The sequence below is a fragment of the Opitutaceae bacterium genome (genome assembly GCA_041395105.1).
In the GTDB taxonomy this organism is placed as follows: Bacteria; Verrucomicrobiota; Verrucomicrobiia; order Opitutales; family Opitutaceae; genus B12-G4.
The window spans coordinates 978749-1036419 of record JAWLBB010000002.1 but is presented as its reverse complement, the minus strand read 5'-3'; the positions used below and the strand labels follow the sequence as shown (position 1 = coordinate 1036419).

The window sequence follows — 57671 nt, the reverse complement described above, 5'->3', positions numbered from 1 at the left end:
TGGGCCATGGTGAACACCTTGCGATGCGTGCCGGGAATCAGCCGCAGGCAACCGTTGGCCTCCGTGGCGTCGTCGAGCGCGATCCAGGCGGAGATCTTGGCCGAACCCTTCCAGTAGAACCAATCCTGGTGCCAGGGAGAGGGGAAACGCTTGGTGCCGCTCTTGAAGACCGTCTTTGCGCTGAGAAACTCCGGACTGTCTCCGATCAGTTCGCGCAGGATCCCGACAAGCCGGGGGTTGATGACCGGCTGGAGCAGGGATGGATCGATCTGATCGAGCATCCAGACGTTGACGCCGGAGGGCGTTCCGAGCTTGCCATCCCGGGTCAGAATGCGGATCGCATCCGCCTTGATCGCCTGGGCTTCTTCACGGGTGAAGATACCCGGGACGGACACATATCCGTTGTTCTCGTATTCGGTGCGTAGGTTCATGATGAGGGATGGGTCAGGCCGCTTTTTGTATTTAAACCCGATTCATATACAAAAAGCGGCCTGACCCCTTATCGCGATGCCAGAGTCAGCAGCAGGAGGATATCGGCCTGGCCGTTGATGGTGGACTCCTGACACATGAAGTCCGTGGAGTTGTCGAAGAAAACGCCCTCCGCCGTGTTGAACCGATGAAACGGATCATTGTCGGCAATTTCAAAGTAACGCATGAATTCCCGATGACTTCGGGCGTTGCCCGGCCCCTCGGAGAGGGCCCCGGTCGGGAAAATGCCGAGGAAGCCGTAGGCGGGCGAATAGATGTTCCGGACCGTGTTGGGAAGGCGCTCGCTGAAGAGGAAGGAAACTCCCCAGTTGTTCCGCCCGAAAATGTAATCAAGCATCAACGGGGTCAGGCCGCTTTTTATATATGAATCCTCATTCATAGACAAAAAGCGGCCTGACCTCCTCGGTCTGACCTTTTCCGCCAGTTCGGTGGCAATTGTCATTTCGATCCAGCGGTGCAGGGCGCCCCAGACATAGCGGCCGGGGATGCCCCAGGGGCGACCGTGCTGCTCTGCGTTCTCGAGGTAGCGATCCGCCTCCTCCCGGAGTCGGGCTGCGGCGGACGGATCGAAGGCAGAGAGGGCGTAGTTGGCCGACCAATGCCATGATTTCCAGCTCGGTTCGGCTGAGGCCGGGGGGGCGGCGGCGATGGCAATCTCCAGGTAGGCGGGATCTCCGGTCCAACGGTGGAGCGTGACCCCGGCCAGGGCGAGTTGATCCTCGAGGGAATCGTCGTGATAGAAATCGTTGGTCTTGGCGCGTTCGAAGGCGGTCAGAACGGTATCTGATTGCTGCGCCCGCTGGAAGAGCCGGACGGCTTCGTCGCCGTAGACGCTTGCCTGGTCCGGCAATCCCAGTTTCTCCCAGGTGATGGCACCCATGGCCAGAGCCGCGGCCGCCGAGTTGAGGTGGACTCTGGAAAGGGCGCAGAGCGCTGGGCGCTTCCCGTCGAGCAGGTCGTCCTCGGGGAGGCGGAGTGGCTGGTTGTGGTCGTCTTCGTTGCCCACCTGAATGACGAAGAGGTCGTCGGCGGGATGGACCTTCATCAACCAGTCGAGCCCGTGTTTCGCCTCCTCAAGCAAAGGGGCCAGGCCGCTTTTTATGTATGATTCTAAATCGATAGAAGGGGTCAGGCCGCTTTTAATGTATGATCCAGAATCATACATTAAAAGCGGCCTGACCCCTTGAAGCTCATTGGCGAGCAGCAGATGGAAGACGGTATAGGAAATGTTGAGGGTGAATTTGAGCTGATCGCCGGCATCGTACCAACCCCCTTCGACATCCACGGTCCGACCGAGAGGATCGGGTTTCCAGCGACCTTTATCCGGGTCACCGTCGGGGATCCAGACGTGGGCACGGGCATCTCCGGGGTGGGAGGGCCGGCGAGGGGGGACCGTATTCGGACCCGAACGCATCATCCTGAGGTGGACGAGCGGTTCGGTCAGGAGTTCGCGATAGGGTTGATCGAGCACCTGAATGGCGGCCGATTCTCCGGCCACTGAAAACAGGTGCGAGCCTTTCTTGGAAAACCCGGAAAGGAAATCCACCTCGTGGTTGAAGGGCAGGGGCGTGTGCGGTCCCCGGCCGACGGTTGACGGGCCGATCCGACCTTCGGATTCGTCGCCGTCCTCCAGTTGGAGGGTCCAGATCTCTCCGCTCAGGTCGGCCTCGCTCATGATGACGAGGCGGACAGGATGCCCGGGTGCGTAGCCGGCCTGATTCCAGCGGATGAAGGTGTCGGCGGCGGCCGGTGTGGATAGGGATAGCATTGAGGCGGTCAATAACGGCCCGAATGAACGCATGGCCGGAAAGCGTGGCGCGGGAACAGGTTGGTGCCAAGGCAAACTGTTCGGCGATTGTCGAGAGCGTCGCCGGGCTGGTCGAACGGTCCAGGTATTGCCGGAACTATAAAAGAAGAAAACTTCTTTTATACTTGTAAGCAGGTGCCTGCGAGGCGATGGTCAGGCATCGCCGGTTCTCTTCTCATGGCTCCTCCTTCCGGCAGATGGATCCCGCGGCGAACGGCGGGTCTTGATCGAGTGGACGGAAACATAAAGACGAAGATCCGGAAAAAGCGAAATCATGTTTGGATACGGCAAAATGAGCGGTTGTGCAGTGGCGGCGATGAGCGCTCTGGCGGAGTGTTATCCAAGCGGCTGCCAGCTCAGCTCGAGTCAGGTTGCAGGGCTTAGGAATCTTTCCCAGCCCCTGGTGGCAAAGGTTCTGACGGTTTTGTCTCAGGCGGGATTCGTGCTGGGCACCCGGGGGCCGGGCGGCGGATACCGGCTGGCGTTGCCTCCAGGAAAGATCAGTCTCTTTGATGTGGTCAGTCTGTTCGAGAGCCATCGCGATCCGAGCCTCTGTCCTTTCGGACCGGGATGGTGCGGCAAGGGGGAGCCCTGTCCGGTTCATGACACCCTTGTGGGACTGAACGAGGCGGTCATCGACCAGCTCAAGAGTGTCAGCTTCTGGTCGTTTGTGGGCAAGGGAAGGGGCTGATCAAGCGGGGGTCGGCCGACTCTCAGAAATCCTTGCGGGCGAGCTTCTGACGGATGACCAGCATGGGAATCAGGCACCACGCAAAGAGGGCGCAGAGTGAAACGACCATGCCGGCGGGGGTGCCGAAAAAGCGTTCGAAGACAGCTCCGGTGTAGCCCATGAGGGCGGAGATATCGAGTTTGAGCAGGATGAGAATGCGGGAGAGGTCGATGGGATTGAAAAGCGTCGCAATGAGGGCGAAACGATCGATCGGGTAATCGTCGAAGACGACCAGGGAGATGAGAAAGAGCCCGTCGTAGATAACGGCGAAAAAGAGCCAGCTGAGGATGGCATAGCCGAATCCCTTGACCCGGTTCTCCTGGGTGATGGCGATGGCAAAGGCGAGGGCGACGAAGATGAAACTGAGCAGTGAACCGATGAGCAGGAGGAGCGCGAAATCGAAGATCGCGGCCGAACGCAGGAGACCGTAGGCGAGGAAAGGGATGCCCAGGCCGACGACCAGGCTCATGGAGAGTGAGAGTGAGATCCCGAGATACTGGCCGAGAATGATGGTCGTCCGTTTGATGGGTTGGGCCAGCAGTAGTTCGGTGAACTCGGCGGCGTTGTAGAAGGTGGTGATACCGAGCACCGTCCCGATCAACGGAGTGAGAACGATGATCACATTGAGCAGGGTGACGATTGCCTTCGAAAGGTCGTTGTTGAGAAAGAGCAGAACAAAGCCGAGGGAAAGGTAGAACAGAAGATAGACGTAGCTCCACCGGCTTCGATTGAGATCGGCGAAGCTGTATCTGAGTATTTTGAGAATCGTCATGACGGAATGGGGAAAGGGGTCAGGCTGGAATGGCGCTTGGTTAAGGGGTATTCAGGAGGGATCACGAGATGTAGCCGCGGCAGTCTCTTGCTGCGTATCCACGTTGACACGCCCCAAGAGACTGGGGCGACTACACCAGACAAATACACCAACAAGAAATGCCAGTTCTGAGCCAAAGAATCTGCTTATCTTAGTGCCATTCCAGCCTGCCCCCTCAGGATAGCGGCGATGGCGGTTTCCAGGGTGGGTTGTCCGGTTTCGTCCCTGATCTGGCTGACGCTCCCCTTGAAGTGGATCTGGCCGTCGAGCACGAAGATGATCTGATCCGAGATTTCCTCGGCAAAGCTCATGATATGGGTGGTCACGATGACGGTGCGGCCCTTTTCACGCTCGGTCCGGAGGAGTTCCCGCAGGTGGATCATCGAGATCGGGTCGAGGCCGGCCGTTGGTTCGTCCAGCAGGATAAGGTCCGATTCAAACATGAAGGTGAGGACGAGATTGACCTTCTGTTTGGTTCCGCCGGAGAGGTTGCCGAGCTTCTTGTTGAGGAAGGGTTCGAGTCCGAAGAGAGAGACGAGGTCCCGGTGCCGGTCGGGTCTGGACCGCAGGTCCCGGATCATCCTGAGCAGTTCGACCACGGTCAGGTTACCCGGGAAATGGGCGATTTGCGGGAGGTAGCTGATATTGTTCCGGTACCTCCACTGGCCGAGGACCGGCTGCCCGGCGAATGTGATGGTCCCACTGTCCGGTACGACCATGCCGAGGATTGATTTGATCAGGGTTGTCTTGCCGGAACCATTGGGCCCGAGCACGGAATAGACGCCACCTCCTTCAATCTCCAGACAGAGTGATTTGAGGACCTCGAGTCGACCAAAGCACTTCTTCAGGTTATCGATCCGAATCATGGAATCTCTTCATCTGTGGACGATCGTCCAGGAGGTTGTCGGGCGTGAAGGCGGGAGAGACCTTTTCAGAGAAGTTGATGATATCAACAAAAAGGCTTCGTAACAGGACAAGGGTTTCCGGGGTGTTGTTGACGATATAGGAGAACAGTTTCACCGGCCGGTAGGGCACATCGCCGATTCCGTCCCGGTCCAGGTCGTAGCCGGTGTAGTCGCTCCAGTGGTTCCCGTTGAAGCGGTTGTCGTTCAGCTTGCCATGGTAGGCGACATCGAAGGCGTTCTGCAGGAAATCGTTCTTCTCGAAGTTGTTTTCGTAGCAGGCGCCGATCACCTTGACCGCCCAACCGTTGCGGGAAAAGGTATTGTCCCGGTAGGTGATCCGGGTGGAGCCGTCGATGTTCACCGCGATGGTGTTCTGATGGAAGGTATTGTGGCCGACCTCGGCGTCGTAGATTTCCTTGAGCAACAGTCCGTAGGAGGCGCTGCCCCAGTTCTTCTCGAAGACGTTGTGTTCCATGGTGACGAACTTCGAGAACATGACCGCGACGCCCGCGCCGTTGCTTCGGAATACGTTGTCATGATAGGCGTTGTGATTCGAGAACATGAAGTGAAGACCGTAGCGGATATTGTCGAAGCTGGTGTTTCCGGCGATTTCGCTTTGGTCGACGAACTCGAGGTAAATGCCGTCGCGCAACCGGCTGACGGAATTGTCCAGGACCTGAAGGTCGGTAGAATGCCAGATGTGGATACCGTTTCCCGAGCCGGCTTCATTGACTGCGAGACTGGATACGGTGTTGTCGCGGACAATGCCGTCGTGGGATTTCTCGATGAGGATGCCGAAGAAAACCTTCCTCAAGTTGTTTCCCTCGAGAAGGAAATTGCGGCAACGATCGACCCGGATGGCGGCATACTCTTTGGTATAGCTATGTCCTACGTTTTCGAGAGTCAGGCCACGAATGACGACGTCATCGCTTCGGATGGTCAGGATGGTTCCGGCCTCTTCTCCGTCGATGATCGGATCGCCTGCGCCGGTCAGGGTGAGGGGCTTGTCAATGACCAGGTCGTGCTCGCGCCAGATGCCGCCCCGGATGATGATCTCGTCGCCGGCGTTCGCCTCCTCGATGGCCGCACGGATCGAAATCGGGGTGCCGCCGGGGGAAACCACGAACTGCCGCGCAAGAACGCTCGAAGGCGAAGCGAACAGAAAGGCAGCGAGTAGCGCTCGAAGGGCGATGGACAACGGGGGGGGCACGGCTGGCGGCGAGTTGACCAGGGGGAGGCGATCAATCGGTGCCTTGGAATACGGATTCCAGCGCGTTGGCCAGCTCATTCCACTTGAGAATCCGGCCGGTGTGTTCGGTCCGGGCGTTCGCAGCGGATTCGGGTTCGGCAAATGCCGACAGATTGGCGCCCATCGGGCTGCGGATTCCTTTGCTGATGAGGTAGGTGGCACTTTCGGCGTCGGTCATCTGACCGGGGTTGGCATAGTCGGCGACCCTGAGGAGCCCGATCTCATCAGGTGACCATTCGGGCAGTTTCTGGACCAGGCATTCGATGGCATCGAATTTGAACTGCTTGCCTTTCTTCGTGACCAGCTGGGCGGCGTGGGTCGAGTCGACGATGGTCATCCGGCAATGGGCGCAGGCATCGGAGCCGTAGGCGATCGGCTCTGGTTCAATGCGGCAGGCGCCGAGCAGGATGACCCAGGCGAGAACGAAGAGCCGGTGAGCGTTGTTGGATTTCATGTCGGGAGGAAACAGCGCACAAGGTCGCGGTACGGGATGTCAGCTTGACGCCTTGATCGCCCTGGACTCCTTCCATCCGAGATAACTGGCTGCGAGGGTCATCAGCATACCGGCAAACATGAGGTAGGCGGCGATCTTCGGGTAGGAATGCGCGGTGAAGTTGAGGATCTTCTTTGTCCCGATCAGCGGCGGTTGGTAGGCGAGGGGCGAACCATCGGGATTGCTGAAACTCATGATCGCTTTGGCATCGAGGGAATGGCCGTAGTTGTACTCCCAGATATAGAAGTCGACCATGCCGGCGCATCCGAGCAGGGACATCAGGATGAACCACCCGAGAAACCATTTGTAGTTCCCCTTGACTCCGATCCCGATTCCCAGCGCAACCATGAAGAGGATCACTGCGGGGAAGATGGAGAACTCGGGAATCTTCTCCGGGATCGGGTGCATCCCGATATAGTGATTCATGATATTGATGTTCTTCAGATCGTTCGGGTTCTCCCCGGTGATCTTCGTGATGGAGATATCCATGCCCAGGGGAATCGGGTATTGCGGTGCTTCGAGACGTATGACCCACATGGGGAATACGAAGAGGAAGAGCAGCATCAGTGATCCCGCGATCATGAGGATTTGTGGTTTTTTCATCTGGGTGGATACTTCGGGAACAACGGGGATCCGGCTTCGGGAGTCACGGCGCGGAACCGGGCGTCCCGGTGGCCGGAGACGGCCGCGTCGCGGCGTGATGGGATTTTCTCGGCAAGCCCGGCCCCCCCGCCGGCCGAATCCGCCGGTCGAAGGGGCGGGGGTGGTGATGGCCTACCAGACCAAAGGCGGTTGGCGGCTCAGAGGGGATCGCCGTCGAGAGTGAAGGAGATCGGCACGTTGGAATCCGTGGGGGAAACCCGGACGTATCCCTGCATCTCCTGATGGAGGGCCGAGCAGAAATCGGTGCAGTAGAAGGGCCAGACTCCGGGGCGTTCCGGTTTCCAGACAAACGTCTCGGTCTGACCCGGCATGATGAGGAGCTCGCTCGTGCGGGCCCCGATCATGGAGATGCCGTGCGGCACGTCGTAGTCCTGCTCCAAGTTCGTCACGTGGAAGTAGACGGTATCGCCGACCTTGACCCCCTCGATATTGTCGGGGGTGAAGTGACTGCGGATCATGGTCAGGTAGATGCGGACCACATTCGGGCTCTCGCGGACCACCCTGGCCTCGGAACCGTTTTTGACGGCATGGGGGTGGTTGTTTTCCTCGAGGGCGTAGAACTTCTTCGAGTTGGCGGCGATGAGGTCCGCCGGGCATCCGGCGGCGTAGTGCGGCTCGCCCACGGTCGGGAAGTCGAGCAACAGCTCCATCTTGTCGCCGGAGATATCATAAAGCTGGGCCGACTGGGTCACTTCAGGGCCGGTCGGAAGATAACGGTCCTTGGTGATCTTGTTCATGGCGACCAGGTATTTGCCCCACGGCTTGCGGGAGTTGCCGCCGGGAATCATGAGATGCCCGACCGAATAATAGCAGGGCTTGCGGTCGACGATTTCCCAAGTGCCAAGTTTCCACTTCACCACCTCGGATGAGATGAAGAACGTGGTGTAGGCATTGCCCTTGCCGTCAAACTCGGTGTGGAGGGGGCCGAGGCCGGGCTGCTGGACGGTGCCGGCGAGGGTGCCTTCGTAGCTGAGGATGGGGATGCCGTAGGCTTCGCCATCGAAGTTCTTCGCTTCGATCGCCTCCTTCATCTTGGTGAAGGAATGCGCGGTGATGGAGGCGGCCAGCTTGCCGCTGCCGATGATGTATTCGCCATCGGGAGAAACATCGCAACCATGGGGTGATTTCGGGGTGGGCAGGAAGAAGACCAGTCCGGGGTGATCCGCCGGGTCGATCACCATGACTTCGTCGATCATCTCGGTCGAAGCCGACTGGGTGCTCTCGTCATAGAGGTTGTGGGCGTAGTTGGCGGCCATTTTGCGCCCCTTGCCTTCGGCGATGAGCTTTTCCGCCATCTGCCAGTTGACTGCGGCGATGAAGTCCTTGTCGTTCTGGGACGCGTTGACCTCGAGCAGGGAGTTGGCCTCTTCGGTATTGTAGGTGGTGAAGAAGAACCAGCCATGGGATTTGCCCCGGCCGGGATGGGAGAGGTCGTAATTGAAACCCGGCATCAGGATCTGAAAGGAGAGATTCATCTCACCGCTCTTGGGATCGACCTTGATAAACGAAAGCGCACCCTTGAAGTTGCCCTTGTATTCGTTGATCGGCATGTCGCGCTGGGGAATCGGCACGCTGAAACGGGTGCCCGCCACCACGTATTCCGTATTCTCGGTCACGAAAGAGGAGCTGTGGTTGCCGGCGGAATTGGGAATCTCGATCGTCTCAACCGTCTCAAAGGTGGTCAGGTCGATGCGGCCGATGCGGGGCGTGTTGTTCTCGTTGATGAATACCCAGCGACCATCGACCTCGCCATTGGTCTGGGAGATGTCCGGATGGTGGGAGTCGCCCCAGGGGATGAAACCGTAGGAGGTGTTGAGGAGGGGCTTGGTCTCCTCATTGTACCCGTACGCTTTCTCGGCGTCCTGCGAGAACACCGGAATCACCTTGAAGAGTCGGCCCGAGGGCAGTCCGTAGACCGCCAACTGACCGCTGAATCCGCCTGAAATGAAGGCGTAATGCTCGTCGTGCTCTCCGGGGGGGACGTAGACTCTCTCGGCTGCGTTGCCGCTGAGGGCTCCGTGTCCGGCGCCCTGATTGGAACCCTGCTTGCCACATGCGCTCAGAATGGCGAGAGCGGTGACGGCGATGATCGATTGGACGAATGTTTTCATGCTGACTGGGGTCTGGAGGTTGCGTGGAGTTATTTGAGAGTTCGGAAGTATTCGAGGACGGCCCGGGCCTCGTCCTGAGTGAGGTTCTGGTTGGCCATCGGGGCGGTGTATTCCATCAGCAGCTGGCGCGCTTGGGCGTTTTTCTGGATCATGACCTCCGGGTTGAGGATCATGTTCATGACCCATTCCGGGGTGCGCCGTTCGAGAATGCCGATGGGGGCGGGGCCGATGAAGCGCTTGTCCGCTTTGTGGCAGGCGGTGCACTTGGCCTGGTAGATCTCGCTGCCTTTGGCGGCCAAAGCGTCGTCGATCGGGCCGAGGGTCACGCTCTTGATCGGGCCGACGCCCTTGTCTTTCATGGGGTCGATGGGTCCGTCCCGGGCGGTCTTTTCGCCGCCGCATCCGGGCAGAAAGAGAAGGGGGAGGAGCAGCAGGAGGAGGGTGGTCGGGTATTTCATGGGACTATTCGGCGGGAAGGAGAACGGTGTCGATGACGTGGATCCATCCATTGCTCACTTTGACGGATTGAAGAATGCGGGTGCCGCCGACGTAGATGCCGTCGGCCTTCTCTTCGACCTTCAGGTATTCACCGGAGGCCATATAGAGGTCTCGGCCCTTGGTGGCGTTCTTCTCGAGGGTCTCGATCGGGTAGTTCGAGGGGGCCACGTGGTTGATCAGGATCATGGTCAGGGTTCCCTTGTTCTCCGGCTTGAGCAGGGTCTCGACCGTCCCCTCGGGCAGCTTTGTGAAGGCGGCATTGACCGGGGCGAAGACGGTGAGGGGGCCGACGTTGACCAGGGCATCCTCGACCCCGGCGGCCTGGACGGCCACGACGAGAGTGGAAAAGTCATCGAGGGACATGGCGACCTGAAGTGCGTTGGCGGCGGACTCTCCGTCGACAACGGCCGACTGGCCCTTGGCCGGAGCCGCGGTGGCCGTGGATTCCGGGGCTGAATCCACGGGTGTCGGTTTGGCGCACGCGCCGAAAAGCAATGCGGCGGGCACGAGAATCAGGCCCAGGCTCAAGGCGGGATTTGTCATGATGGAATCAGGGGGATGAGGGTTGGGGGATTGCGTTGTGATTCGGGATCTCGAAGGGGAATCTAGACTCATAAGACGATTAAACGATCTTTAATTCTGGATTTCAAGAAAATAAGAACCGAGCTAATAGGGTTCAGAAGCTGAAGCGGAGGGTGTCCGGGATCGGGATGCACCCCTTCAGCCGCGGCGACTCGGTTCGGTTCCACTCCGGGACCGATGCGGAACCGTCTTCCTCAGATGAAGACGTAGAGGCCCACCACGATTGCCAGGTAAAGGATCCACCAGAAATTGAAGGACCGAAGCAGGGGTCTTCTGGGGCCGGTCTCGATCTCCTGTACCATTGGTCGGATGACTTCAAGCTTCTCCGGGGCGGGTGGAGGGGTCAGGTAGCTGACTCCAAAGAAAACGGCGGTCAGAAGAAGGAAGACGAGGGGGAAGACATGGTAAAAGTGCATCGACCTCACGGCATCCGGGATGGGGACTCCGGCGGCGGGGAAATTCTTGGCCAGGACGTAGTAGAGTCCGATCAGGAGACCGAGGATCAGGGTGGTGACGGCTCCGTAGGAGTTGGCCCGGTTGCTGAATCGACCGAACAGAAAACAGACCCCGGAGGGGATGACCATGAACCCGGCCACGGTCATGCCGAGGTCGAAGAGGGCGTTGTTCATGGTAAGGAACAGCGGAGCGGCCGCGATTCCCCAGATGATGTTCAGGGCGGCGAAGCCCTTGCCGACCCAGATGGCCTCGGCATTGGATGCGTTTTTGCGGAAGAGCGGGTAGATGTCCATTGCGACGACGGCGGACATCGCATTGATGCCGGAGTCCTGGCTCGACATCATGGCGGCGATCATCCCGGCGAGGACGAGGCCGGACAGACCCGCCGGCAGAAAGTCGCGGACCATCGTGGTGTAGAGCATGTCCTGATTGGGAATATCCTTGTAGAGGATGACTCCGACCAGACCCGGAATGACGAAAAGGACGATGCCGAAGAGTTTGAGATAGGCGCCGAAGAGCATGCCGCATTTCGCGTTGTAGGCATCCTTCGCGCCGAGGGCTCTCTGCAGAACGGCGATGGAGCAGAAGGCGAAGAAGGCGGAGTGGAGCATCTGTCCGGTCATGACCGCACTCCAGGGGAATTCGGCGTCGCTGTGAGGTCGGAGCAGTTCGAAGTGGTCGGGCAACTGAGTGTAGAGCTCGCCGATGCCTCCGACTTTCCAGAGACCGACCCCGGCCACGAGAATGCCCCCGGCCAGCATGATGAAGACCTGGACCATGTCGGTCACCACGACGGAGGTGAGTCCGCCGAAGATGGCGTAGAGGCCCACGGTGCAGGCGATGATGATGCCGCAGAGAACGACATTGGTCGGGCTGAGATCCCATCCGAAAAGACCGAGGACACCGAGGGCGGCGGTGTACATGCCGATCGGACTGCCGAGGATGGACTGGCAGACGAAGATGCCGCCGAAGAGGGTCTTGGCTGTCCGATTGAAGCGCAGCTCAAGGAATTGGGGGATGGTGAAGAGCCGGCTGCGCAGGTAGAGCGGGATGAAGACAATGGCGGAAATGGTCAGCATGACGCCGCCGAGCAGTTCCGGGTTGAGGGTGGCGAATCCCGAGCGGGCCGCCTTGCCGGTCCAGGCGACGAAAAAGCCCATCCCGATATTGGTGGCGAATATGGAAAACCCGACTAGCATCCAGCCAAAGGACCGGCCACCGAGGAAATACGACTCCGGGTTCTTCGACTTCCTCAGTCCCACCCAGATGCCGAGGATGGTGATACCGATGATGTAGACGATGACGACGGAGATATCGAGGATCTGTTCGTTGCTCATGGGGGCGGCGGGGTGGGGCGGGACGGAGGGCGAAGACGAGTGGCACAGGTCTATCCGGCTCCCGAAACGAGTCAGGAACGATTTTGTGTTACCGTCCATCAGGAGAAGGGGTCAGGCCGCTTTTTGTATATGGATTCGAATCCATATACAAAAAGCGGCCTGACCCCGTTCGCGTCATCTTTTGTTTAAGATATCAATTCATATACAAAAAGCGGCCTGACCCCGTTCGCGTCATCTAGAGCCAGCCGGACATCCGGGCGATCAGCCGGGTATGCTCGAGGAAATTGGGCCAGGACACATCCGAAGGTACGCCGTGGTCGCATCCGGGAATGTAGCCGCCGCTTCGGACCACCGGTTCGATCCGCTTCAACTCGTCCCGAAGAACGGCGCCGCCCTTGGCCATGGCCCGCTTGTCCACACCGCCAAGAAAAGCCTGGTCCCGCCCGAACGTGGTGCGGAAGGCGTTGATGTCATTGCCGGCCGCCACTTCAACCGGGCTGCTCAGGAGGACGCCGGATTCGATCCAGATCGGGATCAGACCGCCGACGTATCCGTCGCTGTCGATCTCAACCAGGGGAACACCGGCCGTCTTCAGTTGGGCAGTCCATGAATTCCAGCACGGCTGGCAGAACTCCCGGGTCATGGCCGGGGATATCATGGCCTTTTCCTTGTAGGCCATGTCTTCCGAGAACTGGACGTGGTCCGGGACCACATGCTCGAGCATACGGGCAAACATTCCGGTGATGTATTGCCGGTAAAAATCCGCCATCTCGGCCACCAGGTCGGGCTGGTCGATCATCATCATGCACAGCCCCTCGAACCCGCACCATTCGCGCATGATCCAGAAAGGTCCTGAGACAATGACCTTGATCACCTGGTCGCGATCCGCCAGGGAGGCCCCGAGCCGGGCGAAATCCGCGGGAAACCGATCCGGGTCGGCCGCATCGTATCGTTCCCTCATCCGAAGCCAGTCCTCGCGGTTTTCCACCGGGCAACGTATCCAGCTTCGGGTGACGAAGTCGCGGGCCGTGCGCAGGTAGGTCACATCGAACTGATCGGAGATCTCGCAGATGTTCCCTTTCCAGTCCTGGACCACGATCGACCGCTCACGGCGTTCGATCGTTTTCTCCTCGAATCGGGGGCGCAGGTTGAAATCGATCTTCAGGGTGTCGCCGGGCCTGACCAATTGGTCGCAATCGAGACCCAGGGCGTCGGCGACCTGGGTGGACCAGCTCGCGCCCGCCTTCATCCCCTGCTGAAGCCAATTGGCCAAGGTTGATTCGCGGGGGTTCCCGGGAATCAACGGGATTCGGTCCGGTGAGCCGAACGTCAGGGTTTCAACGTATCGCTCACGAGGAGTCATATGGCGGATCGGTCAGAAATCAGTCGTAGAACAGGGTCGACCAGCGGCCGGCGGCGATGAGTTCCTTCTTTTTGGCCGCCCATTTTTCCGGGGAACCGGCGAGGTCGGCGAGGACCTTGTCGAGTTTCTCCTCCAGCTTGGTCAGACCCGAAACATAGGTGTAGGTCTTGGGATCCTCGATCAGTTCCCAGACCTCCTTGGCGTTCGCCTTGATCGTGCTCTCCACTTCTTCGGGCGCGTTGGCGTGGGGGCGCGGGCTGAGGGCCTCAAAAGCCTTGAAGGTTGCCTGATCGTAGTAATTGCTCAGGTCGCCGTTGCTGTCGTTCATGTAGAGCAGATCCATGCCGGTGCGCGCGCCGTAGAAAAGGCGGACCTTGCCCTTCCACTCCTTGCGCTCGTCGTAGATGTGCTTGATGAAGGCGCGGAAGGGGGCGATCCCGGTGCCGACTCCGATCATGAGCATATTGCAGGTATTGTCGCGGGGCGGAAGGAAATGGCGTCCGTAGGGACCGGTCAACTCGACCGGCTCGCCGGCCCGGCGGTCGCAGAGGAAATTGGAGGCGACTCCCGGGTAGCGTTCACCGCTGACCTCATCGATGTAGAAGCAACGGCGGACGCAGAGGGAGATCTCCGACATATTGCTGTTCTCGCCCTGACGGGTGCTGGCGATGGAGTAGAGCCGCAGATGGTACTCGTTGCCGAAGGCATGCGGCCCGGGAACGAGGACCCCGATGCTTTGTCCTTCCAGATGGTGGAAGGTGGCATCCGGGATGCTCAGGACGATGTGGCGGACCTCGTCGGTCGACTCGGGCGTAATCCGTTCCGATCGCACCACGGTTGCCTTGTAGGGATGGCTGATATCGTACTCGGTAAGCTTCATGACTTCTATTCCTGTCTAATCGGATTGGTGTTTTTCGAAAGGTGGGAAGGGGTCAGGCCGCTTTTCATTGACGATCCGAATCGTCATTGAAAAGCGGCCTGACCCCTTCGGTTGGTGCTTCGATTCGTGATTTTCTCGGGCAGGTGTCGGACCCCTTGCAGCGGCAGAGGAAACCGCAACCGCCGCCTTCCTCGCGGGCTGGGCCGAATTCGGGATGACGCCGGGCGAAGACCCGGCTGAGGTGTTGGACTCCGATCCAGCCGGCGAGCAGGCCGAAGATGACCAGCATCGCGATGAGGAAGTGGGTGATCATCGGGTTCATCCTCCGAGTCCGGCGAAGCCCATGAAGGCGAGCGAGAGGAGCCCGGCCAGGATGAGGCTGAGGGCGGCGCCCATGCTCACGTCGGGCACATCGGCCAGTTCAAGTTTTTCCCGCAATCCGGCCATCAGCATGAGAGCGAGGGTGAAGCCGGCCCCGGCCCCGAGGGCGAAGGCGAGGCATTGGGGGAAGTTGTAGTTGCGGTTGGTCTGAAAGAGGGCGAGGGCGAGGATGGCGCAATTGGTGGTGATGAGCGGGAGGAAGATGCCCATCATCCGGAACATGGCCGGGCTGAATTTCTTCATGGCCATCTCGACCAGCTGGACCGCCGAGGCGATGACCGTGATATAGGAGATGAGCCGGAGAAACTCGAGGTCGTAGCGGACCAGGATCAGGTTGATCAGGTAGGAACACGACGAGCTGACCAGCATGACGAAGGTCACGGCCAGTCCCATATTCCAGGCGGATTTGAGCTTGCCCGAGACCCCGAGGAAGGGGCAGATCCCGAGGAACATCGCCAGAACGAAATTATTGATGATAAAAGCGTTCAGGAAAATAAAGGTGAGTGAATCAGGCCGCATCGCGCACCTCCTCTTTCATCAGTCGGGTTCGTTGCTGCCGCTTGCGAAAGACGGCGAAGAGAAAAAGCCAGAAGGCCAGGACGAAGAAGCCGCCGGGGGGCAGGACGAAGACGGCCCAGGGCTGGAAACTTGGACCGAAAAGGTCGACACCGAAGATGCTGCCGCTCCCGAGAATCTCCCGGACCACGCCGAGACAGAGGAGGGCAAAGGTGAAACCGGCGCCCATGCCCATCGCGTTGACAAAGGCATTGCTGACCGGGTTTTTCGAGGCATAGGCCTCGGCCCGGCCGAGGATGATGCAGTTGACCACGATGAGCTGAATGAAAGCGCCGAGGGCCTTGTAGAGATCGAGACTGATCGCCTGGATGGCGTAGTCCGCCATGGTGACGAAAGTGGCGATGATGATGATGAAGGAAGCGATCCGGACCTGCTTGGGGATGACTTTTCGCAGGAGCGAGATGAGCACGCCCGAGCAGACGAGCACGAAGCTGGTGGCCAGGCCCATCGCGAGGGCGTTCATCGCGGTGTTGGTGACGGCGAGGGTCGGGCAGAGACCCAGCAGCATGACGAAAACCGGATTCTCCTTCCAGAGACCCTGCATGAGGGTGCCCCATCCGAGTGGTTCCGGGGCCCTGGGATCCTTGATCATGGGTTGCCTCCTTCCGTGTTCGCCGGGAGATCGGTTCGTACCCGATCGATGGATGCCTGAAACTTCACCACAAGGGGCAGGAGGCGACCGGTGCTTTCGCGGAGACCGTTGCCGATCGCGGTGGACGTGACGGTCGCGCCGGAGATGCCATCGATCTGCCAGGCCTGCGTCTTCTTGCCGTTCTTGACCGTGACGATGGGGTTGGCGATGGCCGAACCGTCATCGGTCAAACGGGCGTCGAGGTTCTCGAAATTGGCGATAAATCCGGGATCGGATTCGACCCGGTCACCGAGCCCGGGGGTTTCCCGGCTGTCCAGGACGGTCATCCCGATAATGGACTGGCTGTCGAGTGAGTAGCCGTAGAGGACGGTGACGACGTCCTGGTATCCGCGGGCGGAGGCTTCCATGGCGAGTCCGGCCAGTTCGCCCTTCGCATTGTAGGCGGCGAAGACATTGGCTTCCGCGAAAGCGTCGTCGGGCAGGACCTTCAGTCCGCTGGCGTCGACTTTGAGGTTGGTTCGGGAGGTGGCCTCCGGAATGACGGCGAAGATGGCTTTCTCCATCGCCCGTTGCCGGTTGAGGGCGATCTGGGGCTTGGTCAGCTGGTAAGCCAGCACGATGAAGAGCCCGGAAAGCATGGCGATCACCCCCAGCGTGACGATGAGGGACCGGCTGCTCGGCAGTTCGGGGGCCGATATGGGTTCGGAAGTGGATTCGGTCATGCCGCGGCCTTCGGTTTGCGGGCTCCGTAGATGCGGGGCTGGGTGACGGCGCTGATCAGGGGCGAGCAGGCGTTGGCCAGCAGAATGGCGTACATGACACCTTCGGTCAGTCCACCGAAGAGTCGGATGATGACGGTGACGAGCCCGATCATCCCCCCGTAAATCCAGACGCCCAATGGAGTGACCGGCGAGGCCACCATGTCGGTCGCCATGAAGACGGCTCCGATCATGAGCCCGCCGGTGCAAAGGGTGAAGAGGGGGCCTGGGTAGATTTCCGGATTGATGGCGTGGAAGATCCCCGAAGTGATGGCGGCCACCAGCAGGGTGCCGGCGGTGATGCGCCAGTTCATCATTCGCCGGAACACGAGGTAGAAGCCGCAAAGCAGGATGAGCAGGGCTGACGTCTCGCCGGCCGATCCTGCGGTCGTGCCTAGGAGCAGCTGGACGGAATCCGTTGGCACGTGCTCGAACTTCATCAGGGCGAGCGGGGTTGCGCCGGAGAAGCCGTCCGGGGCGACCGACGCGAGCCAGTCGGTCAGCGAGTCCGGCTTGAGGAAGGGCAGGGTCAGGGTGGAGGGGATGAACTGGGTGAAGCGACCCTCGCTCATATAAGGCACCCAGGTGGTGATCGGCACGGTGAAGGCGGCCTGGGCGAAGGCCCGGCCGACGAGGGCCGGGTTCATCACATTGAAGCCGAGTCCTCCGAAGAACATCTTGCCGACCCCCACGCCGACGATCCCGGCGACGGCCGCCATCCAGAGCGGAAATCCGGGTGGCAGGGTCAGGGCCAGGAGGATACCGGTGATGGTCACGCTCCAGTCGCGCGTGGTGGAGGGCTTGCCGGAGAGACGGCAGATGAGGTGTTCGGTGCCGATGCAGACGCCGGTCGTCACCACGATGAGGGCCAGGGCGCTGATCCCGAACTGGTAGACGGAAAACGCGCAAACCGGAAGCAGGGCGTAGACCACGTTGCGCATGATCACGTTGACCGGCGGGCTGACCCGCAGGTGAGGGGAGGTGCGCAGTTGGGGGTTGGGACTGCCGTGAGCCTGTTGGAGGGGTCCGGTCATGAGGCCTTTGGTTTCTCCCGGTTGCGGGCTTTGGAAATGCGGAAATACTGGACGAGGGGGATGCTGGCGGGGCAGACGAAGCTGCAGCAGCCGCATTCAAAGCAGTCGTTCAGATGGAAATCGGCGGCCATTTCCTCGTAGCGGCTCTTGTAGGCCAGTTTGCCCAACTGGCAGGGATTCAGATGCATGGGGCAGGCGTCGACGCATTGGCCGCAGCTGATGCATGGGTAGGCGCGGTCGGAGATCTGGCCATGGGTGTCTTTCTCGGTCAGGACGAGGACGCCGCCGGTGCCCTTGGTGATCGGTACATCGAGGGAGGCGACGGTGCTTCCCATCATGGGTCCGCCGAGGATGAGGTGCTGGGCATTTCCCCGGAAGCCGAGTCGCTCAAGGATGAAACGCAGGGGTGTGCCCAGGGGAACCAGGTAATTGCCGGGCCGGTCGATGCCGGGACCCGTGATGGTGACGACACGCTCGATCACGCCCTGGCTCTGGGGGAGCAGCATGCCGAGCTCGGCGGTCGAAGAGACATTGAAGACGGCCAGGCCGACCGCGGAGGGAAAGCCGCCCGAGGGGATCTCAAGATTCATGAGAGCCTTGGCCAGCATCTTCTCGGCGCCCTGGGGATACTTGGTTTTGACCACCTTGACGGTGATCGAGCCGTCGGCCGGAAGGTGGGGCCGGATGGCTTCGACGGCATCGAGCTTGTTCTCCTCGGTTCCGATGATGGCCTTCTGCGCCCCCAGCGCCTTCATGAAGATGCGGGTTCCGGCGATCAGGTATTCGGCCTGTTCGATCATGACCCGGTGATCGGTCGTCAGGAACGGCTCGCATTCACAGCCGTTGATCAGGACGGTATGGACCTTGTGTTCCTTTGGCGGGACCAGTTTGACGTGGGTGGGGAAGGCGGCGCCGCCCAGACCGACCAGACCGGAATCCTGGACCGCCTGGACGATCTCCTTGGGCGTCATCAGGTTGACGTCCCGGGGATTGTAGTAGCGCACCTCCTGGCTGTCGCCCGGATAGACTTCGAGGATGATCGATAGCGTCTTGGGCCCCTTCGAGGTCGGCATCAGCTCGATCCGCTTGATCACCCCGGTGGCCGGGGCGTGGAGGGGGACCGAGACGAAACCTCCCGCCTTGGCGATCGGCTCGCCCCGGACCACCTCCTGCCCGGGATGAACCAACGACACGGAGGGCGCCCCGGTATGCTGCGAGAGGGGCAGGATGAGTTGCGGAGGGAAGGGGAGCCGCTGGATCGGTTTGCCCGCGGTGAAGTGCTTGTTTTCCTCGGGGTGGATCCCGTGGGAAAACGTGCTTCGGAACCAGTGGGCCGGATCCAATAGACTGCGCAGTCCGCTCATGTCAGGGTTTGTGAATACCGGATGTCCCGTCTGGCGGCCCGGGAGGACCGCCCTCCAAATGGATTTCCATCCGAGGTGTGCACGAGTTCGCTCAGTTGTCCCTGAATCTGTCCGGTTTCGTCCATTCCGTTTATTGGAACTTCTCCGCCCGTTTGATCAGCTTATCCACGCCCTTTTCCGATGGATCGGCCGGCGTGCCCGGATGGATACAGCGCCCGGTGCACTTCTCGGCCGCCCGGACGATGTCCTTGTAGGGACCGCCCCGGGCATCCTTGACGAAGGCCTTCTTGTTCTCGTCGTAGGCGAAGATCTTGCCGTTGATGTTGATGCATTCGTCGCAGGAGGTGCACTCGGCCTGGTTGATCCAGGCGGCCTCGAAGCCGTCTGCGGATGGGGCGGGTGCGGGTGCGGGAGCGGCGCCGCCGTTGCCGCCGGCCGCCGGGGCCGGCTTCGGTGCGGGCAGGTCGAGCAGGCCGGGCAGCGCGGTGGCTCCGCCGGTCAGCATCGACATGAGACCGGAGGCGAGCTTCTGGGCAGTCTCGGCCCTGATCTGACGGGCGATCACTTCGGGATCGACCTTGTTGAGCATGCCGGCGAGGCCCTTGAGCGTCTTCCAGTAGCCGAGTCGTTCCTCGGTTGAGCGGACGATCTCCGCGGCGACGAGGACCCGCATCAGCTGGTTCTTCTTGTTCACCGTCCAGATATAGGGGAAGAGACCTTCGCGGTCGTCCTCGGCCATCTCGATGAACTCGGCCAGGGGAACCATGTTGTCGTTCCAGGTATCGGTGGGCGCGACCCGGAAGTGCTTGCGGAACCGGCCTTCCTGAACCGCGAAATCGGCGAAGGTCATCGGCAGCTCCATCTGCTGCGCTTTACCTTCATCGTCGACGTAGTCCAGCTTGTAGACCGGCCAGTCCTCGTCGACGGCCGGATTGCCGTCCAAGCTGATGCACTCTTCCCAGGATCCGCCCGCATCGGGGTCGAAGCGGATGAGCGGGTAAGCCCGTGATTCGAGGGCCATCTTGCTGCGTTGGGCGGTGCTGTTGTCGGGCACTCCGTGCTCCGGCTGGCAGACCGCGTAGATGCTGAAGAGGGCGGGACGGCGGGCGTTGAGACCGTCGATGAAGCCTTCGATCAGGTGCGTGGTGTTGGCGACATTGCCCTGGAGGATGAAGGAGGTCCGGTGAGCGGCCGCGATCAGCGCCATCTCCTTGCGGATCTCCGTCTTGCCCTTCCACGCCTTGCCGTAGGGGGCCATGTCGGAGACCTGGCCGATGAAGCCCGAGGTGCAGGCCTGACCTCCGGTGTTGGAGTAGACCTGGGTGTCCAGGACGAAGATCTTGATCGGACGGCCCGTCATGAGGGCCCGGGACACGTTCTGGAAGCCGATGTCGAACATGGCGCCGTCTCCGCCGACCGCCACAACCGGCGGCGAGAGGAGATATTCTTCGTCGGTGAAGCTCTTCCAGTCGAAGTATTCGAGATCCTTTTCGATCTTCTGGAAGCTCTCCTTGCCGGTCAGTTCAGCCTCGGCCATCCGGATCGCCTTGAAGCCGTCGCCCATCTGCCGCATGTGGCCTTCGAAGAGGCCGAGCGAGACGGAGGCGGCGTCCTGGAAGAGGTGATTCGACCAGGGGAAGGGATAGGGATTGTAGGGGAAGCTGCTGCCGTAGACCGAGGAGCACCCGGTCGCATTGATGAAGCCGAGGCTGGCCCGGCCGTTCAGGGTCGGTCCGGACTCATAGCGCCACTTCAGGTCCTTCAACTTGGAGAGGAGATTGCTCACCCAGCTCAGCCATTCCTGATCGAGCGGGGTGCCACCCTTGCCCTCGTCGAGCACCTCGGCCAGCTCGGAGAACTTCAGGTCGCGCTCGCGATGCGAGGAGACGGCCTTCTGGATGGCGGCGAGGTTGGAGATGTCGACGGTGTCGGCCAGCTTGCCCTTGATGTGCAGCTCGAGGCGGCGGATGAGGTCGTCGATCGTCGCGACATGTTTGCGGACGCGCCGCTGCATCAGCGCGGTAATCGTTCCGGTGAAAAGATGGAGGATCGATTTCTCGCCACAGCCGGTGCAGGCGCCGTCGCCGCAGGCCATCGACGAATAGACCGACTTGTCCATCAGCATGGTCTCGAGGGCGCCGATCTTTTCGTCGATGTCGTCGATCCGGATGAAGTCGGGTGAAGTGGTCGGGAGATCCATCCAGTAGTCCCACTCCGATCGCAGGTTCTTGACCGAGGCGGGGGTCTGGGTCTCGACGGTCAGCGCTCCGTCTTCGCAGACATCGATGCAGAGCATGCAGCCCTTGCAGGTGTACGGATTGATCGTGATGGCGTAGAGGCCGCCCGTTCCCTTCTGTTTCTTCTCCCGTTGGTCGTAGTAGGGCTTGGTCAGGGCGAACTTGAAGGCGCCCATGGACTCGCGGAACCAGCCGAACTCCTGTTTCAGGGCTTCGCCGTCGCCGTTGGCTTCGGAGATGGTCTCGTCGATGGCGAGATCGAGGATCGGGGTGACGTCGATGCTGGCATTGTCACCGGTCGCGCTGGCCGCGATGGCCCGCATCTTCTTCTCGACGGTGCGGACCGCGCCCGGGAGCAGCTTGGCCTCGTGGCCGCTTTTGCGCACCCGTTTGAGCGTGGTTTCGAAGGCGTCCGCGATGGTGCAGGCCAGGCCGGGAATGGCGCTGTCCGGGCAGATGGTGAAGCATTCGCTGCAGGCGGTGCACTTTTCCGGATGCCAGACCGGATGAGTGAAGCGGATCTGGGTCATGTCCCGGTAGACACCGGTATTGGCCGGCATCAGGCTGAGCGCCATGAAGGGATCGGCCAGTTGGTCGTTGGGCTGGCCGCCCTGGTAGAAGCTGCCGCTCTGCTCCCAGAACCGGTGGATGTCGGTCTTCGGGTCGGTGCTCGCGGGTATCCGCTTCAGCATGACGGGAAGATTGGTTTCCTTGCGCATGGCGACGGCCTCGGCCTCGGTGCCCAGGGTCATCTCGGTGATGGTCTTGAGCTCGTCAAATCCGCGGCGCACGACACGCATGTTGTCCTCGACCACCCGGGCGCCCTTGCTCCCGAACTTGTGGGTCACCTGGTCGCGGATCGCCTTGAAAAGGGATTCCTCGGTCAGGCCGGCGGATTGCATCAGGGTGGAACCGGCAAAGAAGGCGCCCTGGAAGGCGATACCCTGCATCCGGAACTGCAGTTCGGGGTCGGTCGCCTCGTCCCGGGCGATCTGGAAGGCGTCGAGGTAGCAGACCTTGATGCCCTGATCGATGATGTACTTGCGGGAGTGGACGGGAAAGGTCCGCCAGACCTCCTCGGGATTGGTGAGTTCGCTCTGGATGATGAAGGTGCCGCCTTTTTTCAGTCCGAAGAGCGGGTTCGAGTGACTGAAGACGTTGGGGTCGGGTGAAAGAACGGCGTCGACGAAGTTGTATTCGCAGTTGATCCGGATCTTTTCGGGAGCGGCCGAGAGGTAGTAAGTGGTGGGCTGCCCCTTCTTTTCGGAGCCGTACTTGGGATTGGCCTTGATGTCGTAACCGAGCAGTTCGTTCAGCGTGATCGCGAGGTTCTTGCCTGTGGTGATCGCACCCCAGCCACCGACCGAGTGCATCCGGACGGTGATGGCTCCCTTGGGCAGGAGATTCGGGTTCTCGCTCCCCTTGACCGCGAGATCCTTGATCGCGGGATAGCTCTCAAGGAGCGCCTGCTGGTGGATTTCATTCTTCGGGGAGGTCGGCTTCTTGCTGATGAAATCGACGGAAAGGTAGAAGAATTTCTTCCGCAGCCCGGTCGGCAGCATGTTCTCGATGGCGCCGACGATGCCTTCGGGCTGGAGGTCGCGACTTCCGAGGCCGAAGCATCCCGAGTAAAGCGGCGGAGCGTCGCCCGGATTCTTGTAGGAGGCGTATTTCGGATAGGGGAGGCTTTCACCCTTGGGGGTCATGCCGTTTTCGACGCACTTGCTGATGGTGGCGCGGACCTCACGGATGACCGGGAGGTCCTCGGCCAGGGGTTGGTCGGTGCGCTCGGGGACGACGACGCCCTTGCGGCCCTTGATGATGTGTCCGAGGAGATCGCCGGGGAAGGGACGATACATGGTCAGGTTGACCACGCCGATCTTCAGTTTGCGGGTTTCGCGGAGGTAGTCGGCGACGGCCTCAGCCGTCCCGATGATGCTGCCCTGGGCAATGACGAGGTAGTCGGCATCCTCGCACTTGAAGGTGGAGACGCGGGCATAGGGGCGGCCGGTCAGGTCGGTGAATTCGACCATGCACTGGTCGGCGATGGCCGCGATGTGTTCGAAGAAATAGGGGCGCTGGGCGGCGACCGACTGCATGTAGGATTCCTGGTTCTGCACCGGGCCGGAGATGGCCGGATTGTCCATGTCCCAGAGAATTGGAATGCGGCGGCGCTTTTCGCCGTAGAGCATCCGCTGGGCGGGCGTCGGCGAATCGATGATGTCGTCGGGACGGCCGAGGTATTCCGCGATCAGTTCGCGCTCGGGGAGCAGGAGGGTCTCGATCAGGTGGGTGGTCAGGAATCCATCCTGGCCCACGGCGCCGGGGGTCAGGGAGAGCTCGGCGATCTTTCGGGAGATGATGTTGAGGTCGGCCGCTTCCTGGGCGCTCTGGCCGAGCACCTGGAAGAATCCGGTATCGTCCATCAGGTGGTAGTCATCGTGCCCGGCGTGGACGTTCAGGCTGGTCTTGGTCAGGGCCCGGCAACCGATATTGAGGATATAGGGAAGCCGCTTGCCGACCGCGCCGTAGAGCGACTCGTGCATGTAGGCGATACCCTGGCCGGAAGAGAAGTTGGACGCGCGCAGGCCACTCATGGCCATGCCGGCGGTCACACCGGCGGCGGCGTGTTCTCCTTCGGGCTCGATGAAGATAAGCGGCCGGCCCGAAATATTGATATGACCCTTGGCGGTTTCCTCGGCCCAGTATTCACCCATCTGGGTGGAGGGCGTGATCGGATAGGCTCCCGCGGCGTCGGTCGATTCCCGCTCGCACATGATGACGGCGGTGTTGCCGTCCATGGCAACAGGGATCCCGGGATACTTCACTTTCTTGTTTTGAGAAACCATGACTTTGGTGGTTGAAACGTTTGCTCTTGTAAAAGGGGGAAGGGTGAAAGTCCCTCGAAGTCAGTGCTCAGTCGGGGGCATTTCCGGCTGCAGGTCCGCCGGCCAATGAAGATGTGGCAACGAGGCCTTGTCGGCGTTCCGGCCGGTCGTGAGGACACTTCGACGCAGCGAAGTGGCTACACCCGAAAGGAGAATGTCTGTCCGGTGGTTCATCAGCGGTCGGGTTTGATCGGGAGGGGCTCCTGGCGAATGATCCGCTTGGCGGCGGCTCCCTTGGTCACCGTGTTTTTCTCCAGCCAGACGATCGCGCCGGTGGGGCAGCGCTGGATGGGCAGGGGTGAGGCCAGGCGGTTCTTTGAGTAGTCGATGACTGCGAGGTTGTTCCTGATGGTGATGAGGCCGTCGGGGGCGTCGGCGGCGCAGCGGGCACAACCGGTGCAGGCCACTTCGCAATCGGCGAGGGCCTCGTCGCCTTCGGCCAGGCTTTTGCAGGCAACCCACAGCTTGTGGCTGATCGGCTGGAGGGAAAAAAGCCCGAGCGGACAGGCCACCACGCAGTCGTTGCAGGCCACGCACTTGTCCTCGTCGACGACCGGCAGTCCGTGACGGTCCATGGTGATGGCGTCGAAATCGCAGGAAACCTCGCAGTCGGCCAGCCCGAGGCAGCCCCAGACACAGGCCTTGCCGCCGCCGCCGGCGGCCACGGCCGCCCGGCAGGTCTTCATGCCGGCATATTCCGCCTTCATCCGGGCGACGTGATTGCCTCCGGCGCAGGCAAGGCGGGCGACCTTCTTTTCCTCATTGCCGACCTCGACTCCGAGGTAGTTGGCAATATAGGCCACCATGTCGCGGGAACTGACCGAGCATTGGGCGGGATTGGCTTTTCCGCTCACGCAGGCTTCGGCGAAGGCCCGGCAACCCGGGCTGCCGCAGGCGCCGCAATTGGTCGCCGGGAGCATCCCTTCGACCTCTTCGACCCGCGGATCTTCGGGCACGTAGAGCTTGCGGTTGGCAAAGGCGATGACCGCGGCCAGAACAAAGCCGAGGCCCCCCATGAAGATGAGGACGCCGGGAATGGACGATGTCAGGTTTTCGATCACGGTGACGCCTCTCTCAGCTCGAATCGATCGGGATCAGCCGACAATCGGGAATCCGGCGGTGCGTTCCACCTGGCCTAGTTTCGTGACGAAAAGCGCGTCGGTTCCTGGGGTCGATTCGACCAGTCGCCGTCCCTCGGCCATGCCGAGGATGAAGACAGCGGTGGAGAGGGCGTCCGCCTGCAGCGCGGTCGGCGCGGCGATCGAGACGCTCGAGAGTTCATCGGGAGAACGGCCGGTCTTCGGGTCGAGCAGGTGATTCAGGCGGTAGTCATCGCTGAATTTGGTCTCGTAGTCTCCTGAGGTGGCCAATGCCCGGTTCTGGAGGGCGGCCAGGCTGAGGAATTCACCCATCTTGCGGGGATGCTTGATCCCGATTGTCCAGTCCCGATCGCCCGATGTTTGTCCGATCGCGTCGATCTCTCCGGTGTCGATCAGGGCGCTGCGGATGCCGTGCTCGCCCAGGACGCGCTTAACCGTGTCGGCCGCATAGCCCTGGGCGATGCCGTTCAGGGTGATCCGGGTGCCGCTGCCGTTGATCCGCACCTGGTCCCGTCCGATCTCGACGCGGCGCCAATCCACCGTCGCGAGGGCATTGCGGATTGCCTCTTGAGTGGGCAGGGTGCCCGCCCTCGCGTTCTCGTCGTAGAGCTGCCAGAGGGGCTGAACCGTCACGTCGAAGGCACCATCGGTGACCTCGGAAAGATTGCGGGCCGATTGGAGGACTTCGATCAGGTAGGGATGGGGATGATCGAGCAGACCTTCCCGGTTGAGCTGACAAAGCTGACTTTCCGGGCGGTAGAGGCTCATGATGTCCTCCACCCGGCCGAGTTCACGGAAGGCGTCGGCGATCGCCTCTTCGGCGGCGGCGCGGTCGGAATGGAGGACCGTGAGGGAAACTCCGGTGCCGAGGGCGCGGGTCGTTCGGGTGATTTTGAACAGCTTGCGGGTTCCGGAGGTGCCCGGCAGGGCGCCTCCCGGGACGTGGGCCGACCGGGTGCCCTTCAGTTTGAGGACGGACCAGCCGATGGCGGCGGTCCCGACCAGACAAGTAATGAACATCCGGCGTTTCATCGGACCACGACGAAGGGAGTCGGCTCCGGGGGTGTTGGTGGAATTATCAGCCATGGGCGGACCTGGGTCGAAAACGGGGCAGTGGGGAGGAGGAATTCCCGGAAGCGGTCACAGGCTCCTGCCGATCCGTGCCGCGTCGGGCGTGGAGGGGGGTCGTCGAGCGTTGTGATGGTGGGAACACGGGACCTGCTAATCTCCTGATAAGCGAATCTGTTAGCAGGCGGCAGGGTCATGCTCAAGACGATGCCAAGTACTGCTGAATCATTAGCAAAGTATGCGCACCGGGTCGAAACGGAAGTGTCCGGCTGTTCAGGATTATGAGTTTCCTGTGTAGGAGAGGGTTTATCCCTCGATCTGGTGGTTGATCGAGGCATGAAGCCTCTCCTACAGGTTGCGAGTCGATCCGCGCATACCCTGATTTTCAGCTCCCCAGCTTCGCGTTCACCTGCTTCATGACCTCAAAGGCGTCGGCCACGTAGAGGACGTCGGCTTTGCCCTGGGCCCAGCCGCAATTGGCGTCGGTGTTGATGGCGCGGCGTTCGTTGATGAAGCGCCAGCCGACGGCATGGGGTTCCTCGCCGTGACAGCAGGTGGCGAGACCCTTGGTGTGTCTGGGGCTGGCTCCGGTCTGTCCGATCTGGTGGAGGTGAGTGAGAAAAGGCAGGACAGCCTGCCCTTCGGAGGCCAGGTCGACCATGGATTTCGAGCTTCCGAGGGATCCACGGGTCTTTTCAACGAAGTCGAGGATGAGCTGCGCAGCCACATCGGTGTGAACCGCTCCATCGGCCTGCTTCTTGGTCCATCCGGCGCCGGCAACGAGCAGCGTGTCGGCATCGGGCCGGATGGTCTGGGCCCCGGCGGTTCCGGCCTCGATCCCCAGCACCGTTGTGCGAGAGGACATCTTACCGGCTTCAAGCGGAGTCACGGTGGTCTCGCCCGGAGCGGCGGGAGCGAAGCTGCCGGGGGCGATGGAGAGGACCCAGGGGCGGGTCGTCCGCGAGAGGGTGCCGATCATCCTTTGGCGGTAGAACCAGCGCGAAACCGAGAGGTTACTCCCATCCGTGGTGATCTGGGTGACCTGGGTGTCGACGCGACCGCTGAGTCGCTGGGCCAGCCCGGCGCAGACCCGGCTGAAACGGGAATTGGCCGCGGCGACGACCACGCCGGCTTCGGTCTCGCGGGCCAGTCGTTCGCAGCCGGCCACGTCGGAGGCGTAGCGGGGAGCGGCCCAGGCTTCGCCGGTCAGGCCAAGGACGGAGACGGCTCCAGTCCCGCCGGCCTGGGTGGCCGCGTCGGCGATGGCGGGCCCGATCAGTCCGGCGAACAGTTCGCTCCCGAGTCCGTCGGCCATGGTGCGGGCCGCGGTCAGGGCTTCGAGCGCGGCCTTGTCGAGGGCGCCGTTTTCGTCGGTGAATCCGATCCAGAGTATCCTGTTATTCATGACAATGGGTTAAGCGGGTGTAGGCCCGGCAGTCTCCTGCCGGGATATCGTTTCGAGTCTTCCGCCCCAGGGGGCCGGGGCGGCTGCACCAAACGAAAGAGTGGGATTGGAGAGATTGATGGTTTTGGGATGGGGTTGCAGTTGGTGGGTTCAGCTCTTCAGCCAGGCGACGAGTTCGTCGGCGATGGCCTCGGGCGTCATGTCTTTCTCGATACGCGTTTCCCGGCGTTGCTTCGGTGACTCGACCGAGACATAGGCCAGTCCTTCGCCTTTCAGTCCGGCCGGGCGGGCCTTCTGCAGGGCCGGCATGATCAATCGCATGTTCTGCATGCCGATCTGCGGATTGTTCGGGGGTTCCGGCAGATTGCCGGTGGCCCAGCCGAGAACGGCGGGGGTTCCGGCGCATTGCGATTTCTGCCAGGCGCCGCCCTCGATCCGCTCGAGGATCTCGAGGGAGCCGTCATCGCCGACGGTCAGGTGATCGACTCCCTGGAACTGTTCATGGATTCCGAGCGTTTCGCCGATCATCTGGAGGACGGCTCCGGTGCCCCGGGAGGCGGATTGCCAGCCACCGAAAAGCAGGAGCCGGGAGAGGTCGAGTCCCGGGATGGCCTGGATCGCCTCAGCGAGGGCTTTCGCGGTCTCGGCGGCATCAACAAATCCGGTCGAGGGGCCGTCGACCACCACAAGCTCGAAGGCCGCTTTTTGGGCCACGCTCATCATGACCTGTTGGAGCTTGGCTTTTGGGCTCAGGCTGACCAGCCAGACCTTGCTGCCGGGGTGTCGTTTGGCGAGGTCGGCGGCTTCGAAGAGGGCGTGCCAGGACCAGGGGTCGAGCACGGCGGGAAGCATCATTTCATTCTTCAGGCCCGGACCGGTTGGTCCTGCGACTGGTTCGAGGGCCTGGAGCGGGTTGGGCACGATGCCCCCGCAGACGACGATTTGGAAGGTGTGTGGCATGTTTGGAGAAGGAGGAGGTTAATGGTCCACGAAGGACACGAAGTCGCACGAAGGGTCTCGTGTAGGAGAGGCTTTACGCCTCGATTGTCTCCTGTAGGAGAGGCTTTATGCCTCGATTGCAGTGGAAGGATGTTAGGGTCTCTGGACGAATTGTACCGAGCGAGCGACCAGTCCGGGCACGGAGTGAACCGGAACACTCGAAGGAACGAAAGAATCGAAGGGAGAAGGCAATATGATGATTGGGATGAAATCGAATCAGGTCAGTCCCGGAGAGAATCCAGATGAGGTCATTTCAGGGCTAGTCGCCCCAGTCTCTTGGGGCGCACCGACGCGGATTCGCGGCAAGAGACTGCCGCGGCTACAGCCTGCGATGCAGCCTGAAAAGCTCTCAAGATGGTTATTCAAGTCAGTCCTTTCATTCATTGATTCTTGGGCTCTTGCGGTCATGTCGCTTGTAGCTCGGTAGTAGTTTTCTTCCGCTGTTTGTCGGGCTTTGAGATCGAGGCGTAAAGCCTCTCCTACAGTCTGGTTGTTTGTATTTTTCGCGATCCTGAGAAAACATCCGGATCAGTTTTCGGCTGAATGGAATCCACCGGTGCTGGCCTGAAGGTTGACGTTGCCGCGTTCCGGGTCGGTGGGGTGGGAGTGGGAGCAGTTCCAGAGGCAGGCGCCGCAATGAACGCACTTTTCCCGATCGAAAAGCGGGATGCCCCCATCGGGGTTGGTCATGATGGCCTGGCCCGAGCAGGCCTCGACGCAGATGCGGACCGAGCAGGCCTCGCAGGTTGCCGTGTCGTAAAACGAAAGATGGTCGGCGTAGCCGCCGGGAGCCTGGACCTTGCCGCCCATGAGGAGGGCATCCTGCTGGGAGACGAGCAATTGGCCATCGAGGGGGATTTCCGGCCAGCCGACGCGGTTCATCAGGGCGTCGTGAAGGGCGACGCCTTTGGCTTCACATTCTGCGCGGATGCCGGCGATCTCGGCCGGGTCGATCCGACCCCGGCAATAGTCCTCAAAGGTCGGCACGTGATCCGCGGGTCGCCGGATCTCGCCACCCAGATGCAGATGTCCGCCGGAGAGTCCCGCCAGGGCGGTGCCGATCAGGCCCCGGACAAATCCCTTTTGAAAGCCGTTGCGGGCATGTTCGGCCTTGCGCAATTCGGTCTCCAGCCAGCTGGCGCGGCGCCTTGTCACGTAGGTGGCTTCCAGGTTTTCCCGGGTGAAGGGCTTCTTTGCCTTGAGCAACTCGAGGACGGCTTCACCGAGTTGGGTTCCGGTGGCCCAAGCCTCGTCGACTCCGGAGTTCTTCAGGACATTGGTGCTGCCGGAACCTTCACCGATCCGGGCATAGCCGTCGCCGACCAGGTGGGGTTCGCCCTTCCGGCCGGACTCGGCGATTGATTTGGCCCCCCAGCTGCGCAGGGTCCCACCCTGCAGGTGCTTCCAGAGCCAGGGGTGCAACATCCAGTGCTGGAGGTAGCGATAGGCGGTGCGGGCAGGGTTTTGGAACCAGGAGGGCACAAAGATGCCGCATCCGGCGACCCGGTTCGGGTGAACGTAGAGGAAGCCGAAGATTTCGGGCTCCGGAAATCCGAGGGTGTGGATGACGGTGCCGGGTTCGAGCGTGCAGGATTCGGGTAGATCAATTACGAATTTCATCCCGACCGCCCAGTCGCGACCGTGGTGTCCTTCCGGCATCCCGAAATGGGCATCGAGCTGGCGGCCGACCGGGCCGTAGGGGCCGTCGCCCACCACGGTGAGGGCGGCCTCGATGTCCATCCCGGGCATGAATCCAACGGTGGGATTGCCGGCGGCGTCGACACCCTGGTCAAGCAGACGCACACCCCGGACCCGGTGATCATCGATCAGTGCTTCGCCAACCGGAGTGCCCGGCCAGACCTGGATGGTGCCGTCGGCCGTGACCTGCTGGCCCACCCATTGGCAGAACTGGCCCATGGAGAAGATCATCCCCGGCTCCTTGCGGAGAAAGGGCGGAATCCAGGGGAGAACGACGCCGTGATTCCGGGCGAAGGGGCGGACAAGGGCGTCCACCGCCTTGAGAAAGGCCGACCGTCGCGAGGCGCCGATGGGATCAAGCAGGTAAACGATTTCTTCGTGCCGGACCTCCGTCGCCATCGGAATCTGGCTTAGATCGAGCTCCGGAAAACTCTCCCGGATGGACCGACCCTCCGTGACCACACCGGAGACCCCGAAGCCGAGGTCGTCGGCCCGCTCGTAACAGATGACCTGCGGGGGCATGCCCGGCATGACGGCGCTCTCAACAGTCGGCGTCCCATCCGGGTTGAGGAGTCCACGCTGCAGGGTGGTCAGGAACGCCCCGGTGGCGGGGCCGAAACCGACGCAGGCGATGTCCACCGGCATCGACTGCCGGTCAAAGGCCGGTGGGGTGTTCTCGGTTGCTTCCATTTTGATCAATCCCGCAGCTCGAAGGGAACAGGCGGGAATACCGCCAGGCCAGACCGGTTTCTCTGGTCGGAACTGACGCTTCCTGCTCGTCGTTCTGTTTGGTGTAGTCGCCCCAGTCTCTTGGGGCGTATCCACGTGGGTTCGCGGCAAGAGACTGCCGCGGCTACAACTTGTGATCTATGCTGCAACCTTCTCATCCGGGGAACATTCGATTCAGGCCGGGTAGTCGAGGGCCTCGGGGATCATGATGCTCGTCAGGGCCTGGGCGGCGCGGGCGCGGGCCAGTTCGGAGCCGGCGAAGGAACGGTCGACCGCATCGCGCATTGCGGTGAAGGCGGCGAGATCCCCATCATCGATCGATTCCTGGAAGCCAAAAACCAGGGTGGCGCAGATTCGGGAGGCTTCACCGGCCGCGCGGGTAGCCTGGACGTGGCAGAGGTCGGCATAAAAGGCGGCATACCCGTCGATGGATCCGGCCAGAACCGGATTCTCCGCGCCTTTGTTCTTGAGCTCGAGGACGTCTTCGAGGAAGTGCCGTGCCGAGAGGAGCCAACAGAGGGCATCTGCGACCGGGAAGGTCACCCCCTGGCGTTTTCCGTGGTAGAGCTTCTTGCCGGAGGGATCATTGTGGGTGTGGAGGAAATCAATCGTCCAGGCCCACATCCTCATGGCGGCGGCGAGTGTCCCGGGGCCGCAGGCGGCTTCGGATTCGGAGAGCTGATCCAGGCGTTGTATCCAAAGATTGAATTCGTGCCGGAAGATGGTGCTCGTCATGCCGAGGGTGAGGTGGCGGCGCTGGACCGCTTCGGGGCCCTCGTAGGTGGCCTCGAGCTGGGCGTCCATCCACTTCTGCGGGAGGAAGCCCGGGCAGTCCTCGGTCGTCCCGTAGCCACCCATGAGGGCGACGGCTTCCCGCATCATGGTGGCGCCGACTCCGGTGTTCCAGAGTTTGACCGCCGGGTTCATGATATTGGCCCGGGCGTCCATGAGGGCGAACTGGACAAGGATGTCGGAACCGAGTGCTTCGAAGCGGGCGGCATCACGGTCGGCTTCGTTGGCGTAGAGGAGGTCGAGGTATTCGATCACCTCCGCCTCCTTCTTGCGGAGCGCCATCAACTGGGCCCGTCCGGCCAGTCCCTGCTCCCGGCAGATCCGGTCTTTGGCGCGTTCGATCGGATCGAAGGTGTCGGCCTGGCGGGCGGCCTCGAAGCCGACCGAGGCGGCGGCTTCACCGGTGGCCCAGACGTCGATCAGGCGGTGGGTCACATCTTCGTTCATCTGGAGGCCGAGATCGAAGCGCGGGCTGCCTTCGCCGGATTCGCCACCATGGAAACGGGAGCGCTGGTAGCGGATGACCGGTTCCACTGCCGAGAGCAGCTTGGCAGCGGTCATCAGGCCGACCGGAATCCGGGTCCGGTGGAAGACCGACGCGATGACTTCGCTGTGGTTGTGCTTGGGGACGATGACGCCGTCGACGACCTCGTAGCCGCCGATGATCCGGCTGGCCGGAACTTTCAGGCTGAAAACGGGATCGCGGGTCGAGGATAGCTGGTGGACCAGTTTGAGGGTGGGGGCACCGCGATCGAAGGTTCCGGGGTCGGTTTCCTCGAGGATGACCATGAAGGTTCCCTTGATCCGCGGGTCGTCGGAATCGACGGCAGCCGTCACGAAATTCGCGAAATCCATGTTGGTGATGAAACGTCCCCGCTTGTCGATCTGGAGGATCGGCTCGCCGCCCTCCGGCCAGTCGGCGATCCGCGCCTTGCCGCTGAGGACCCCGGTATCGACTCCGACAAAGGGGAGGGGTTCGGTCAGGGCGAAGGCGCCCCTCCACGGGACCCGGTCCTCACCCGGTTGGGGTGGGAGGGATTTGCCCATGTAGAAATCGCGTTGGGCGTCGGTTCCTTTTTCGTGGATGGGGGCCAGGGCGAGGTTGCCGGCCAGCGAACTGGTGGCGGCGCCGGCATCGACCCAGGAGAGTTCGAAGGCGACGAGCGACATCGCCATGTTCTTCGGACCCTCAATGAAGCCGCCCTTGTCCACGTCCATATAGAGAGCGGTCAGCCCGGACTCGTCGAAGGCGGTCAACAACCGGGCTTTCTCGGGATTCCATTCATGGGTGTTGCGCAATCCGTCCGCGACGAGGCGGGCCGCCGTTCCCCGAGCGACGCCGCGGGCACTCTGGACGGCCATCTGAAGATCAAAGCGATCGGTGAACCGCCACATGATCTGCCGGATGTCATCTCCGGGAAGGGTGGGGAGCAGGGTTTCAGGCATTGGGAGGATCCTTGATTTTTGGGGAGGGCAAGTGGGTGGCCAACTGGAGAACTGAACCCCGTCCTGGCCGTCCGGAATCCAGATCCCTGAGTCAACCGTCTGTGGGCGTGAAGCATAGCGGATCGACCATCGCTGTCTTCGCGTGGATTGGCCTTTCCTCCCCGCTCATTGTCCGGTTGGAGGGTGGAGCGGTAGGTCGCAGCGGCCGCCGGGGGAGGGGATTTCACACCCGCTTCGCTCAAGGAACGGAGGTAACGAAGTGAAAGAGGACGGAGGACGGCCCGGCGGTCCGTCCCTACCATAGGATCTGGCATCTCAGGTAGGGCGCGACCGCCGGGCGCGCCATTTCTAGCGCGATCGATCGAACCCTCAATGCAGGGCTGGAAGTGTAGCCACGCCGCTGTGCCGGCGTGCCTGCCGTATGATACTGCCGCGGTGAGGCCCGCGAAGTAACCGGATCCGCATTGGCGGACTCGACCTGATGAGCGTCGACACAGCGACGCTGCTACACCAAACGCCAGAGGATCCAAGTGCATTCATGACAAGCTTCTCGGCTAATTCCTTGATCCGGGGAATCTTTCGGTTCAGATGATCTCTTCCCGTGTGGAAAACGGGCGATAATCCAGAGTGCACCTGATTTAATGACCGACGAGAGCGACAGATCCCCTCCAGAGCCGACCGAGATTGTTCCGGCCGAACCGGAGGAGGAGAGGAAGGACCCCAACTCCATGGGATTCCTCGATCATCTCGAGGAACTGCGGTGGACAATCGGCAAGTCGGTTCTGGTCTTTGCCATCATCTTCGTGGTGATGGCGGTTTTCCTCAAGGATGTGGCCCATGTCCTGAATTGGCCGCTGAACCGGGCTTTTGAGAACGCCGGCGAGCGCACGGGACTGGTCACTACCTCCCCGATGGCGGTTTTCTCGGTCTACCTGCAGGTCTGTTTCCTCGGGGGACTCTTCGGCGCCCTGCCGTTTGTCCTCTATTTCATCGGGAAATTCGTGGCCCCGGCCCTCAATCCCCGGGAGGCCCGGATTCTCCTGCCGGCGTGCATCGCGTCTTTCATCCTCTTTATCGCCGGGGGCTCATTCGCCTATTTCGTGCTGGTCCCCAGTGCGATCAAGATTTCGGTCTACTTTAACAAGCTGCTCGATTTTGAGCTGATCTGGTCGGCCGATCGCTACTACGGGCTGTTGAGCTGGATGGTGCTCGGCATGGGGGCCGCCTTCCAGTTCCCCATGGTCATCCAGATCCTGGTCTTCCTCGGCATCGTCGAGGTGGCCCAGTTGAAGAAGATCCGGCGGATCATGATCGTGGTCTTTTTCCTGATCGCCGCGATCATCACTCCGACTCCGGATCCTTTGACCCAGAGCATGGTGGCCCTGCCCATGATCGCGCTATACGAACTGTCCATCCAGGTGGCGGGACGGGTCGCCCGGGCCCGCGCGGACGGCCTGGAGGCCGATCGGGCCGAAGCTGAAGCGGAAGCGGATGAGGACAAGTAGCCCCGATGCGCCGCGCGATCGGGACGGAGAGGGGAGATGGAGGATCGCCCACGAATCTACACCAATTTACACGAATCGAGCACGAGATGAGTTCGATTCGAACCCCAAACTCGCCATTCCCCTACCCTCATTCGTGCAGATTCGTGTGGATTAGTGGGCCAAACCTCCCCACAGGACATCTCCCATCTGCTATCTTCGGGACTGCAGTCCCTTCCTTCTACTTGTCGCTCTTGTCCCGCTGATGAGCGAGGACGACCTTGAACATCTGCAGGGCCAGCCAGAAAACGGCGGTGAAGCAGGAGGCGGTGAACATCGCGACGACCAGGATGATGCCGGGGTTCTCGCTCGGGACATGGGACTTCATGACGAAGACCATGAAAACAAACACGGCCAGCGTGATCAGAAGGTCGAGAACGATAAAGCCATCTTTCGATCGCGAATGCATCTGTGGAGAAAATGGGAGATCCGGCAGGCTTGTCGATTGTTTTTTGGGGCACGGTAGGGGAATCAACTACCAAGGTGACGAAGGCGACAAAGGGAACGTGAAATCCTGGGAGGAAATCGATTCGGCTCCATGCACAATCTGAACGGAAGCCACTCACCCGAAAGACTACCAGCGGCCAAAGCCGTCATCCAGGTTCTTCCTTGGTCGCCGTGGTCACCTTGGTAGTTCAATCCTGACAACTCGAGAGAAAGATTTCTCGCACGTCGGGGTGGTTCTTGGTCAAATGGGGGTTTCCAACTTCATCCGATTGAATCATGAGCCAAATCGAACTCCGTCCCAAGGAATCCTGCCGTTATGACCAGATCTCGCTCGGTGAGGTCATGCTCCGTCTAGACCCCGGAGAGGGCCGGATCCGGACGGCCCGGTCCTTCCGCGCCTGGGAGGGCGGCGGCGAATACAATGTGGCCCGTGGCCTCCGGCGTTGTTTCGGGATGAAGACCGCGGTCGTGACGGCTTTTGCGGACAACGATGTGGGCCGCCTGATTGAGGACTTCATCCTTCAGGGTGGGGTCGACACGGACTTCATCAAGTGGGTGAAATACGACGGGATCGGGCGCAGTGTCCGCAACGGATTGAACTTTACCGAGCGGGGATTCGGCATCCGTGGCGCGGTCGGTGTATCCGATCGCGGACTGACCGCCGCCTCCCAGATGAAGCGGGGCGATGTGGATTGGGATAACATCTTCGGAAGGATTGGCGCCCGATGGCTGCACACCGGCGGCATTTTTGCGGCCCTTTCGGAAAGCTCGGCCGATCTTGTGCTTGAGGCCGTTCAGGCCGCCAAGAAATACGGAACGATCGTTTCCTATGACCTCAATTACCGACCGTCCCTCTGGAAGTCGATCGGCGGACAGAAGCGCGCCCAGGAGGTCAACCGCGAGATTGCCAAGTATGTCGACGTCATGATCGGCAATGAGGAGGACTTCACGGCCTGTCTCGGCTTTGAGGTCGAAGGGTTGGACCACAACATCTCCAATATCGAGATCGACAGCTTCAAGAAGATGATCGAGAAGGCGATCGCGGCCTTCCCGAACTTCAAGGCGACGGCGACGACGCTGCGCACGGTCAAGTCGGCCACCATCAATTCCTGGGGCGCCATCTGCTGGTATGACGGCCAGTTCCACGAGGCGACGTATCGGGAGGATCTCGAGATCCTCGACCGGGTGGGTGGGGGAGACAGCTTCGCCTCAGGCTTCATCTATGGAATGATGACGACGGGTGACGCCGCCCGGGCCGTCAACTACGGCGCCGCTCATGGCGCCCTTGCCATGACCACCCCCGGCGACACCACCATGGCGTCCCTGGCCGAGGTCGAAAAGCTGGTCGGCGGCGGCAGCGCCCGCGTGGATCGGTGAGGGAGTCGCTGCGCGACGGAGATGGCAGATGGAAGATCGGGATTGCGGCTTTTGGAAGGGAGAGACACTTAGAAAGGAAGAAGGCGCTACGCGCTGAAGGGCTGCAAAAGGCTTCCCAGTACTGCTGAATTCCGGTGGTTTGGTTTTTTGTTCAACCGTTCTTGGTGTCCTCCCGAACCATCTTGTTTGTTCCATTTCCGCCGGTAGACGGCTTTTCAATGACCCGATCTTCCATCTTCCATCTTCCATCTCCGCCGCAAAGCGGCTTCCCATGCCTCATCAGACTGACGACCTCCGTATCCGGCAGACCCGGCCTTTGATCGCGCCGGGCATCCTCATGGAGGAATTGCCGCTTTCCGCAAAGGCGGCGGCATTCGTGGCCAGGAGTCGGCGGGCGATTGAATCCATCCTGCAAGGAGAGGATCGGCGTCTGCTGGTTGTGGTGGGACCCTGCTCGATCCACGATCCGGAGGCGGCCGTCGAGTATGCCCGCAAGTTGGCCGAAGTGAACCGCGCCTTAAGCAAGCGGCTCCTCATCGTCATGCGGGTCTATTTTGAGAAGCCGCGGACGGTTGTCGGCTGGAAGGGTCTGATCAATGATCCCTTTCTGGACGGAAGCTTTCAGATCAACCCGGGCCTGCGGCTGGCCCGCAAACTCCTGCTGGATGTCGCGGCGATCGGCCTGCCGGCCGGGACGGAATTCCTCGATACCGTCCTGGGGCAGTTTTTTGCCGATCTGATCTCCTGGGGCGCGATCGGCGCCCGGACAACTGAGAGCCAGGTCCATCGGGAGCTGGCCTCGGGTCTTTCCATGCCGGTGGGCTTCAAGAACCGGACTGATGGGGACATTCAGACCGCGATCGACGCGATCCGCGCGGCAGCCCATCCCCATTGGTTCCCGTCCCTGACCAAAGAAGGCGCGCCGGCCGTGCTCGGGACCAGCGGCAACCCGTTCTGTCACCTTGTCCTGCGCGGCGGCAGCGAGAGCGGGCCGAACTTCGATGCACCCAGCGTGGAGGCGGCGGCCGGGCGGCTGCGGGAGGCCGGTCTTCCGGGACGGATCATGGTGGATTGCAGCCACGCCAATAGCGGAAAGGACCCCGCTCGGCAGGTTTTCGTGGCAGAGGCGGTTGCCCGGCAGATTGCAGATGGATCGCCATCTGTGGCCGGGGTGATGATCGAGAGCCACCTCAAGGGCGGTCGCCAGGACCTGAAACGGGGCCGCAAGGTCGTCTATGGTCAGAGCATTACCGACGGTTGCCTGGCCTTTGAAGACACGGTGCCGTTGCTTGAACGATTGGCTGAAGCGGTCGCCCAAGGGAGGTTCGGGAGGAATTCAAGAGCTAAGGTGTAGCAACGCCGCTGTGTCGGCGTTCCGTTGTCCAAGACCCAAACGAATCGATTTTTCTACGGAATGGCACCGCGACACAGCACGGTGGCTACACCGGGCGTAAAGGATTTGCTGTAGCAACGCCGCTGTGCCGGCGTTCCGTTGTCCAAGTCCAAAGCGAATTGACCGTTCTACGGAATGGCACCGCGACACAGCGCGGTGGCTACACCGGGCGTGCAGGATTTGCTGTAGCAACGCCGCTGTGTCGGCGTTCCGTTGTCCAAGACCCAAGCGAATTGACCGTTCTACGGAATGACACCGCGACACAGCGCGGTGGCTACACCGGGCGTAAAGGATTTGCTGTAGCAACGCCGCTGTGCCGGCGTTCCGTTGTCCAAGTCCAAACGAATCGGTCTTCCTACGGAATGGCACTGCGACACAGCGCAGTGGCTACACCGGGCATGTTGGAATTGTTGTAGCAACGCCGCTGTGCCGGCGTTCCGTTTGCTCAGAATCGCAGGACTTCGATCTGTCCTTGATAAGTCCAGTCTTCAGGTGCTGCGCACAAACCCTTACGAACGGGATTCATTCGGACATAGTCCCATTTCTCCGAATAGCTGTCTGCATTGCGAAGGAGTCGATCAAAAAAGCCCTCCTGCCAATGAGGCTTATCCTGTCCCAGATCTATCAGCGTTCGGCCGAGCGCCATTTTCAAGGCACCGACCCATTGTCCGAGATTCATCCCGTTTATTGGCAACGCAACGAAAAGGTGAACGTGGTCCGGCATGATGACATAGTCACCTACCGCGATTCCTTTTTGATGCCCGCGTTCGCAGAATGTCACAAAGGCTTCATGGACTGCAGAATGCACGAGAATAGACTGCCGTTGGCGAGTGTTGAAAGTGACAAAATACAATGACCGTGATTCTGAGAATATCCACTTGAGTCGCGGTGGCCTCTTCGGGAAATCGGGTTCTTTTTTCTCTCGCATGGCAGTATGTTCGGCTGTTCGGAATCCATCCATATCATTGCGAAAGTGTTCATTTGGAGCGAGTTGAAAGTGCCATTCCTTACTACCGGTCTACGCAAATGGCACCGCGACACAGCGCGGTGGCTACACCGGGCATGTAGGATTTGTTGTAGCAACGCCGCTGTGTCGGCGTTCCGAGAGGCAAATGGCACCGCGACACAGCGCGGTGGCTACATCGAAACTCGCGGGGAGGGCGCGCCTTTCTGGCCTCTGGTCAGGTCAGATGGCCAGTGCGCGAGCTTTTTACATTCGGCCTAAGTCAGCCGCTATCAGCGGCTTCGCGGTGGGCACGGAATTAATTGGGAACATGTGAGTAAGTTTCGCTTCCAAGTTGGGCAAAACCACCTATCCCGCATCAGGGTAAACCTGATATCTCTCCGTAATGGCTGCACACTTTCCGACTCAACTCACAGGCATGGATGCTTTCTCGAAATCCGACCCCTCCCATCGGGGTCGCTTTTCCCGAGGGCGTCCCTAGATGGCCCCGCTCTCTTTCGCACACCGGGCCGCATGCGCCCCGTTGATCCGTTGGGTTAAGGCTGCTCTCGGCCTTTTCCTGTTCTGTGCCGGCATCCTGGCGGTGTCCGGCGCGCAGCTGACCCTGTCGTGGAAGGACAATTCGAACAACGAAACCGGATTCAAGATCGAGCGGTCCCTCGATGGCACCGCGTTCAGCCAGATCGCCACTGTCGGCGCCAATACCGTATCCTATACGAATACGGGTCTGGCGGATGCCACCCGCTACTTCTACCGGGTACGGGCCTACAACGCTGCCGGCAACTCCGGCTACACCAACGTGAGCAATGCGGTTACGGCCGCGCCACCACCGCCCCCACCTCCGCCCGCCAATACCGCCCCCACCATCACTTCGATTGCGAACCAGACGATCAACGAGGACGGCACGACCGGTCCGATCGCCTTCAAGGTTACGGATCTGGAGACCGCCAACGGCAGTCTGGCACTTTCTGCGGCTTCATCCAACACCACCCTGGTCCCGTTGAGTCGGATCATCTTTGGCGGGGTCAGCACGGATCGCACTGTTCAGATCAACCCGGCGGGCAATAAATCGGGCACTGCGATCATCACCGTCACGGTCTCCGATGGTCAATTGACGGCCTCAAGGTCGTTCCAGGTCACCGTCAACCCGGTCAATGACAAACCGACCATCGGGACGATCGCCGACCAGACCATCAGTCAGGACGAAAGCACCGGTCCGATCTCATTTACCATCGGTGATTCCGACAACGCGACCAGCACCCTCTCACTCTCCGGCACTTCTTCGAACCTGACCCTGGTGCCGGTGAGCGGTATTGTCTTTGGCGGCAGTGGCGGGGGCAGGACAGTGACGGTCACTCCGGCGCCCGCCCAGAGTGGATTCGCCGACATCACGATCCAGGTCAGCGACGGCCTGTTGACGGCAACTCGGACTTTCCGGGTCACGGTGGAGGCCGTTGCCCCACCACCGCCTCCACCCCCCACCAATACGGCGCCGACGATCACCTCGATCGCGAATCAGACGATCAATGAAGACACGACGACCGGTCCGATTGCCTTCAAGGTCGCGGATGGCGAAACCGCAAATGGCAGCCTGACTCTTTCCGCGAGTTCTTCGAACACGACGCTGGTTCCCGTCAGCGGGATTGTCTTCGGCGGTTCGGACACCGATCGCACGGTTCTGGTCAACCCGGCAGGCAACCGTTCCGGCGCAGCCACGATCACGGTCGTTGTCTCTGATGGGTTGCTGACTGCCTCGCGGGCCTTCCAGGTCACGGTCAGCGCGGTCAACGACGCGCCGACGGTGAGCAATATCACCAACAAGACGATAATTCAGGACAGCAGCACCGGTCCGATCGCCTTCACGGTCGGCGACCCCGACACGGCATTGAGCAGTCTCGTCCTGACGGCTGATTCGACGAACCGAACCCTGGTGCCGCTCAGTGCCATTGTCTTTGCCGGAAGCGGACAAAGTCGGACGGTCAGCGTGACGCCTGCTTCGGGTCAAAGCGGTGATGCCACGATCACCGTGCGGGTCAGCGACGGTTCGCTGGAGGTTGTGGATACCTTTCGCCTTACGGTGACCCCTCTCGATGCCGTCACCGTCAGCCTGACGGCCCCGTCGAATGGTGCAGTCTTCGAGGTCGGATCTCCGGTCAACATGACGGCTCTGGTGAATGATCCGGCAAGGACGGCGCGAGTGGAGTTCCATGCCGGGGCAATCAAACTGGGTCAGGATACTTCTTCTCCCTACAGTTACTCCTGGTCGGGTGCCACTGCAGGATCCCACGCAATCACGGCATGGGCGGTGGAGACCTCCGGTGCCGTTCGGGAATCGGCGGCAGTCACAATCAGCGTGACCGAGGTCGTTCATTTGTCGGTATCGATGAGTTCTCCTTCGGACGATGAATCCATCGTTCTGGGCGAGTCGATGAATCTGGAAGCCGTTGTGACCGGTCCGACCGAAGCGATCAAGCGGGTCGATTTCTATGTCGGCTCGAACCGGATCAAGCAGGAATTGTATGCACCCTACACCGCGACATGGATGCCGGCGGATCCGGGGACCTATGCGTTGACCGCGCGGGTCATCAGCACCACCAATACGACGACGATCTCGGCAGTGAGGACCGTCACGGTGGCGCCGCCGCCGGTCACGGTCAATCTGGTCGTTCCAAAGGATCAGGCCTCCTATCCTTTTGGCGAGGCGATCGGGGTCGAGGCGCTGGTCAGCGATATCGCCGAAACGGTCCGGGTGGATTTCTTTGACGGAAGCTCGAAGATCAAATCGGAGTACTACAGCCCCTACGCGTTCAGCTGGACGCCGGCTGCGGCGGGGACTCATACGATATCAGCGAAAGTCTTCGATGCCGCGGGAAACACCCGGAATTCGGCACCGGTGGAGATAACCGTCGAAAGCCCTCCCGATGTCCGGGTGGTGCTGGAGTCGCCTTCGGCCGGTTTGTCGTTCCTGGTGGGTGAAACGGTGACGCTACGGGCTTCGGTCAGCGGCGGATCCGCCGTTCCGGCCCGGGTTGAGTTTTACCGGGGTTCGACCAGGTTGGGCGAAGATTCAAGTGCACCCTATGCATGGTCCTGGAAGGCCTCCGGAGTCGGCCCGGCCAGCCTCATGGCAAGAGCTGTTTCGCCTGCCGGCGAAGGCGTGGATTCACCGACCATAAGCGTATCAGTGGTCGAGCCGCCGGTGACCGTTTCCCTCACCTCGCCATCGGAAGGCCAGGTCTACCAATTTGGAGAAACCGTGCATCTGGCGGCTTCAGTCAGTGACGAAAGCCGTACCGAGCGGGTGGAGTTTCTTGCCGACGATGTGAAGGTGGGTGATGACTCTTCCGCACCGTTTGTCTGGGATTGGACCCCTTCGGCTTCAGGATCCCGGGATGTGATCGCGCGGGTGGTTGAAGTCGGAGGAGCAATCCGGGATTCGACCGCCAGGGTGATCACAGTGGACGATGCGACACCGTTGAAAGTCACCATGTCGACTCCCGTTGACGGGGCTGTGATCCGGATCGGCGAATCGGTCACGGTCAGCGCGGTGGTCGATGTTTCCACGGAAAACGTCGAGCGCGTCGAGTTTTTTGCGGGTTCAACCAGGATCAAGACGGAGTACTTCACGCCCTACGAGTTCAGCTGGACCCCGTCTGCGACCGGCACCTATACCATTCGGGCCCGAGGGCGCAACCTGGCCGGGACCCGGTACGATTCCGATCGGGTCACCCTGGTGGTGAAAAACCTGCCGGTTGTGGCCGAAATCGCCAGCCCGGGTTCCGGTTCCGTAATGGCGTTCGGACAGTCGGTGACGGTGGAGGCCTCGGTCAGCGAGCCTGCCCGGACCGCCCGGGTGGAGTTCCTGGTTGATGGCGCGGTAGTGTCGGAGGACTTTGAGGCGCCCTTTGCCTTTGTCTGGGAGAACCCCGGTGCCGGAGATCACCTGATCCGTGTCCAGGCGGTGGACCTGGATGGCGATGCTGTCCTCTCGGATCCGGTCTCGATCTCAGTCGAGGATCCGCCGTTGACCGTTTCATTGACCAGTCCCACCAACGGAATCCATGTATTCGAGGGAGGAATACTCATCGTCGAAGCCGTGACCAGCGATGTGGATCGCACATCACGTCTCGAATTCTACGTCGACGACAGCCTGATCGGTGAGGATACGGAAGCGCCCTTCGGAGTGGATTGGGTCGGGGCCGGTCTGGGGTCGCATACCGTTCATGTCAAAGCGCATGATTTGAAAGGCAACGCGTCGTTGAGCAAGAGTGCCATCGTCAACGTGGATGCCCCGTCGGGGGCGACTCCGGGCGTCTATCGAGGTTCGTTCATTGATCCGGCCGATGGTCTGGTGGTCGGGCGATTCGCCGCATTTGTGGCTGCGGATGGAGCGATTGCGTTTCTTGGCCACGTTGAGTCAGACGGAGCGGCGTTTTTCTCGGAGGCCCTGACAACGGGTGAGGACGGAGAGTTTCAAGTCGTCGGATCCGGGTCTTCCGGTCCGGTGGTCCTGACCGCACGGATCGGTTCCGAAATCATCGAGGGCGAGGTACTGGATCCGGCTCTCCGTCTGTCGGGCAGCCGCGTTTCCGATTCCGCAGACTCGTCTTTCTACAGCCTCGTCGGTGTCGGCAATGTGGATACCAGGGTCTACCTGGTATTGGGTCCTGATGATCAGGTCTTTCTCGGTGTCCTGCAGGATGGGCACTTTGCGGGACGGGAACTGGTGGCCGAACCTTCGGTTTCGGGAGCCTATATTTCGAGTGAGGATCCCGTACTTGAGATCACGGTCGATTCGGATAGCGGCTCGGCCCGGGGGTTCATGAAAACTTCAGGAGGCGGATTCTGGGTCTCCGGTTTACGGAGCGACATTCCGGTCGCGCAGCGTCTGGAAAACCTGTCCACCCGGGGATATATCAACCCCGGCAACAGTGTGATGATCGTGGGTTTCGTCACGGACGGCGCCGGGACGAAGGAAGTGCTGATTCGCGGAGTGGGTCCGGGGCTGGAGAGCTTCGGGGCCTCGACGCCCGTGGAGGATCCAGTCCTGCTGCTCAAGTCGAATGGCGAACTTATCGCCGACAACCAAAGGTGGTTTGATGAGGTCAATGGACCCGGGATCGAGGAAACCGCCCGGAAAGTCGGCGCATTTCCCCTGGTCCGTGGTTCCGCCGATGCGGCTCTGCTTCATCAGGTTGGTCCGGGAGTTTACTCGGCAGTGATTCGTGACGGTCTGCAGCTGGGAGGCGAGATCCTGGTGGAAATCTACGACGCGGACGAAGGCTTCCCATTGCTTTCAGAACTGCGCAGTCTTGCCACGCGCGGACCTGTGGGTGCGGGCAAGAATCTGATCGGAGGATTTGTCATCTCCGGCAACAGCCCGAAACGGGTGCTGGTTCGCGGTATCGGGCCGGGCCTGTCCCGATTTGGGGTTGCGGATGCTCTTAACTCCACGCGTCTCCTGCTCATCCATGAGGTGGATGGCGAGGATGTCACGATTGGTGACAATAGTGGCTGGTCGTCGGATCCTCAGGCCGGGCTGATTGCTGAAGTCGCCGCAACGGTGGGAGCCTTCGCGCTTGATCCGGACAGTTCGGATTCGGCCCTTCTTCTCTGGCTCGAGCCCGGTGCCTACACCTTCATCGTGCAACCCGGCACGGCCGGTCAGACCGGCACCGCCCTTGTTGAAGTCTATCAAACGGAATGACCTGTGGTCATTCCGTTTGATACGCCTCGCCAGCAAATCGCGCAGCAATTCCGAGAGAGACGTTGGACGTATCGAAGGGGGCGTCGGCACAGCGACGCCGCTGCATCGAATCGGGAGTGTAGCCGCGGCACTCCGTTGCCGCCCCCTTGAAGAATCCGGAGGAGGGTCACCCCTTCCCGATGCGATCTGACAGGCCTCTCCGAACCGTCCTGTCCCGGCCCGCGAAGTGGTGTCGGGAAAGCTCTACAAGTTGGAGGCGGGACAAGTCCGCTCCACTGGATATCGCCTGCCCTTGACTCTGTCTGCAGTCGGCATTGCTGAACCCTCCAAAGGGACTGAACCTCTCCCCACTCTGTCTCCCATAGGCTCTGCTGGCGTGCATACATTGGTCTCTCTCTAGGCAACCTTGGGTAGTTCTACCTAGTGCCCCTAAATCAGAGTCAAATTGTAGGGGATGCTCCTACGGGACTCATTCATTTGTGGGGAGAGTCGAAACGAAAGCATGGCACGTATGCCTCGACTTTCACTTTACAGCATCTCTGGAATCACATCTCGACTGGCGATATTTGCAACGCTTGTGCTGGCGACATCGTCCTGGTCGGCGGACCTGACCCTGAGTTGGACGGACAACTCGGACAATGAGACGGGTTTCAAGATCGAGCGATCTCTGAATGGGAGTTCATTCAGTCAGGTCGCCACGGTGGGCGCCAATGTGGAGAGCTATACCGATGCTGGTCTGACCGCGGGCACGCAGTATTGGTTCCGGGTGCGTGCGACCAATGCCAGCGGAGACTCCGGCTACACCAACGTGGCGAGTGCGACGACGGCGGGCAGTTCTCCGGTGAACACGGCACCGACAATCAGCAACATCACCAATCAAACGATCGCCGAGGACGGAACGACGGGATCGCTTGCCTTTGTGATCGGCGATGGGGAGAGCGCTGCGAGCGGTCTTTCATTGTCTGCGAGTTCCTCGAACGCCGGCTTGATCCCGGTGAGCGCGGTGGTCTTTGGGGGAAGCGGTGCAAATCGCACGGTGACGGTGTCGCCCTTGTCCAATCAGTCAGGATCGGCGACAATCACGGTCACGGTCAGTGACGGACTGCTTAGCGCCAGTGACAGCTTTGTCGTGACGGTCACGGCGGTCAACGATGCGCCGTTGGCATCTGATGACGGGGGCTACAAGACGCTTCCCAATCAGGCCCTGAGCGTGACCGCGGCTCTGGGAGTGCTGGCCAACGACTCCGACGTCGAAGGTACGATTCTGTCCGCGCAACTTGTCGCGGGTGTCAGTCACGGCAATCTGACCCTCAACGCCAACGGCTCCTTTGTCTATACGCCTGCACTCGATTACAGTGGGAACGACAGTTTCACCTATCGGGCAAGCGACGGGGTCCTCACTTCCAATACCGCCACGGTCAGCATCTCCATTCAGCCTCAGCCCGTGGGAGACTCCGATGCCCTGGTTCATCTGCTTTTGGATGAGGGCAGTGGATCGGTGGCGCTCGATGGCAGTGGAAACGGCCGCGACGCGACGCTCGCAGGGGGGGCGTCCTACGAGTCGGATACCGGGGATGGTAGCGCCTACGCTGTGCATCTGGATGGGGTCAACGGCCACATCAATCTGGGCAATCTTGATGTCGCAGGAACCGGCTTGACCCTGGCGATCGGTTTCAAGGCGGACAGCTACCCGGCCGACCGTGACCCGCGTCTGATCTCCAAGGCATCAAGTACGGCAGCCAACGACCATATCTTCATGCTCAGTACCACGGTCTCGGATTCCCAGAACCGTCTGCGGGGTCGTTTGCGCATCGCTGGCACGACCACGACCTTGATCGCCACCAGCGGCAACCTGACAGCCGGAGTCTGGTATCATGGCGCGATGACCTATGACGGGACCACCCTGCGCCTTTATCTCGATGGCACCGAGGTGGGCAGTACTGCGCTGAGTGGCATAATCGCCACGGACTCTTCAATGGGCGTGGCCGCGGGCAGTCAGCCCGACGGATCCCAGTCCTTTGACGGCCTCATTGACGATGTGCGCATCTATTCGAAGCCACTGACGCAAAGTGAAGTGCAGGCAATCTCTGAAGGAGCCTCTCCGCCGCCGGCCAATACGACTCCTTCCATTTCCAATATCACCAATAAAACCATTGCCGAAGACACCGATACCGGTGCAATCAGCTTCACCGTGTCCGATGCCCAGACCTCCGCAGGCACCCTGAGTGTCTCGGGCAGTTCGTCAAACACCTCCCTGGTTCCCAACGGCAACATCGTGTTCGGGGGCAGCGGTGGGAGCCGGACTGTCACTGTCACGCCCGCAGCCGATCAATCCGGCACCACGACGATTACCGTGACGGTGAGCGATGGCTCTCTCAGTGCAAGTGACACCTTCACTCTGACCGTATCGTCAGTCAACGACGCTCCGGCAATCAGCAATATCACCAACAAAACGATCGCGGAAAGCACCTCGACCGCCGCGATAGCATTCACGGTCTCCGATCTGGAGACGGCCGCCGGGAGTCTGATCTTGTCGGGCAGTTCATCAAACATCTCCCTGGTTCCCAATGGCAATATCGTGTTCGGTGGCAGCGGGGGTAATCGGACGGTTACCGTGACGCCGGCTGCGGGTCAGTCAGGGAGTTCGACGATCACCGTGACAGTCAGCGATGGTAACCTTTCGGCAAGCGACACCTTTACATTGACTGTGACCGGCGTGAACGATGCACCGACCATCAGCGATATCTCAAACAAGACAACCAATGAAGACACCTCGACCGCCGCGATCGCATTCACGGTCTCCGATCCAGAGACAGTCGCCGGAAGTCTGACGGTGTCGGGCAATTCGTCGAATACCTCCCTGGTTCCGAACGGCAACATCGTGTTCGCAGGCAGCGGTGGAAGTCGGACGGTCACTATCACGCCAGCAGCCGATCAATCCGGAACCACGACGATTACCGTGACGGTGAGCGATGGATCTCTCAGTGCAAGTGACACCTTCACTTTAGTGGTCGCGGCAGTCAACGACGCCCCGGCAATCAGCAATATCACCAATAAAACGATCGCGGAGAGTAGTGACTCCGGGGCTATTGCATTCACAGTGTCCGATGTCGAGACGGCGAGCAGCAGCTTGACGGTTTCGGGTAGTTCTTCGAACACTTCGCTGGTTCCGAACTCCAATATCGCCTTCGGTGGCAGTGGCGCGAATCGGACGGTGACGGTGACACCGGCGCCCGGTCAGTCCGGCGTCGCTACGATCACCGTTTCGGTAAGTGACGGCAATCTGTCAGCCAGCGACAGTTTCACGCTTACGGTGACATCGGTCAACGACTCGCCGACAATCAGCAATATCACGAACAAGAGCATATCTGAGGACGAATCGACCGGCGCAACCGCTTTCACGATTTCAGATCCAGAGACGGCCGCCGGCAGCCTGGCGCTCAGTTCGACATCCTCGAATACAACGCTGGTCCCCGAGTCCGGTATTGTTTTTGGAGGCAGCGGAGGAAATCGGACGGTTACGGTTACCCCCGCCGCGGACCAATTCGGCAGCACCACGATCACAGTTACGGTGAGCGACGGGAACCTTTCCGCCAGCGACTCCTTCACTCTGACGGTAAATGCCGTCAATGACGCTCCGACGGTCACCGATATCTCCAACCGGACGATCGCCGAGAATGGCAATACCGGAGCGATTGCCTTCACGGTATCCGACCCAGAAACGGCGGCGGCGGACCTCTCCGTTACGGGCGGCTCTTCGAACACGACACTCGTCCCGAACGGCAACATTGTATTTGGTGGAAGCGGAGCCAATCGTTCCGTTACGGTGACTCCGGTTGCGGGTCAGAGCGGCACGGCAACAATCACGGTGGCGGTCAGTGATGGCAGCCTGTCTTCCAGCGATGCATTCACCCTTACGGTCAGTGGAGTGAATGACGGACCTCTGGTCAGCAATATCGCAGATGTATCCATTCCGGAGGACGGTTCGACCGGACCGATCGCTTTCACCGTTTCGGATGCAGAAACCGGGGCTGCGGACCTGACGATCACGGGCACATCCTCGAACACCTCCCTGGTCCCCAATGGGAACATAGTTCTTGGCGGGAACGGCGGGAATCGGACGGTGACGGTGACGCCGGTTGCGAATCAATCCGGCACCGCGACGGTTACGATTGCAGTGAGCGATGGCAGTCTGACGGGTAGCGATACTTTTGAACTGACGGTCAGCCCAGTCAACGACGCGCCGACGATCAGCAATATCAGCAACAAGACAGTTGCCGAGGATTCGCCCACCAGCGCGATTGCGTTTACGGTTTCTGATCTGGAGACATCCGCCGGAAGCCTGACTGTTTCGGGCAGTTCATCCAACCCATCGTTGGTCCTCAACAGCGCGATCGTCTTCAGCGGCAGTGGCGGCAACCGCGCTCTCGTGGTGACGCCGGCTGCGGGTCAGTCGGGGACGGCCACAATCACGGTTACGGTCAGCGACGGGAATCTGTCGGCAAGCGATTCCTTCGTCCTGACGGTGACAGGAGTGAACGATGCGCCCACCATCAGCAATATCACGAACAAGACGGTCAATGAGGATACCGCGACTGCCGCGATCGGATTCACCATCTCCGATGCAGAGACTGCAGCCGGGAGTCTGACCGTATCGGGCAGTTCCTCGAACACCACGCTCGTCCCGAACGAGGCGATTGTCTTTGGGGGCAGCAATGGTAACCGGACGGTTACCGTTTCCCCGGCAGCCAATCAGTCGGGCACGGCCAACATCACGGTCACGGTCAACGATGGCAGCCTCAGTGCCAGTGATACCTTTACCCTTACGGTGACGGCAGTAAATGATGTGCCCACCATCAGCAATATCACGAACCGCACGATCGGTGAGGGAGCCACCACCGGAGCAATCGCCTTCACGGTTTCGGACATCGAAACATCGAATGGCAGCCTTACTCTCAGTGCCGACTCTTCGAACACAACCCTGGTCCCGGTCAGCGGGATTGTCTTCGGTGGCAGTGGCGGCAATCGGACGGTCACGGTGACCCCCGTGGCAGGACAGAATGGCAGCGCAACGATTACCGTGACAGTCAATGACGGATCGTCTTCAGCATCCGATGCTTTCGTTCTCACAGTGACGGCGTCGCCCGATCCCGTCACCGTGTCAGTCATCTCACCGGTCGAAGGAGCCACCTTTACCGTAGGTGACACGATCGCGGGCGAAGCTTTGACCAGCGATATAGCGAGAACCGCCACTGTTGAGTTTTTCCATGATTCGACGCAGATCAACACCGAGCGTCAGAGTCCTTACAACTTCAGCTGGACGCCGGACACCGCCGGGACCTACGCGATCAAGGCCATCGTCACCGACACGGATGGGGCGAAGACCGAGTCCGCGCCGATATCGATAACGATTGCCGATCCGACTCCGGATCCCCTGACCGTCTCGCTGACCAGCCCGGCGGACGGTACGGACTTTGCCTACGGCAGCACGATCAACGTCAGCGCGACCGTCAGCGATACCGCCCGGACCAACCGGGTCGAGCTTCTGATCGACGGAAGCGTGATCGGCCAGGATACAACCTCTCCTTACGTCCTTCTCTGGTCCGGTGGCACTTCGGGTGACCATACCATCCAGGTTCGAGCGGTGGATAACGATGGCGGATCGGTCTTGTCGGAAGTGGTGAATGTCACGGTCGGCAGCTCGGTTCTGACGGTTACCCTGACCAATCCGGTTGGTGATCGTGAACTCGAAGCAGGACAGGCCCTTCTCCTCGAGGCCGTTCCCAGCGATATCGGAAACACCTCAAAGATCGAATTTCTTGTCGATGGATCGATCGTCAACACACAGTTGCAGACGCCTTATGACTACAGCTGGTCATCGACGGATATCGGGGCGCACACCGTTCAGGCGAAGGCCTATGACGCTGACGGCGCATCGACGTTGAGCGCCTCGGTCACGATCACCGTCACCGATCCAGCCGGCGGCGCAGTCGCCGGGGTCTACCGAGGAACCCTGTCCACGACTCCAACCGGCGCCGCCCAGGCCGAGGGTTCGGCTACACCAGCGGCCGACGCGGCGTTGAGCGGCGAGTTTGCCGTCCACGTGGATGCCGAAGGTTGGATGCACTTCCTTGGATTCGAGTCGACTTCCGGTCTCGGCTTTGCCGATGGCCCGATCCAGGTGGAAACTGACGGATTCTTTACGCTGCCTCTGGCAGTCCCGGAGGCGCTTCAGTCGCTCTTTGGTGGCGCAGCGGTTGTGACGATCGAAGGGCGGATCACCTCGAAGGGCATTGAAGGGACCATCGTGGGAACGGACATTGTGCTCACGGGCTCGTTTTCGGGTTCGGCGGGTGCCACAGAGAATGCCTCCGGTTTCTATGAGCTCTTCGGAACCCGTAGCAGTGATACCCGTGTCCTCCTGATTATCGGTGCGGATGGGATCGGTCATGTCATCCGGATTCGGGACGGCGTCCTCGTCGGTGAGGTGGTCGACGTTTCGATCGATGGAGTGAATGCTTTTCTCGCGAGTGTGGATCTCGGCCTCGAGATCGTCATCGATACGGTCAGCGGGTCGCTTGAGGGCCTTCTCATTTCGAACGGAGGGGAAATCGCCTCCCTGATGGGCCTCCGCAGTGACGTCAGTCCTGATCGCCGACTCGAGAATATCTCGACGCGAGGCACGATCACTTCCGGCAGCGGTGTCATGATCTCCGGATTTGTCGTGTCCGGTGACGCTCCGAAGACGGTCCTCATCCGCGCGATCGGGCCGGGTCTGGGTCAGTTCGGCATCACCAACTACATGACCGATCCGGTTCTGGAACTGGTCGGAGAGGCGGGCCTGATCACCTCAAATGCCCGGTGGATCCTCGGCAACTTCGGTTCCATTGTGGAGACCGTTTCCGCCCGGATCGGCGCGTTCGCCCTGGATCCGGACAGTCTTGATGCGGCCCTGTTGGTCACGGTTGCCCCGGGGCGTTATTCCGCGGTCGTTCGCGATGCGGCGGGTCGGGGAGGGGACTCCCTGATCGAGATCTACGATGCGACGGATACGGTCGTGACCGGCAATGACCTGGTCAATCTCTCGACCCGCGGAGCGGTCGGGTCGGGCAAGAACCTGATCGGCGGATTCGTGGTCACCGGCAATGTTCCGAAACGGGTGCTGATCCGCGGAATCGGTCCGGGCCTGGCTCAGTTCGGAGTGGCGAATGCCCTGTCGTCGGCAAGACTGGTCCTGACCCAGCGGGTCGACGGAGTGAACGAACGGATTGGGGAGAACACCGGTTGGTCGACCAACCCGAATGCCGAGGCCATCCAGACGGCTTCGGAGAGTGCGGGTGCGTTCCTCCTGGAATCCGGAAGCGGAGATTCCGCCCTCCTCATCTGGCTCGAACCCGGCATCTACACCGCCGAAGTCCAACCCGGCACGACCGGGGCCTCCGGCACCGGGTTGGTTGAAGTCTACCAAACCGACTAGTCGGTTTGGTAGCGTCGCCAGCAAATCGCGCAGCAATTTTGCGAGAGACAGTGAATGATCGAGGAGTGATCCCGGGGATCACGGAGATGGAAGATCGTAGATCCGGCTCCTCTCTGATACGCCGTGACAAGCAGGAGATCGGGTTCCGATAGGCTGTGGCAGGAAGGGGGGCAGAGTGGTAGCCCCATATCCAAAGATTCCCCATGTAGAGCTGGCGCTCGCGCCATGCCGTCCGAAGCTCTGCTCCGCGGAAGGTGCGCCCAGCGGTCACGCTCGACCGAAGATTCGTGGTCCCGGGATAGGGACAGACCGCTGGGCCGTCCATCGACCTTTCTGTATCAAAACCTTGGTTACATTCGTTACCTTTGTAGTTCAAATTCTCAAGCGAAGAACCCCTTTCCGTTCTTCAGCGCGCACCTGTCCCGGCCCCACATGTGGTGTCGGGAGCGCCTTCTTACTGTCCTCCCCATCCCGTCTCCGCGTCCGTAGATCCCCGCTCTGTCTCGCTGGCGGATTCTACTCAGGTCGCTGAAATCCCCGTCAAACCGGTCCGGGTGACCTCACTCCAATTCCGGTGAGGCGAAGTACAGCGGTAGACCATGAATCGCTGTACCCATTTGTTACCATCTCTTCGCGGCTTCGCATTCTCTGGTCTATCGGCTGTCATTTTGGCGACATCGTCCTGGTCGGCGGACCTGACCCTGAGTTGGACGGACAACTCGGACAATGAGACGGGTTTCAAGATCGAGCGATCTCTGAATGGGAGTTCATTCAGTCAGGTCGCCACGGTGGGCGCCAATGTGGAGAGCTATACCGATGCTGGTCTGACCGCGGGCACGCAGTATTGGTTCCGGGTGCGTGCGACCAATGCCAGCGGAGACTCCGGCTACACCAACGTGGCGAGTGCGACGACGGCGGGCAGTGCGCCGGTGAACACGGCACCGACAATCAGCAACATCACCAACCAAACGATCGCCGAGGACGGAACGACGGGATCGCTTGCCTTTGTGATCGGCGATGGGGAGAGCGCTGCGAGCGGTCTTTCATTGTCTGCGAGTTCCTCGAACGCCGGCTTGATCCCGGTGAGCGCGGTGGTCTTTGGGGGAAGCGGTGCAAATCGCACGGTGACGGTGTCGCCCTTGTCCAATCAGTCAGGATCGGCGACAATCACGGTCACGGTCAGTGACGGACTGCTCAGCGCCAGTGACAGCTTTGTCGTGACGGTCACGGCGGTCAACGATGCGCCGTTGGCATCTGATGACGGGGGCTACAAGACGCTTCCCAATCAGGCCCTGAGCGTGACCGCGGCTCTGGGAGTGCTGGCCAACGACTCCGACGTCGAAGGCATGATTCTGTCCGCGCAACTTGTCGCGGGTGTCAGTCACGGCAATCTGACCCTCAACGCCAACGGCTCCTTTGTCTATACGCCTGCACTCGATTACAGTGGGAACGACAGTTTCACCTATCGGGCAAGCGACGGGGTCCTCACTTCCAATACCGCCACGGTCAGCATCTCCATTCAACCGCAGCCCGTGGGAGACTCCGATGCCCTGGTTCATCTGCTTTTGGATGAGGGCAGTGGATCGGTGGCGCTCGATGGCAGGGAATGGCAATGACGCAACGCTTCAGGGAGGTCCGGTCTACGAGGCTGATACCGCCGATGGCAGTGCCTTTGCAGTCCATCTGGACGGGGTCAACGATCACATCAGTCTGGGCAATCTTGATGTCGCAGGAACCGGCTTGACCCTGGCGATCGGTTTCAAGGCGGACAGCTACCCGGCCGACCGTGACCCGCGTCTGATCTCCAAGGCATCAAGCTGGGCAGCCAACGACCATATCTTCATGCTCAATACCACGGTCTCGGATTCCCAGAACCGTCTGCGGGGTCGTTGCGCATCGCTGGCACGACCACGACCTTGATCGCCACCAGCGGCAACCTGACAGCCGGAGTCTGGTATCATGGCGCGATGACCTATGACGGGACCACCCTGCGCCTTTATCTCGATGGCACCGAGGTGGGCAGCACTGCGCTGAGTGGCATAATCGCCACGGACTCTTCAATGGGCGTGGCCGCGGGCAGTCAGCCCGACGGATCCCAGTCCTTTGACGGCCTCATTGACGATGTGCGCATCTATTCGAAGCCACTGACGCAAAGTGAAGTGCAGGCAATCTCTGAAGGAGCCTCCGCCGCCGGCCAATACGACTCCTTCCATTTCCAATATCACCAATAAAACCATTGCCGAAGACACCGATACCGGTGCAATCAGCTTCACCGTGTCCGATGCCCAGACCTCCGCAGGCACCCTGAGTGTCTCGGGCAGTTCGTCAAACACCTCCCTGGTTCCCAACGGCAACATCGTGTTCGGGGGCAGCGGTGGGAGCCGGACTGTCACTGTCACGCCCGCAGCCGATCAATCCGGCACCACGACGATTACCGTGACGGTAAGCGATGGCTCTCTCAGTGCAAGTGACACCTTCACTCTGACCGTCGAACCATCAAGCGCCCAGTCTCCATTGATTGTGGAATTCCCGGGAGTCATCAATGGCTCAGAATTCGAGTTGGGATCAGTGATTGATATTCAGGTCAATGTCAGCGATCCAGCTCAAACGGAATACGTTGAGTTGATTGTCGATGACGTTCCAATCGGCCAGGATTTGGCTGCTCCTTTCGTTTTTCTCTGGTCTGGAGCAGAGTCTGGAGCGCATACCATTCAGGCAAAGGCCTATGATTTGCTTGGAGCGGCCCATTCCTCACCGATCGTGGTGGTTTCGGTAAGTGGTTCATTGACCCAGGTGGATCCGCCGGTTTCTGGCGTTTATCGAGGAGTGATCTCTTTGCCGACGACGGGTGCAGATGAAAGCAGTGTTCCCATGGACACCGGTGTTGAGACCGGACGATTCTCGGTGTGGATCGATCCTGCGGGCGCCATGCGTTTTCTCGGTTTTGAGCCCTCAACGGGAGTGGTATTCTCGGTTTCAGACGTCACCGTCGCTGAAGACGGAACGTTCGTTTTGACGGGTCTCGCAGCGGGCGAACTCGTGATCGCGAGAGGTCGGATCGACGCCAAGGGAATCACCGGAACCATAGATGGTAGCGATCTTGTACTCACCGGTCTTCCGGTTGATGCGGATGGACCGACCGGGCCCGCGACCGGAGTCTACGAGGCTTTCGGGGTGCACACTTCGGATGCCTGTCTGATTGTCATCTCAGGTGGCGACGGCCTGAGTCTAGTCACTGTCTGTCGGGATGGTGCCGTTCAGGCCGCAGAGGTTCCGGTGGTCATCTCTGGTGGCAAAGCCTATCTGGTCAGTGACGTTCTTCGAGTTGAGATGGTGTTTGATCTCAATTCCGGAAAAGCTGAGGGGACCTTGTCGATTGCAGGAGGTCAGGATATTCGGTTCCTCGGTCTCCGAGGAGACATAGCTGCTTTTCGACGTCTTGAGAACATTTCGACCCGTGGAACGATCGCGGCAAACGGCGGAAACATGATCACGGGTTTCGTGGTGACAGGCACGGAGGCTAAGGAAATCCTGATCCGGGCGATTGGTCCGGGCCTGGAAGCTTTCGGAGCCGCCAATGCGGTGCGGGATCCGGTCCTGAGGCTTGTCTCCGATGCCGGAACCATCGCAACAAACAGTCGTTGGGCGGTGGGCAATGTGGGCTCGGTCATCGAAACGGTATCGGCACAGGTGGGTGCGTTTCCTCTTGATCCATCCAGTCGAGACGCCGTTCTCCTCGTCACGGTGTTTCCCGGCCGCTATACCGCAGTGGTCGACGATGCATCCCTGCTGGGGGGAATCACCCTGGTCGAGATTTACGATGCCACCGAGGCGAACGTTGCCGGCAACGATGTGAGCAATCTCTCGACTCGTGGTCAGGTTTCGTCCGGCAAGGCATTGATAGGAGGGTTTGTCGTGTCGGGCAATACGGCCAAGCGGGTTCTTATCCGTGGAATCGGACCGGGATTGGCAACCTTCGGCGTCGTCAACGCCCTGCCGGAGACCCGATTGATCTTGTCTCAGCGGGTCGATGGAGCGGATGTTGAAGTTGGCCGGAACTCGAATTGGGGAACCCAGCCCAACGCCGCAGCGATCATTGACGCGACTGACGCGGCCGGTGCCTTTGCCCTGGATACGGGCAGCGATGACTCCGCCATGCTCCTCTGGCTGGAACCGGGCGTCTATACAGCCACCGTTCAGGCCGCCGCTTCTGGAATCTCCGGCCTCGCCTTGATTGAAGTCTATCAAACGGAATGACCTCGGGTCATTCCGTTTGATATGCCTCGCCAGCCCAGAGCTTTGGTCCAAACAAAGCTTATGGCATGCGCCAGCTAATCGGTCACGATTAGCGATAGCCGCCATGCGATTTTGCGAGAGAGTCTGAGGATGCCAGCAAATTGCGGAGCAATTCTGCGAGAGACAATGACCTCGGGTCATTCCGTTTGATATGCCTCGCCAGCCCAGAGCTTTGGTCCAAACAAAGCTTAAGGCATGCGCGAGCTAATCGGTCACGATTCGCGATAGCCGCCATGCGATTCTGCTCCTACGTCCACTTGTCCTGTGCTGACCGTTCACAGCCCCGGTCCACCGGTAGCATAGCCACCCTCCATCAGGGCAGAACCCCTAAACAACCCTCAGGCTAACCCCTAAGTATTTCTTCTCAGGTTGCTTAACGGATTCGCTCTGCTAGGAAAATGGTGTCGGATTGTTCGCGGCGCAGAGGGATTTTTCGGTGACCGCTGATTCATGGTCCGAACGACGTGCGAATCCCGCCCATCAGTTCAGCAACAGACCAGAAGGCCGATTTCCGCATTTCTCGCGCTTACTCGGACAGTATTCTCGTGGCCGTGTTGGGTGTCCTTGCGACGCTTCACGTCGTTTCCTCCGGCCTCTCTGCGGAAGAAATCAAACTCACGTGGACCGACCGGTCCCGAATCGAAACGGCCTACCATATCGAGCGTGAGATTGCCGGGTTCGATGGGTTCGAGGAACTGCCAACTGAGTTGGGTGCCAATACGGAGTCGTATACCTATGATGATCCAACCCAAGGCGGACAGCTCAGATTCCGAGTCTTTGCTTCCAACGAATATGGTCCTTCAGGCTACTCGAACCTGGCGTCGACGATCCCGCCGCAGACAATGATCGAAGACACGCCGTTCGACCTTATGCTCTTTACGGACGGGCATCCCGTCACGAACTGGGGCTCATACGAGCCTCGAACGGACGGCGAATGGCAGAGCGCGGTTTCGTTGGCAGTTTCGCATCAGCAGGGATCCGGAGGTATACCGGGCCAGGCTTACTTTGACGATATCAGCATCTACGAT

Annotated in this window: 39 protein-coding genes (2 of these 39 running past the window's edge); 11 read left to right on the top strand and 28 right to left on the bottom strand. The window is 60.6% G+C overall.

Annotated elements, in window-relative coordinates; all coding sequences use genetic code 11:
- Both R3F07_11095 and R3F07_11090 read right to left on the bottom strand, forming a co-directional pair.
- On the bottom strand, nt 1–431 hold the 5' portion of the coding sequence (locus tag R3F07_11095) for a phytanoyl-CoA dioxygenase family protein (GenBank protein MEZ5276915.1). 232 nt of this gene lie to the left of the window's left edge; 431 of the gene's 663 nt are visible here — the first part of the coding sequence; the start codon lies at nt 429–431; its stop codon lies off the left edge, out of view.
- A gap of 68 nt (nt 432–499) precedes the next feature.
- Nucleotides 500–2257, bottom strand: a complete 1758-nt coding sequence (locus R3F07_11090) for a glycoside hydrolase family 9 protein (GenBank protein ID MEZ5276914.1) — start codon at nt 2255–2257, stop codon at nt 500–502.
- 331 nt (nt 2258–2588) lie between these two features.
- On the opposite strand from R3F07_11090, the gene R3F07_11085 reads away from it, so the two are divergent.
- Nucleotides 2589–2987 carry an Rrf2 family transcriptional regulator gene (locus R3F07_11085; protein MEZ5276913.1) on the top strand — a complete coding sequence of 133 codons (399 nt, stop codon included), beginning with the start codon at nt 2589–2591 and terminating at the stop codon, nt 2985–2987.
- Nucleotides 2988–3009: 22 nt separating this feature from the next.
- On the opposite strand, the gene R3F07_11080 is transcribed toward R3F07_11085, so the two are convergent.
- From R3F07_11080 to R3F07_10965, 24 genes are all read right to left on the bottom strand, one after another.
- Nucleotides 3010–3798, bottom strand: a complete 789-nt coding sequence (locus tag R3F07_11080; GenBank protein MEZ5276912.1) for a hypothetical protein — start codon at nt 3796–3798, stop codon at nt 3010–3012.
- A 185-nt stretch (nt 3799–3983) separates the two neighbouring features.
- On the bottom strand, nt 3984–4703 hold the full coding sequence (locus tag R3F07_11075) for an ABC transporter ATP-binding protein (protein MEZ5276911.1): 720 nt from the start codon (nt 4701–4703) through the stop codon (nt 3984–3986).
- Entirely contained in the window at nt 4687–6030 is a 1344-nt protein-coding gene (locus tag R3F07_11070; protein MEZ5276910.1) for a nitrous oxide reductase family maturation protein NosD, read from the bottom strand. The genes R3F07_11075 and R3F07_11070 overlap by 17 nt, the downstream gene beginning before the upstream one ends.
- Nucleotides 5984–6445, bottom strand: a complete 462-nt coding sequence (locus tag R3F07_11065) for a nitrous oxide reductase accessory protein NosL (protein MEZ5276909.1) — start codon at nt 6443–6445, stop codon at nt 5984–5986. Before R3F07_11065 ends, R3F07_11070 begins: the two co-directional genes overlap by 47 nt.
- A gap of 39 nt (nt 6446–6484) precedes the next feature.
- The gene (locus tag R3F07_11060) at nt 6485–7087 is read right to left on the bottom strand and encodes a hypothetical protein (protein MEZ5276908.1); all 603 of its coding nucleotides are present in this window, start codon (nt 7085–7087) and stop codon (nt 6485–6487) included.
- 197 nt (nt 7088–7284) lie between these two features.
- Nucleotides 7285–9258, bottom strand: coding sequence for a Sec-dependent nitrous-oxide reductase (gene nosZ, locus R3F07_11055; protein MEZ5276907.1), 1974 nt, complete (start codon nt 9256–9258; stop codon nt 7285–7287).
- A gap of 29 nt (nt 9259–9287) precedes the next feature.
- On the bottom strand, nt 9288–9716 hold the full coding sequence (locus R3F07_11050; protein MEZ5276906.1) for a cytochrome c: 429 nt from the start codon (nt 9714–9716) through the stop codon (nt 9288–9290).
- 4 nt (nt 9717–9720) lie between these two features.
- Complete coding sequence (locus R3F07_11045; protein ID MEZ5276905.1) at nt 9721–10299, bottom strand: fasciclin domain-containing protein; 579 nt, start codon at nt 10297–10299, stop codon at nt 9721–9723.
- 233 nt (nt 10300–10532) lie between these two features.
- A complete protein-coding gene (locus R3F07_11040; GenBank protein ID MEZ5276904.1) occupies nt 10533–12131 on the bottom strand; it encodes a sodium/solute symporter in 1599 nt (532 codons plus the stop codon).
- A gap of 235 nt (nt 12132–12366) precedes the next feature.
- Nucleotides 12367–13404 (bottom strand): uroporphyrinogen decarboxylase family protein, encoded by a 1038-nt coding sequence (locus R3F07_11035; protein ID MEZ5276903.1) that lies wholly within the window; start codon nt 13402–13404, stop codon nt 12367–12369.
- A gap of 109 nt (nt 13405–13513) precedes the next feature.
- The gene (locus tag R3F07_11030; GenBank protein ID MEZ5276902.1) at nt 13514–14374 is read right to left on the bottom strand and encodes a hypothetical protein; all 861 of its coding nucleotides are present in this window, start codon (nt 14372–14374) and stop codon (nt 13514–13516) included.
- 64 nt (nt 14375–14438) lie between these two features.
- A complete protein-coding gene (locus tag R3F07_11025) occupies nt 14439–14687 on the bottom strand; it encodes a hypothetical protein (GenBank protein ID MEZ5276901.1) in 249 nt (82 codons plus the stop codon).
- 5 nt (nt 14688–14692) lie between these two features.
- Nucleotides 14693–15274, bottom strand: a complete 582-nt coding sequence (locus R3F07_11020; protein MEZ5276900.1) for an RnfABCDGE type electron transport complex subunit A — start codon at nt 15272–15274, stop codon at nt 14693–14695.
- Nucleotides 15264–15923, bottom strand: coding sequence for an electron transport complex subunit E (locus R3F07_11015; GenBank protein MEZ5276899.1), 660 nt, complete (start codon nt 15921–15923; stop codon nt 15264–15266). The genes R3F07_11020 and R3F07_11015 overlap by 11 nt, the downstream gene beginning before the upstream one ends.
- On the bottom strand, nt 15920–16645 hold the full coding sequence (locus R3F07_11010) for an FMN-binding protein (protein ID MEZ5276898.1): 726 nt from the start codon (nt 16643–16645) through the stop codon (nt 15920–15922). The genes R3F07_11015 and R3F07_11010 overlap by 4 nt, the downstream gene beginning before the upstream one ends.
- Complete coding sequence (locus R3F07_11005) at nt 16642–17715, bottom strand: RnfABCDGE type electron transport complex subunit D (protein MEZ5276897.1); 1074 nt, start codon at nt 17713–17715, stop codon at nt 16642–16644. Before R3F07_11005 ends, R3F07_11010 begins: the two co-directional genes overlap by 4 nt.
- Entirely contained in the window at nt 17712–19079 is a 1368-nt protein-coding gene (gene rsxC / locus R3F07_11000) for an electron transport complex subunit RsxC (GenBank protein MEZ5276896.1), read from the bottom strand. The genes R3F07_11005 and rsxC overlap by 4 nt, the downstream gene beginning before the upstream one ends.
- A gap of 130 nt (nt 19080–19209) precedes the next feature.
- Nucleotides 19210–24165 carry a 2-oxoacid:acceptor oxidoreductase family protein gene (locus R3F07_10995; protein ID MEZ5276895.1) on the bottom strand — a complete coding sequence of 1652 codons (4956 nt, stop codon included), beginning with the start codon at nt 24163–24165 and terminating at the stop codon, nt 19210–19212.
- Between the two features lie 212 nt (nt 24166–24377).
- Nucleotides 24378–25265 carry a (Fe-S)-binding protein gene (locus R3F07_10990; GenBank protein ID MEZ5276894.1) on the bottom strand — a complete coding sequence of 296 codons (888 nt, stop codon included), beginning with the start codon at nt 25263–25265 and terminating at the stop codon, nt 24378–24380.
- A 33-nt stretch (nt 25266–25298) separates the two neighbouring features.
- A complete protein-coding gene (locus R3F07_10985) occupies nt 25299–26390 on the bottom strand; it encodes an FAD:protein FMN transferase (protein ID MEZ5276893.1) in 1092 nt (363 codons plus the stop codon).
- 367 nt (nt 26391–26757) lie between these two features.
- Nucleotides 26758–27777 carry an electron transfer flavoprotein subunit alpha gene (locus tag R3F07_10980; protein ID MEZ5276892.1) on the bottom strand — a complete coding sequence of 340 codons (1020 nt, stop codon included), beginning with the start codon at nt 27775–27777 and terminating at the stop codon, nt 26758–26760.
- A 150-nt stretch (nt 27778–27927) separates the two neighbouring features.
- Nucleotides 27928–28737, bottom strand: a complete 810-nt coding sequence (locus R3F07_10975) for an electron transfer flavoprotein subunit beta (protein ID MEZ5276891.1) — start codon at nt 28735–28737, stop codon at nt 27928–27930.
- Nucleotides 28738–29304: 567 nt separating this feature from the next.
- Entirely contained in the window at nt 29305–31164 is a 1860-nt protein-coding gene (locus R3F07_10970) for a 4Fe-4S ferredoxin (protein ID MEZ5276890.1), read from the bottom strand.
- A 213-nt stretch (nt 31165–31377) separates the two neighbouring features.
- Nucleotides 31378–33441 carry an acyl-CoA dehydrogenase family protein gene (locus R3F07_10965; GenBank protein MEZ5276889.1) on the bottom strand — a complete coding sequence of 688 codons (2064 nt, stop codon included), beginning with the start codon at nt 33439–33441 and terminating at the stop codon, nt 31378–31380.
- Between the two features lie 641 nt (nt 33442–34082).
- Between R3F07_10965 and tatC the strand changes: the two genes are divergently transcribed.
- Entirely contained in the window at nt 34083–34946 is an 864-nt protein-coding gene (tatC, locus tag R3F07_10960) for a twin-arginine translocase subunit TatC (GenBank protein ID MEZ5276888.1), read from the top strand.
- Between the two features lie 217 nt (nt 34947–35163).
- Here the strand turns inward: tatC and R3F07_10955 are convergent, their stop codons facing one another.
- Nucleotides 35164–35391: a hypothetical protein gene (locus R3F07_10955; GenBank protein MEZ5276887.1), complete on the bottom strand. Its 228-nt coding sequence runs from the start codon at nt 35389–35391 to the stop codon at nt 35164–35166.
- A gap of 314 nt (nt 35392–35705) precedes the next feature.
- Here R3F07_10955 and R3F07_10950 point away from each other — a divergent pair, with 314 nt between their 5' ends.
- Together R3F07_10950 and R3F07_10945 are read left to right on the top strand one after the other, a co-directional pair.
- On the top strand, nt 35706–36806 hold the full coding sequence (locus R3F07_10950) for a sugar kinase (protein MEZ5276886.1): 1101 nt from the start codon (nt 35706–35708) through the stop codon (nt 36804–36806).
- Nucleotides 36807–37077: 271 nt separating this feature from the next.
- Complete coding sequence (locus R3F07_10945) at nt 37078–38160, top strand: 3-deoxy-7-phosphoheptulonate synthase (GenBank protein MEZ5276885.1); 1083 nt, start codon at nt 37078–37080, stop codon at nt 38158–38160.
- A 484-nt stretch (nt 38161–38644) separates the two neighbouring features.
- Here the strand turns inward: R3F07_10945 and R3F07_10940 are convergent, their stop codons facing one another.
- Entirely contained in the window at nt 38645–39127 is a 483-nt protein-coding gene (locus R3F07_10940; protein MEZ5276884.1) for a transposase, read from the bottom strand.
- A 517-nt stretch (nt 39128–39644) separates the two neighbouring features.
- Here R3F07_10940 and R3F07_10935 point away from each other — a divergent pair.
- The 7 genes from R3F07_10935 to R3F07_10905 form a co-directional block, all read left to right on the top strand.
- Entirely contained in the window at nt 39645–44870 is a 5226-nt protein-coding gene (locus tag R3F07_10935) for an Ig-like domain-containing protein (GenBank protein MEZ5276883.1), read from the top strand.
- A 577-nt stretch (nt 44871–45447) separates the two neighbouring features.
- The gene (locus R3F07_10930) at nt 45448–52347 is read left to right on the top strand and encodes an Ig-like domain-containing protein (GenBank protein ID MEZ5276882.1); all 6900 of its coding nucleotides are present in this window, start codon (nt 45448–45450) and stop codon (nt 52345–52347) included.
- A 668-nt stretch (nt 52348–53015) separates the two neighbouring features.
- Complete coding sequence (locus R3F07_10925) at nt 53016–53963, top strand: Ig-like domain-containing protein (GenBank protein ID MEZ5276881.1); 948 nt, start codon at nt 53016–53018, stop codon at nt 53961–53963.
- The gene (locus R3F07_10920; protein ID MEZ5276880.1) at nt 53944–54267 is read left to right on the top strand and encodes a hypothetical protein; all 324 of its coding nucleotides are present in this window, start codon (nt 53944–53946) and stop codon (nt 54265–54267) included. The genes R3F07_10925 and R3F07_10920 overlap by 20 nt, the downstream gene beginning before the upstream one ends.
- Nucleotides 54264–54578, top strand: a complete 315-nt coding sequence (locus R3F07_10915) for a LamG domain-containing protein (GenBank protein ID MEZ5276879.1) — start codon at nt 54264–54266, stop codon at nt 54576–54578. Before R3F07_10920 ends, R3F07_10915 begins: the two co-directional genes overlap by 4 nt.
- On the top strand, nt 54502–56604 hold the full coding sequence (locus R3F07_10910) for an Ig-like domain-containing protein (protein ID MEZ5276878.1): 2103 nt from the start codon (nt 54502–54504) through the stop codon (nt 56602–56604). Before R3F07_10915 ends, R3F07_10910 begins: the two co-directional genes overlap by 77 nt.
- Nucleotides 56605–57107: 503 nt before the next feature.
- Nucleotides 57108–57671, top strand: partial view of a fibronectin type III domain-containing protein gene (locus tag R3F07_10905; GenBank protein ID MEZ5276877.1) — the start only. It continues 2667 nt past the right edge of the window; 564 of the gene's 3231 nt are visible here — the first part of the coding sequence; its start codon is at nt 57108–57110; the stop codon falls past the right edge of the window.

Excerpts from the sequence above, each read along its gene's own strand:
- R3F07_11090 (MEZ5276914.1), bottom strand. The coding sequence starts at position 2,257 with ATGCTATCCCTATCCACACCGGCCGCCGCCGACACCTTCATCCGCTGG.
- R3F07_11085 (MEZ5276913.1), top strand. The coding sequence starts at position 2,589 with ATGAGCGGTTGTGCAGTGGCGGCGATGAGCGCTCTGGCGGAGTGTTAT.
- R3F07_11080 (MEZ5276912.1), bottom strand. The coding sequence starts at position 3,798 with ATGACGATTCTCAAAATACTCAGATACAGCTTCGCCGATCTCAATCGA.
- R3F07_11075 (MEZ5276911.1), bottom strand. The coding sequence starts at position 4,703 with ATGATTCGGATCGATAACCTGAAGAAGTGCTTTGGTCGACTCGAGGTC.
- R3F07_11070 (MEZ5276910.1), bottom strand. The coding sequence starts at position 6,030 with ATGAGCTGGCCAACGCGCTGGAATCCGTATTCCAAGGCACCGATTGAT.
- R3F07_11065 (MEZ5276909.1), bottom strand. The coding sequence starts at position 6,445 with ATGAAATCCAACAACGCTCACCGGCTCTTCGTTCTCGCCTGGGTCATC.
- R3F07_11060 (MEZ5276908.1), bottom strand. The coding sequence starts at position 7,087 with ATGAAAAAACCACAAATCCTCATGATCGCGGGATCACTGATGCTGCTC.
- nosZ (MEZ5276907.1), bottom strand. The coding sequence starts at position 9,258 with ATGAAAACATTCGTCCAATCGATCATCGCCGTCACCGCTCTCGCCATT.
- R3F07_11050 (MEZ5276906.1), bottom strand. The coding sequence starts at position 9,716 with ATGAAATACCCGACCACCCTCCTCCTGCTGCTCCTCCCCCTTCTCTTT.
- R3F07_11045 (MEZ5276905.1), bottom strand. The coding sequence starts at position 10,299 with ATGACAAATCCCGCCTTGAGCCTGGGCCTGATTCTCGTGCCCGCCGCA.
- R3F07_11040 (MEZ5276904.1), bottom strand. The coding sequence starts at position 12,131 with ATGAGCAACGAACAGATCCTCGATATCTCCGTCGTCATCGTCTACATC.
- R3F07_11030 (MEZ5276902.1), bottom strand. The coding sequence starts at position 14,374 with ATGAAGCTTACCGAGTACGATATCAGCCATCCCTACAAGGCAACCGTG.
- R3F07_11025 (MEZ5276901.1), bottom strand. The coding sequence starts at position 14,687 with ATGATCACCCACTTCCTCATCGCGATGCTGGTCATCTTCGGCCTGCTC.
- R3F07_11020 (MEZ5276900.1), bottom strand. The coding sequence starts at position 15,274 with ATGCGGCCTGATTCACTCACCTTTATTTTCCTGAACGCTTTTATCATC.
- R3F07_11015 (MEZ5276899.1), bottom strand. The coding sequence starts at position 15,923 with ATGATCAAGGATCCCAGGGCCCCGGAACCACTCGGATGGGGCACCCTC.
- R3F07_11010 (MEZ5276898.1), bottom strand. The coding sequence starts at position 16,645 with ATGACCGAATCCACTTCCGAACCCATATCGGCCCCCGAACTGCCGAGC.
- R3F07_11005 (MEZ5276897.1), bottom strand. The coding sequence starts at position 17,715 with ATGACCGGACCCCTCCAACAGGCTCACGGCAGTCCCAACCCCCAACTG.
- rsxC (MEZ5276896.1), bottom strand. The coding sequence starts at position 19,079 with ATGAGCGGACTGCGCAGTCTATTGGATCCGGCCCACTGGTTCCGAAGC.
- R3F07_10995 (MEZ5276895.1), bottom strand. The coding sequence starts at position 24,165 with ATGGTTTCTCAAAACAAGAAAGTGAAGTATCCCGGGATCCCTGTTGCC.
- R3F07_10985 (MEZ5276893.1), bottom strand. The coding sequence starts at position 26,390 with ATGGCTGATAATTCCACCAACACCCCCGGAGCCGACTCCCTTCGTCGT.
- R3F07_10980 (MEZ5276892.1), bottom strand. The coding sequence starts at position 27,777 with ATGAATAACAGGATACTCTGGATCGGATTCACCGACGAAAACGGCGCC.
- R3F07_10975 (MEZ5276891.1), bottom strand. The coding sequence starts at position 28,737 with ATGCCACACACCTTCCAAATCGTCGTCTGCGGGGGCATCGTGCCCAAC.
- R3F07_10970 (MEZ5276890.1), bottom strand. The coding sequence starts at position 31,164 with ATGGAAGCAACCGAGAACACCCCACCGGCCTTTGACCGGCAGTCGATG.
- R3F07_10965 (MEZ5276889.1), bottom strand. The coding sequence starts at position 33,441 with ATGCCTGAAACCCTGCTCCCCACCCTTCCCGGAGATGACATCCGGCAG.
- tatC (MEZ5276888.1), top strand. The coding sequence starts at position 34,083 with ATGACCGACGAGAGCGACAGATCCCCTCCAGAGCCGACCGAGATTGTT.
- R3F07_10955 (MEZ5276887.1), bottom strand. The coding sequence starts at position 35,391 with ATGCATTCGCGATCGAAAGATGGCTTTATCGTTCTCGACCTTCTGATC.
- R3F07_10950 (MEZ5276886.1), top strand. The coding sequence starts at position 35,706 with ATGAGCCAAATCGAACTCCGTCCCAAGGAATCCTGCCGTTATGACCAG.
- R3F07_10945 (MEZ5276885.1), top strand. The coding sequence starts at position 37,078 with ATGCCTCATCAGACTGACGACCTCCGTATCCGGCAGACCCGGCCTTTG.
- R3F07_10940 (MEZ5276884.1), bottom strand. The coding sequence starts at position 39,127 with ATGCGAGAGAAAAAAGAACCCGATTTCCCGAAGAGGCCACCGCGACTC.
- R3F07_10935 (MEZ5276883.1), top strand. The coding sequence starts at position 39,645 with ATGGCCCCGCTCTCTTTCGCACACCGGGCCGCATGCGCCCCGTTGATC.
- R3F07_10920 (MEZ5276880.1), top strand. The coding sequence starts at position 53,944 with ATGGCAGGGAATGGCAATGACGCAACGCTTCAGGGAGGTCCGGTCTAC.